We start from the raw sequence: 57,671 nt of genomic DNA, 5'->3' as shown, positions 1-57,671 counted from the left end.
TACCTTTAACTGTACGATGCCAGAAACATTGGTAGAATGACCAGCTAGTAAGCCATCCCCCTGCATAGCACGTAAATCTCCAATATACATACCCGCTCCCGTTACCTTAACAGGGCAAATAAGGACCGCTCCTTCTCTAATTCGATTCATATGTAAATGACCATCTGTTCGGTGATTGTCTAACTCTTCCTTCGTAAATGAGAATTCATGAGAAGCACCAATTAAAGGAATACCTGTATCCCCTGCATTATATGATGCTGGCATTGCCTTCGAGGGCATTGTTCCGATTTCAGCGATAAATGGTCGAATTCTTGTCATTACACCAACTAAATCACTTGGTGCCAAGCTAACGCTATGGTTTTGTACGGATTGCTCTGGTAAACGCATAAAGGCATGAGCTTTTTGCCCAATTTTTCGCGCTGCTTCCCTTCCTATTGTTAAGCCCATTCCTCTTTTATGATTAAGAGCCATTGTATAGCCATTGACCATTTTGAACGGTGCTGTATCCGTATCACACGTAGCACAGCGTATAGCACCTGCGCCGACACTCCTTACCACCGTTTGAGGATGCAGCTTTCCACATCCAGGACATTTTACTTTTAAGAGTGGATCCCCGATAAAACGATCTACAATTTGCTGGTCCACACCAGAGGCAGTTGCACTCGATGTTACTTTTATAGAATCTATTTCTATTACAATGGAATCGCCTACTTCTGCTCCCTCAATCCGTACCGGCTTAGTCACTTCCTGTCCGCCTCTTATCGCTGGCGTCATCATTGGACCCCAACACCCAGGTGCAATATTGGCAATAATTGTGCCCCCATCCTTTAAGGGACCAAGCATATTTTCTGCGGGATCTAATATTCCATCTGTAAACTCATTAACAAACAACATTTCCACCGATTGAACGGCCTTTTCGGTTACATTCTCTTGCACTTGTTCTAATGGAGAAAGTAGTTCGTTCTGCACATTTATCATTCCCTTTCGCATCCTTTTTTTACCTATCTAAAGTATAGAGAATAGCCAAATATTGTACAAGGATTAACATGAAAAAAGGCGCATTTATTCCCTCATTTTTGTTATTTGTACACATTGTCCCCTTAATTCATCTTTTCTGTTACATATGTAAAATAATTGTCATAAAAAATGTATAGGAAATGTGAAAGAAAGTTGCTACGAAAACATTCAAACAGGAAATGGTTGTATTTTTATGCATTACAATCTTATTAAAGCTATGTTAAAATCCACATTTTATTAAATTTTTGATGTATGATGGTTCCAGTTCCAAATTTATTCTGTGACAATTATTCACAGAAGCATTACACTTCGCATGACGTTCACATTCCGCAAAGTAGATTTCGCTACTTTTGAACGTACATCTGAAAATTCCTCACCCGTATTTGGACATTTGAAAACACCTCTAACTAAGAACGATGAAAAAGCACACCTCGTAAAGAAGTGTGCTTTTTTATCCGATAAAAATATAAATAATCCTATCTTCCAAAAATAATTAATTATTCATATAATTAGTGTAGGTACAAATTCACTAACTACTGCTAGTTTGATTGGAGAGATGGAAAATTGTCGAATAATTTATATACTCCCCTTTTTATTCTTACTGATTGTGTAGAAGAGAATCTTGAAACCTCTTATTCATTACACGAGCTATATACTTTTTTACTCCGCGATCCCTATCACGATAACTTACATGTTTTATCAGCGGTTCGTGACCTATGGTGTTATTTTTATTTTGATGAGAAAGAGCTCGTACTACATCCGAAAATAAATCTAATATATAGTTTACGTTCGATGATAGTAAAAATTATAAGCACAAATGAAATAATGCAACGGTTAAAAAAATCAACAGTTGGATTGGCGGCCCAGTCCATGCTAGCTGCTATAAAAAGCATGAATCTCTTTATTGATATTTTAGATATATTCTATGAGAGCCTTGATCAGGAAATGCAGCATACATTAAATTCAATTATATCTTTTGATATTAGTAAATTATTTGATCAGCAATTTAATTTAATCGAGGAGTACCCTTCCAAGTTTGTAGGGTTACAAGCGGCGGCAATTAAGGCCATCAGACTATTCATCGTAAATCACGAGGAGCACTATACAGAATCTTTAATGGACATATCAAAGTCAGTACGAAACTACCATCTACAATATAAACAATTTTTCACCTGCAGCAATTCAACCTTATAGTGATTGGAGGAAGATATTATGGTTGTAAATTTAGTTTCGAATCAGGAAATCATTAAAGGTCTCGCTTATTTAACACATACAGGTCGGTTCCATGAATGTTTACGTCATGGTACCTTCGTATTGTCCCGTATCCAGGAAAGTAATGATGTAGAAGATGAAGTTAAAGTATTAGCAGAGCTAGTAGAGGCATGCTTGCAGCTAAGTGATTCAGTGAAGCTAAAAATTTATTTTTTGCAATATGAGGAGAAGATTAAATTTACAAAGCTTCAACAGTCACAGCTACGCTTTTTAATATTAAAAGGTCATGTACAGCTTGCTATATTAAATGACGAGGAAGCCGCGATGCATTCTTATAAAAAAGCAGCTAGCTTGGCATTTAAAATACAGGATTATGGGCGATTAACTGTTATACTTACTAACATTATTTACTTACATAAAGATACGCTTCCATTAGATCAGCTGTTAAAGCTTGCCCAATTAAACTATCTATTTGCTCACCAAGCAACAGATCGCAAAGCAATCCGAATAATTTCATGTACATTAAAATTATTAGACATTTATGTAAAGTTAATGGATTGCGAAAAGTTTTATCATTTTTATCACCTTGTTAAAAGTATGCCCGAATTACAAAATCAATATCGTGAAAAAATAATGGTCGAAATTGTTTATGCTAATGGATTAATATGTGAGAAAAAATATGAGGAAGCCTTACATGTGCTCCATTCACTAGAGGAAGAATTAATTGATTCAAGCGATTTTCTTTTACTGCTTGATGTTTTAAATAAATTCCAGGATATTTATTCAGTATATCAAACCGAGAAATTGGATGAGGTTAATAAAAAAATAGCCTTCAATAAAGAACTACAAAAAAAACGGGCCGAGGAGTTTGGGCCTATCTTCCAGCAGCGAGAGATTCAACGGTGGAAACTTCAACAACAAACCATTCATGAGTATACAAATGGATTAATCCAAAGCACAGTACCCTTTTGTTATACCTTATTCCATGTAGCTCAATCAGACTACGATCAGCTCGCACAGTTAATTGACGAAAAATGGATGAATATGCACTATAAGTCTATGAAGGTTCATGAGGAAAAGCTGCTTCTCATTACACATCAGAGGGAGGAACCTGTAGCGTTAATTTCAAATTTAAGAGATGAGATCCGCTCTCTTGAGTATGCTACATTACAGTCCACGCAAGCCTCATCCTCAAGAGAATTTTTCGACCTAGCTCATGCAATCTTATATTATAAGCAATTTAAAAGAAATCATTCAGATATGTAACGCCTAGGGAGGGCATCATACAAGGGGACAATACACTGTTAACTGTCCTCCCTCCTTCTAATCTCAGTCTATCTTGGCTAGAAATCATCCAGCTATAATCGGTAGCAGGATTCCTATCGAAACCTATTTACTCGCTACTTATCCATACATATTTCACAAAGCATTTTACTGTTAATTGGAGAATTAGCGTTAAGACAGCTATCCAGAGAATAGCTATATCTCTACCAAACGGGATAAACCACGAACCATCATTTATTAATAAAAGGGATGCTAGCAGGAGCGACAGTAAACATGAAATTACATTCAAGCCTACTATATAGACATTTTTCATTTTGACCGAAAGCACACCAATAAAAATTATATAACCTAGCCATACTGTAAAAAGAAATGATGCTCCCTCTCCTTTTAGATGTTGCCCATATTCATAATAATGAAATAAAAAGGCAACAGGCAAACAAGCAAAAACATACCCAACATATTTCATTCACAATTCACCACTCACAACATTTTAGTGTAATTTTACACTTTCCAGATATGTATATCAAATTGCAGCTTCTAACTATTTCTAAAACTTATAGGTAGATGAATCTTTTTACTTTACTAGTATTATTCGATGTTCTGCTAGGTTTATATGTAGGGAGAGTTTAGAAGTGTCCGTAACAAGCTATTTTTAACGAACAGTACTTTTTGTGTATTCTATATTTATTTATCTATAAACAAATAACCTACATATAGTCTAATAGGTTCATTTTATTCTAGTAACGTTAATCCCTACTTTTGTAATGGTATAATTTATAAAAAAGTGGAAGGACGTGAAATTTATGAAAAAATTATTCTACCTATTTACTATTTGTTTAATAATTGTTTCCTTTACCCCAGAGACTAAAGCGAGTGAACTTATAGATAAAGATACATTTTATAGCAATCAAATTTTTCCGGATGTAAATCGGAACTATGTCTTCTTTAAGCCAATTCAATGGGCATATAATAACGGCATCATTGTCGGCTCAAATGGTAAATTCAATCCGAATGATACCGTTTCCGAGGAACAATTTGCAAAAATGTATACGAATTTTTTCAATTTCCCTAACGTAAAAACTGACCAAAATGGATCGAAGGCTTGGTCAGATGTATACTATGCACGCCTGGGGGCTTACAACGCGCCACTGAACGGATATGGAAGCACCGCTCTACGCCATAAGCCGATTTCACGTGGATTGCTGGCTCAGCTAGTCGCATTTGCTCACGGCAAAGATTACGATTTAGAGAGTGCTGTTACTTATTTAATGGATAGTGGCATTTCTTCCGGACAATATCCACATGAAACTAACCCTATAAAGCGCTTTGGAGCCACTAATACATTATCGCGCGCTCAGGCCGTAACATTTTTATATCGGATGTATCAGCAAGAAAAGCATCAGTTAGAAACCGGCACGAGCTCGGTCTTTAAAGACCTTAGCTTCTCGATGCATAGCATGGATTCATATGGAATTGGCGGGAAAGTCTATGCCGCTGTTATTCAGAAGGCCTATAATGGCTATGAATTAGCCTTTGTTTCTGAAAATCATCTGATCGGTGGGTACCTAACAAAATCGGGAACAACATTTGAAGGCTATACGATTGGAAGTCCATATACAGGCGAAAAAATTGTAACTAAAAATAATAAAAGGCTCACTATTCTTGTCGATGAGCATAATAAAAACAAAATCGATGCCATTTACTGGACATCTACAACTGAATTTGCGAAAAAACAATTTGCCACAATGCATAACGATAATTCCGCGAAAAAAACGGAAAGCCTTGAGTTTTTAATGGCTGAAATTACAAATGCCACACGTGTAAAACATGGACTTGTAGCATTTAAATACGATAAAAAGCTAGCCTCTGTTGCAAAATCGCACAGTGTAGATATGTATAAAAATAATTATTTCGATCATGATTCATTAAAGGGACTATCTCCATTCGACCGTATGAAAGCAGCGGGCTTATCTTATAGAGTAGCCGCAGAAAATCTAGCACGTAGCTATACGACGATTTTCGAGGCACATAATGGCCTTTATAACTCTCCAGGGCACCGAAAAAATATTTTAAATAGCTCTTTAAAAAATATCGGTATTGGCGTTCATCACAATTACTACACTATTAATTTTATTACGTATTTTTAATAAGGGAAAAGCGCTGCCTACAGAATTAGACAGCGCTCTTTTTATTACTCGATACTTTCTGTTGTTAATTGCTCATGGCAAAAGCTCAAAATGATCGCTTCTTCCTCTTCCTCAAGCGCAAAATCTAAATACGTATTTTCTGCCTTCTCGATAATGAAGTAATTTAAAATCCGGATATCCTCTTCATTTTGTGCAACGATTACACGTACTTCGATGCCCGCTTCCGTATACAGCTCGTCCTCTTCATCTATTTCAACATCTAATAAAAACTCAAATCGCTTACCTTCAATAATATTTGTCGGGTCTTTAATTTCTTCCATTGAAAATGCACTAATTTCCATGTTGCTCGCTCCTTTTCGCGAAATCTCTCCCTTTTATGATAACCAATTTTCTCCCTTCGTCAAATGAAGGATTCAAAGTGACAGAGAAGGACTGTTGTGACACAATCATTTTAAAGGAGTTGAAGAGGTTGAAGGATTTACTATACTATCAGGATTCGATGATAAAAGAATTTACGGCAACCGTTATAAAAACTGGTACGGAGAGTGAGCGGCATTTTCTTGTGCTTAGCAATACTGCATTTTATCCAACAGGTGGAGGACAGCCACATGACACAGGCTGGATTAACGATGTTGAAGTAATCGATGTAGAAAAGGTAGACGAGGACATTCGTCATTATATAAACGGTAATAGTAGCCAAATTACAGGTGAGGTACATGGAAGGTTAGACTGGACGCGTCGATTCGACCATATGCAGCAGCATGCCGGTCAGCATATTTTAACAGCGGCATTTGTTGAGCTATTCGGCTATGAAACGGTTAGCTTCCATCTAGGGAGTGGCCTCGTGTCGATTGATTTGAATGTGAGTGACATTTCAGAAGATGAGCTACATATGGCACAGCAGCGTGCGAATGAGATCGTCCTTGAAAACCGTACGATTGAAACAAAGTGGGTGACGAAGGACGAGCTAGCTCAGTATAACTTACGCAAAGATGTTTCAGTGGACGAGGATATTCGTCTTGTTATTATTCCTGAATATGATTATAACGGCTGTGGCGGGACTCACCCTAAGTCAACTGGACAAGTACAAGCGATTAAAATTATGGAAGTCGAAAAAATGAAGCAAAATATCCGTGTTCATTTCGTTTGTGGAGGGCGGGTACTACAGGAGCTTTCGATGCGAAAAAATGTATTAACAGATGTGGCCCGTCAATTAAGTGTGCCCGAGAGTCAAGCAAATGTTGCCCTATCGAAGTTAATGCATGCGACAAAAACAACGGAAAAAGCATTAGGGGAAGCCCGTGATGCACTCCTTGTATACGAAGCAAAGGAATTAGTAGGCAGTGCCGAAGAGATCATCCCCCTATGCTTTGAAAACCGTACGATTCAAGAATTGCAAAAGCTAGGTCGATTTATTACACAGGAAGATCCGGGACGAATTGCTCTACTCGTTGGGGATAATGAAGATAAATTACAATTTATTGCCGCACGTGGCGGGGATGTAGCCACATCGATGAAAGCTATTACAGCAAATGTTCTCCCATTGATTAATGGGAAAGGTGGCGGAAACGATGCACTTGTGCAAGGTGGTGGAGAAAAGATTATCCCTGCCTCCGCGCTACTTGAGGAAATGAAAAAGGCCCTCTTATAGGGGACAGTAAAAATGCGAGAATGCTTCATGCCATTCTTGCATTTTTATTTTGAGTTGGTTGGTTACTAGCCACTTTTTGAAATTTACTAGCCGTTTTTTCGAAAATACTAGCCATTTTTTGAAATTTACTAGCCAATGTTGAAATTCACCAATTATTTAGTAGCCATTAATGAATAATACTCGCCACATCCCTTTCATATTCGCCGAATGTCTAGCCCCCACTCTAGTAAATTAGGAAAACTTTACAACACACTAGAAACCCCTTATAATATACCCACACAGGTATATAACACACCCATATCGGAGGAAGAAAAATGAAAAAACTATTCGTTCCACTTATTACGATTTTAATTCTTACTCTTGCCGCATGTTCCAGTGACAAATCCAGCTATGAAACAATTCCATTAACAGACGTAACTAAAAAAGCTGAGCAAGGCTATATTATACTCGATGTACGTGAGGAAAATGAATTTGCAGAAGGGCATATCCCAAATGCTCAAAATAAGCCACTCTCCCAGTTACAGCAGGATGACTTCGAGCAGCTTTCAAAAGAAGAGAAGTATGTGGTTATTTGTCGAAGCGGTAACCGTTCACAAACGGCAAGCGAGATTTTAGAGGCTGAAGGCTATGAGGTCGTCAATGTGGCAGAAGGCATGAGTACTTGGACAGGCGAAATAGAATAAATATTAAAAGACTTGATTTCGCCAAATCAAGTCTTTTTTTATGCCATAGTCTCTCCTCCTCTTTCAAGCATCCACTTCAACTAATCATCGTATATAAAATGCTAAAAGGAGGATTTACAGTAATAGTCAGCATACTTTCCGCCATTTAGTAAAGAATACGACAGTAAAGGTGGTGTTAATAGGATGGCATTTATACTTCAAGTAGATTTTCCTATGGATGGTCCTTTTGGTGATGATTTGTCACATAGCTTTGCCGAATTAGCCAATAGCATTAACGAGGAGCCAGGAATGGTATGGAAAATATGGACTGAAAACGCGGAAGCAAAGGAAGCTGGTGGCATTTATTTATTTCAAACAAAGGAGGATGCAGTAGCTTATCTTGAAATGCATACGGCTCGTTTAAATAGCTTTGGTACAAAAAATATTCGTGGAAAAATCTTTGCTATTAATGAGGCCCTTACAAAAATTAATAACGGGCCAGTAACCTAGATTGCCCCTTAGTGAACATAGTACCTTGCCGTTAACGAACACAACACGTAAGTACGAAGAGCATATTAAACGAATGCGGGCGCTATTAGACAATTCGCGCCCTCCCCCTCCTATTCACCCTATTCCAATTGAATTACATACTACTTTCCTTTACGCTTTATCCCCTTAGATACCTTTTTCTGCTTTCGTTTTTCCTCTAGCTTTGATTGTGCCTTTAATTTTCTTTCTAAAAAGGCAGCCTCCTTTCCTAATTTAAAATAATTTAGCAGCCGAGCGAGTTCGAGTGTCCCATCTGAAATGGCACGTTGAACAGCACAATGCGGTTCATTTTGATGTGTACAATCTCGGAAGCGACAATGCTCTGCTAGCCTTTCAATATCCCGAAAACTCGCTCCTATGTTCTCTCCCTGATCCCATAGCTGAAGTTCACGCATACCTGGCGTATCAATTAAGCAGCCGCCACTTGGTAGTAGGACGAGCTCACGATGTGTCGTTGTGTGACGTCCTTTAGCATCGTCTTCTCGAATTTCTGATATTTCCATTTTTCTTTCCATTGTTAAAGCATTGGTGATTGACGATTTCCCTACTCCCGAAGAACCGAGCAAAGCCCCAGTCTTCCCTTCCTTCAACATCATTTGAAGCGCCTCGATTCCTTCGCCGGTCACCGTACTTGTGACAAAGTAATCGACCCCTGGGGCATTCCGTTCAATTTCATTTCGATAAAAAGTTCTGTCCTCACATAAATCTGCCTTTGTGAGCACAATGATTGGCTTTGCACCAGAATCCCATGCCGCAGTTAAATAGCGCTCTAAGCGACGAATATTAAAATCCTGATTCATACTCATTACTAAAAATACAATATCCACATTTGCCGCGACAATTTGTTGCTGGATTTCAAGTCCCGCAACCTTTCGAACAAAAGCAGATTTTCTTTTTAACAGCTTATGAATAATTGCCTTTTGTTCACCAGGCATTTTTTCTACTATAACCCAATCGCCAATAGCTGGATAATCAAATCTACCTGTAGCACTATAAGAGAAATTCCCTGACACCGTCGCTAGCCACTCGCCTTGTTCTCCTGCGACACGATACGAATGTTTATGCTCTAAAACAACACGTGCGGCGCTATAGTCCTTTTTCTCATCTACTATCTGTTCTTTAAAAAATTCTGAAAAGCCTAAGTTAATTAAGTTCAATCCTGATTCCTCCTGATTTATTGCATAATAAAAAGCCTTATAAGCTGCAATTGTCGCAGTTACAAGGCTTCATACGCATGTTCAAGAGAATATACCGTCAACCGATACATTTTAGGCGTGTGAAATTGAACTGTTCGAATTGCAGTACGTCTATTACAATCACGTTCATCATTACACATCACCTTCTTTCCATTAATTACATTCACTATATCCTTGCTAACGAGGATATGTCAAATAAATATCCGTGCTACTCTTTCTTTGTTTCGGCAATGCCGCTAGCATCATTGCCGTTTAATTTACGGAATTTCATTACTATAAGTAATAATAGAGGGACAAAAATAGCAAAAACAGTTATATATAGCGGCCAGGTTTCTTTATTATATTGATTTGAGTGTACAATATTTGGATGAATAATTTGAGAGAGGGCGATAGAAATCATCCCGAGTGGTAATATTAGAGGGCGATGATCTTTTATTTTTAGTATCTCCCCTAACCCTTTTACAGATGCATAAAAATACACAAATGCTCTTACAAATATAGTGATTGCCCACATAAATGCCATAATAATTTCAATGCGTTGCAAAAAGTTCCCTACCGAAATTTTTTGTGCTAATGCATAACTAGGGAAAGTCCTGAGCGATGTATTGTTTGGACCTAAAATCAAAATACATAGCGCTATAATTATGGTTAATACCATACCACCCACGATCGTACCGATATAAAATCCTTTTTGAGCAGATTCTTGCACATTGACAGCAGATGGATAAATCATTAATAGCACGACTAATGGGAATGAAAATAACCCCATAAAATAAAAAATATTATATAGAAGTGGCTTAGGTGAAACCTCAAATACTGGTTGAATATTATGAATGTCGATTTGCGGTGAAATAAACAGAACAAAAGTAATAAATATTATAATGAAAAATGGAAATAGTATTTCGAGTGAACGTGCAAACACTTCTATTCCTAAATAAGCAGCGAAAAAAATAATGATGCCAAAAAGAGTAGCAAACGCAGCGCTTGGTGTCTCAATCATAACTTCCGTTTGTAAAAAGTTCCCTATAAAATAAAATAATTCACCAGATGAGAGCAAAGTCAATATAATAAAACCTATCGAAACGAACTTCCCTATAAATTTTCCAAGTATTTTTTCATTCATTTCTACAAAGCTTACGTTAGGCATGTTCTTTCCTAAAAAAATATATAGTTTGACCAATAACAAACTTAACATCGTACCTAGCAGGGCTACTATCCACGCATCTTGTTGTACATCTAGTGCGATGCTTGCAGGGATAATTAATATACTCGTACCAACAGTATAGAAAAGGACCATGATTGTAAATTGACGTGAACTAATCACTTGTTCTTCCATAAATTTACCTCTCTAATTTTTTCATGTAACATCAAAAACGAATGACAACAAACTTGTTTAAAGTCGTGAGTCTAAAGCAGCTATAGTGAAACGCAATTTATTTCTATAACATTCCCTTCAAAAACTCACTAATCGGTTTAAAAAACACTATAATCACATCTAGAGGATTATTAATTTTGACATTTAAACTAAGTGCAATATTTAAAGCAGTCCCCACAATCAGTAATAGAGAAAAAGTCCAGATAGTTTTACGGTCCCCGTCTTTTATTAGCTTAGGCAGAATCGTATATACAATAACCCCTGAAATAATTAAGATTCCTAAAGCAATAAACATTTCATCTTACTCCTTTTGTTCCTCTACGTTTGAGTTTTGTAAAGTAGAAAACCCATGTGTAATTACGTTGACCTCTACATCTACTTGTAACTCTGGAAAAAGCGCTGACCAATCATCCTTAATATGATGCCATTCACGAGCATTTGCACGATGAATAGCCGCACCATACTCTAAAATGTCTACTTCATATTCTTTTTGAAGGGTATGAAGTAAATGTTCTATTCGGGTTTTAATTAAATCGGCTGTTTTTTCATTAATAGTATGGAGGGTTTGTTCGTCATTTAAATGAATATCACAGTGTACTTCAGCCACATTTTGATCAACATCAATTTGAACGCGGATTTTAGGAATCCCATTTTCTATCTTTCCATCCGTTTTCGCTTTAGACGTTATTATTTCAGTAGTTAACTGCCCTTCCCCCGGACAGGATACGATTTCAATCGTGCTTTCAATTTGATCAGTTAGAAAATTATAGCTCCTGCTTTCCTCTTCACTTAAAAAACCGATTAACTTGTCATGTTTAAATAAGGCTAATCCTGTAAATTGTAATATGGCAGGTGTTTCAATTCTGTTAACATTTGTTTGATCAATCCCCAATCGCGGATCCCCATGTATATCAACTTTTGATAAAACATAACTTTTATTATCGCTATTTAACTTATTTATTAATTCATCGACATCTACTTGTCGTGTCGATCCCCATGCATCTTGTGAAATTTGAATGGAATTTAACATTTTATTCGCAGGTATTTTTTCAATGGGCGTCAATACATTTAAGACATCTTTGGCTGTAGTCTGTTGCGCGACAATAATATCAAAGTCATTTCGAATCTCATTGTCTCTCCCTAAAAAATCGATTGTATAACCTAACCCTTCCTTCGCTAAATCCTCCCCAACTACAAGTATTTGAAGATGAGCAAAATAAGGTTTTCGAGGAGAGAGTGTCGTTATTTTTCTAATCGCTTCAAATAAGGTTTTCCCCTTTGAATGGTAAGTTACGACAGGTGTACGTCCGCTAGAAGGATGACTAGCAGAAACCTCGCTAGGGTCGACTACTTGAATCGATATGGCATATTCATCGTCTATTTTGTCCACACCTATTGCAACGACAATGGCAAGCTCATTTAATTCTCGTTTACTCCAGCAACCACTTAACAAAAGAACAACTGTTAGTAGTAACATCAGTGTGATTAATTTTTTCATTCTAGTCCCTCTTTTTACTCAATGTACATTTCTTTTCATCTTGTCTGGATGCTTCCTTCCTCGTACATTATTCCTTTGACTAATTAATCGTGGGCGAGTTAACAAAGCGTTTCGTGGAAACAAAATTAAAGCATCCTTTTGCCCTTTTAAAATTAACGGAGCAAATGGACTCATATAAGGTACACCAAAAGAGCGCAAACTACATAGATGAAGAATGATGATCATAACGCCAGCCATCAGCCCGACTAGCCCAAACATTCCTGATAGTATCATTAATGGAAAACGCAACACACGTACCGCATTAGACAGTCCATAAGCGGGGAAAAGAAAGCTACAAATCGCTGTGAGTGCAACTATAATAACCATTACAGCAGAGATAATACCAGCCTGAACGGCAGCTTGACCAATGACTAACGTACCCACAATGGATATAGCAGGACCGATCATTCTCGGCATGCGGATGCCAGCTTCCCTCAGTATTTCAAAGGCAATTTCCATAATGAGTGCCTCTATAAAAGCCGGAAATGGAACACCCTCTCGTTGCGAATAAATACTAATTAACAATGGTGTTGGCAACATTTCTTGATGAAAAGTAGTAATGGCAATATATAAAGATGGAGCAACTAAGGAAATACTTATTCCGAAAAACCTGACGAGCCGAATAAAGGAACTAACAATCGCATTGTGGTAATAATCCTCTGCTGACTGTAAAAAAGAGACAAATAAAGCAGGGACGATTAGAACAAAGGGAGTACCATCTACTAAAATAGCAATCCTTCCTTCCAACAATTCACCTGCTATAACATCTGGACGCTCCGAATTATAAACTGTCGGAAATATACTGAATTTTGAATCCCGAATCATGTCTTCAATATAGTGGCTTTCCAAAATGCCATCAATCTCAATGCGATCTAAACGATCAAGTACTTCTTGCACGATTTTGTCGTTAGCAATGCCATTTATATACATGACAGCAATATCCGTTTTCGTCTCTTCACCAATCACTCTAGATTCTATCCAAAGATTGGGACTTTTAATTTTACGTCGAATTAAGGCTGTGTTTGTACGAAGTGTTTCAGTGAATGCTTCTCTCGGTCCCCTAATAACGGACTCCGTAACCGGATCCGAAATAGCCCTATCTTTTGCACCTTTAGTACTTGCTGCAATTCCCTCCGTTAGTCCATCAAATAAGATGATGGTATCTCCATTTAATAGTGTGTTATACAATGTTGGAAAATCGATTACATCTTTCACATCACCAACGGATAAAAGATGGTCCTTTAAATATTGAATCGTATCTAAAGATTCTTTATCACTGTTTTTCCTTGGATCAGGGGCAAGCGATTCTAAAATAGTATCAGTGATTATTGTTTCATTTGCTAACCCATCTATATGGATAATGGCAATATATTGTTCACTAAATTTACCAATAGACATTTTGCGAATAATTATGTCGTTACTGTTACCTAGTGTTTTTTTTATTAATTTTAAATTCTCAGCTAGGGATACACATAAAGGAGTTTTAGGAGCTGATTCAGATGTGTTAGCATTCTCTATTTCATCCATTTCATTTCCCCTCCTACTAATAGTGTTTTTAGACTATTGAAAGGATTGACGAATTTATAGCTAAATAAACCAAATTTAAAATTATAATTTTGTATGAAATAAAATTCATAACGAGAAAAACTCGCCTACTAGAGACGAGTCCATCCTTTCAATCAATATGTCTTTTACCTTATCAACTCAAGCTTATCCGTTGTGGTGAACCTATACTGCTTTTTTAGTTCTTCTTTGCTATCTGAATACGTCACAGTTGGAACCTTCCCCTCATAGTGAATGGAGACAAGCGGCGTTACCCAGTCTTGTTTGCTAAAAGCATTTTTTAATAGCGCTGTTTGCATTCTGTCGTCTTCGATTTTTACGAGCGTTCCAAACGGGTCATTGAATAAGATTTCATCGCGTCCGTCGCCATTAACATCCATAATAGGTGTGTTTTCTGCATTGAAAACCTCCATAAACTAATAGCCATTCTCACGCTCACTATAGTATTATAATTTGACTCACCACGAAAATGGTCACGCTTCTCGAAGGCTTTTAAGAGCACATCTTGAACAATATCCTCTGCCATTTGCTTATTTTTCACGTAAATAAATGCTAAACGGAGAAGCTCTTCCGCATAAGTTCGAATCAGTATTTCAAAGCTTTGTTTCTCCTTCATTTCCCCCTCCCCTTCTTGTGAAATTTTCTATTAGACGGAACCCCCTGGAAAATAGTTTCAGTTTTCATCGTAAAAAAACTCGCCTATACAAGACGAGTTCATTCCTTGCTATTTATTTTTCGCTTTCTCTAGCCATTCTTTTCGGAGCATGCCATAAATAACATGATCTACATAATGATCATAGAGCCATTCATTACTTCGAACGATACCCTCCTGTTGAAACCCCAGTCGCTCTGGAATGGCACGGCTTTTCAGATTACCCTCTGCCACATGGATTTCAACCTTATGTAAATCGTATTCCTCGAAAGCAAGTGTAACCATTGCCTTCGTTGCTCGCGTCATAATGCCCTTTCCTTGATAGGCCTCATCGAGCATATAACCAATATAGGTTGTTTTATTAGCATAATTAATAGAATTTAAACCAATCTTACCAACGATTTTTCCCTGATATACAATCGCCGTATCGAGTGCCTCATAATTCGCATATTTTTTTAAATTCATATCGATAAAATTTCTCGTTACGGTGTTGTCTGTTGAAGCATCTACCCAGCCGAGCCACTGCCGAAAATGCTCACGCCCTCTGTCAATCATTTCAAAAATCTCATCCGCATCCTTTCTAGTGACGAGCTTTAAGCTTAACTCTTCATCAATCTTGTAATAAAACATCCGTATGCCCCCTTTAATCGAGTGTTATAAAAAGACACGAGTGTAGTACTCGTGTCGTATGCATCATCCTATTTTCTATAATTTAAACTGACTAACAGCAATTCGTAGCGCTTTAGCCATCTCTGATAATTCTGTTGCCTGATTGCTCATCTCTTCAACTGTATCGTGCTGAGCAGCTGTTGATTTCGTTACCTCGTGAATATATTCGGAAGATGAGGTAGCTGTAGCAGACATTTCCTCCATCGATGCTGTCACCTCTTCCGTATTTGCGCTCATTTGTTGAGCAGAGGCACTTAACTGTTCAATTTGACGTGTAATGTTTTTGACAGATTCCACAATATCCCCGAAGCGTTGTTCTAACGAATCTATTGTCTGAAGCCCCTTCATCACATTTTCTTCACCAGATTCTGCCGCTTTTACAACCTGCCCCGTGTATCCTTGTACATTTTGGATTAATGTATTAATTTTTGAGGCAGATTCTGCCGTTTGCTCTGATAGCTTACGAACCTCGTCCGCCACAACGGCAAAGCCTTTACCTGCTTCGCCGGCACGAGCTGCCTCAATCGATGCATTTAAAGCTAATAGGTTTGTTTGATCCGAAATATCCGTGATCATATTGGAGATTAATCCGATTTCATTAGACTCCGCTTCTAGCTTATGAATGACTTCCAGCTCTGTTTCTGTGCCACTTTGAATCGCCGTCATTTGCCTAATAGAATCCTGTACAGCCTGATGACCGTTATTAATTTGCTCCTCGATCGTTTGTGTATGCTCTGCGACAGTGCTTGCAACTTCTGCTACCTGCTGTATTCCTACAGCCATTTGTTCCATTGCCATCGCACCTTCATCTGCCATTTTTGCTTGAGTTACGGACCCACGCTCCACTTCAGCTATAGCATTTGTAATCGTATCGGTCATGCTCGTTACTTTATTTACATCTTCTATTAATTCACAGGATGCATCATTCACGGCGTCGGAGCTTTTATTTACTTGCTTAATCATGTCCCGCATACTGCCAACTGTTTTCGACAGAGAACGGGCCAGTATACCTAGTTCATCCTGACGTTTACGATATGTTTTTGGTACCTCGTGCGTGAAATCGCCCTTTGCTAAATGTTCACTCATTTGAACGAGTTCCTTGATCGGACGGCTAAGTGAACGCGTGACGAATAAGGCAAAGCCAAGCCCAATAATAAGCATTACAACGGTTGAAATAACGAGGTTACGTTTTAATTCATCTAAGCCTGCTAGCATTTCACTTTTCACTGCCGTTACGGCCATTGACCAGCCGTTATCTAGTGTATGGTAGCCAATATATTGATCGTCTCCATTTGAATGCTTAAATTCATAAAAACCGGCTTCATTTGAAAGGATTTCTTCAATAGCCTTTGCCTCTCCTGTCATCTCACCTGTTTCTTTCGCCTGTGCTAGGAAATTAACTTGATTTTTTACATGCTCTGTTTTTTTATGTCCTTGAATCGTTCCATCTTCATTGACGATTAATGCATAGCCTGTTTCCCCTACTGTAATACTCTCTACAACTTCAGAAAACATATAGCCATCTAATCTTGCAATTAATAATGCATTCTCACCCGTTCTAGTGTTAATCGGGGTAGCAACCATAATAACCGGTTCATTTGTCACACGGCTAATAATAATATCAGACATAGATGTTTCACCATTGAATGCATTTTTAATATAATCACGGTCCGATAAGTCTGCTGTTGTTCCGTCAGAATAATGCGAAGTTCCACTTTCATCGACAATACCGAAAGCTAAATAATCCTCGCTTCCTTCAATACGTTTATTTAAAAATGAGAATTGCTGCTGGGAATCCATACTTTGAACTACACTTTGCTCTGCAATCCCCTCGATTTCAATATATGTACGTTTAAAAAATTCCTCTATGTAATGCGAGACATCCTCAGCCTTCCAAACTAAGTTCGTTTCAACCTGTTCCTTCAATGCTTTTGAGCTGTTAAAATAACTAAATATCCCTAAAGAGATACATGTTATAAAAAGTAATGCAATAATTGATGCAGTTAATTTGACACCTATACTTTTAATTTTCATAACAACCTCCGTCTTTTATTAATTAACTGAATTATCCAAACGACCTATAGGTTCAATCATATAACAAAAGAATCATAATAGTAAACAACATTTACCATAATATCTATGACTTTACTAGCAATTTTTTGTATTTTCGAAACAACAAAGAAGCTGCTCCATTAGAATGAAGCAACTTCATGTACTATTCTTTATTTCGCTACTAGCTCTACGACTACGATTTCCGGTAAATTAAAGAGGCGGAAAGGGAATGTGCTATTTCCTAACCCTCGACTTATAACCAATGTCGTATCCTCAGCTACATGTTTGCCTGCTGTATATTGCGGCAGCAGCCCTTGTCCAGGAGAAAAAAGGCCGCCGATAATTGGAAGACGAATTTGACCTCCATGTGCATGACCTGAAAATACGACGTCGGTAGGATTTTGAGCATATACTGCAAAATCCTCTGGTCGATGGGCGAGTAATAGTGTAAATGTATCTTCTGTCATCGTTTGTGTTGCCTTATCGAGCATTTGCTGCACGTCTAAGCCTGCTAGCGGATCTTCAATACCAACAATCGCTAAACGCTCCCCGTCGCGCTCAATCTCTTGCGATGTATTCGGTAAAATATGTACGCCTAGCTTCTCGAGTGCCTCGTAAATTTCGTCTACCCTATTTATAGCTACTTCGTGATTTCCGAGTACATAATAAACATCCGCTATTTGAACAAGCCCCTCCACTGCATGCAAGCTATTTTGCAAATCATATCGGTTTTTATCGATGAGATCCCCTGTAATAAAAATTACATCGGGATCCGTAGCTCGTACCTTTTCAATAAGCTTCGATTGTTTGTCGCCAAAAGTAGCATCATGCAAATCACTAATTTGTACTATTCGATAGCCATCAAAGGCTTGCGGAATCCGTTCAGACGAAATCGTTTCTTCTGTTACGACAAGCCAGTGATTATTCCAATATAAAAAGGCATAGCCTGCTACAAAGACAAAAAGTACATACACTAATTTTTTCACATCTACCGCTCAATTCTAAATCGATTTTTGTGTTACTCATTACATTAATCAATAATATGCACATCTTTCGGGATATTCAAGTAAAGAACCTGCCTTCCATAATCCCGATCGCGAAGACTCATCATTTCATATCGATAATACTTAAAGTCCATGATTTCCATTTCAGGCATTACCTGATAAAACTGTAATTCAACCCCATCTCCCCTTGTCACTGAAAGAGTATCTTGCTCAAATGATACTATTGGAGTTTTCACATATTTCGTAACGTCCATCCCTCGAATGATGTGCGGTGTTCTATAGTAGGTTACATATATAGCGCGACCTTCTTCTTCACTTCGCTGCACCACAAATTCGGATGAATATTCCGACTTTTCACTTGAATTTTCGATTGTGATTGAATCACCCTGTAATTCGTACTCCCAAGTTTCCACAACATATTTTTCATCAATATCAGTATAGATAAAATCAGCATACGCTTTATTGATTTGTTCCTCTCCCTTACTTATTTTCATTAGTTCTTCATCGGAAAGTATAGGTAAGGCACTTTGTTGCTGACCCATGGCAACCATTGCTAGAAGGCCCACTAGAATGTATACACTTATAATGACTACCGTAATCTTTGACGAGCTACTCTTCCATTTAACAACCTTCGATAATTGACTTAAAATAAAAAAGATAAAACCAACCAATCCAAGAAAGATCAACAACGGTACAATGAAAGTTAGACTCATACTCTCACATCCTTCCTGTTACGAAGCAGTGTACCTAATCCGTATAAGAAGGTCGCCACCACTATAAACACTAAGGCTAAAATGTAATAATTAGGCTGTATCCCTTGCTCTTTATTCCTTAAAGTCACATCAAGAATAGCAAAAGTGCCCATTTGTATCATAACAATCATAAGCATTGCAGCTAATCCGACGATCCATTTTGACAGATTCGTAAAGGAGCCGATAAAGAACCCCCCTGCGGATGCGAGCACTAATATCGCGAAAAATACAAGAACCGTCGAAAATGACAGCATCGTTTCACCGATAAACGAGCTTCCGTCCCGTAATGCTAAAAAGATATACGTGAAAATATAGAAGGAGCTCATTGCCGTTAATGTACCGACAATACATAAAATAATGAGCATAATAATAGTTGAAATCGAGGCGGTAATCCGATTTGTCACCACACTAAAATTTTCCTTCAGCATCCCGTAGTTAGCATGAATCACACTTAATATAAAAATTACAACCATCGAAAACATTAATAAGCCATCTAAGCTATAAAATATAATTTTCATACTTACTGAAGAACCACCACCATACAATGAACTTGTACCATTAACCGCAAAAATTGATATCATAAGCTGTGCAGCCAGTAAAATGATAAAGTTCGTGCTGTATGCCGCGCATTTCCACTTTACCTGCGCCCATATATTAGACCAGGCTGTCGTATGATTGAAAGACATCATCAATTCCCCCTTCACCGTCACTTGTCAGAACACGGCATATTTCACTAGCTGATACGGGCAATACTTGCACCCCTCGGCTTGAGAGTGCGGCTAGATTTACCATACTCGCCTCTACAATCGCTTCATAGAACGGTGCACCATCTCGTTGTGCTAATATCCCTGCCTCTTTCACATGCTCTAGGATGACAGACTTTTCACCACGGATTTTCACGGCCATCGTTTGCACCGCATCGAGCGAATTATACAGTTCTACAACCCCGCGCTTAATCAGTAACACGTCCTCGATTAAATGCTCCATCTCGGCAAGATAATGGCTCGAAATCATAATCAATCTTGGGTGTGCAATATATTCCTTTAAGATCGCGCGGTAAAAATCAGTTCGAATTGCCTCACCCATGCCATTCATCGGCTCATCCAGTAATGTAACAGCACACCGAGTAGAGAGTGCAAACACTAGTAGCAGGGTTGCATACTGTCCTTTCGATAGCTCCTTTGGATGGGACTTTAACGGGATATTGGCATAAGCCAGTAAACGCTCTGCTAGCTCTCCCTGCCAATTCTGATAAAATAGCTTTCCCTGCTGCAAAATTTGCGAGACCGTAAACGAAGACGAGAATGCCATATGCTCCTCGGTATATATCGTATTTGTGGAAACATATAGGCTGTTGAATGGTTTCTCGCCTAGTACTTCAATGGTTCCGCCAGTCGGCTTTTGATGTCCCGCCAAGAGCTTCATCAACGTAGACTTACCCGCACCGTTCCGACCGATCAATGCGATTATTTTGGGCTCCTCGATTTGGAATGAAATATTATGCAGGGCGTACTTTTTGCGGTATTTTTTCACAACTTGCTCACAACAGATCATTCTACTTCCCCCTTTTGCTGTACCTGTTTAATCAGGGCTATTAGCTCCTCATCAGATACGGCTAACCTTCGTGCCTCCTGGACAATTCCCTCTACAAGCTGTGTCAATGTATGTGTGCGTCTAGTCGCTAAAATTTTCTCTTTTGCATTCTCTACTACAAACATACCTAGTCCCCTTTTTTTGTACAGGATGTTTTGCTCCAGTAATATCGTTAATCCCTTCCCAGCTGTTGCTGGATTAATATTGAACATTTCTGCTAGCTGATATTGTGAATACACCTTCCCATCATCGACAAGCCGATGGGCAAGAATTTCATTTTCAAGCCATTCCGCAATTTGAATATAAATCGGTGTTTGGCTATGTGGATTGAGACTCAATTTCCCGCCCCCTTTGTATAGTATATGTCACGACTCTTAGTGCATTACTGTTGTAATGTACTATATAAAATACGGTTGTATTTGTCAAATGTTGGTCGTTTAGTTTTAATTGGGCACTTATAGGTGGGAATTGGGCTGAAACGAGATAGGATTGGGCACTTCTACAATAGAATTGGGCGCTTTCCCCACTGATTTGGGCAGAAAGTCAAAACAACACCAAAAAAAGCCCCACTTTTATTAAAGAGGGGCTGCACCATAATACTATTTCCAATTCCATTTATAAACTGTTCCTTTTGTTGTGCCAATTTCTATCACATCACAGCTTTTTAATAAGCGTTTAGCTAAATAGCGATCATCTATTTGCAAGAATTCTCTACATTCCCGATTGGTCATCGTTTCTTTAAGCAACACAAACCATTCCTGAATCGCTACCTTATGCGCCTCCTTGTCATAATTGTCACAACGATTGCAAATCCAGCCTCTATGGTAACGAGTCATACCGATACGATTACATTGCAAACAGCGAATACCAAATAGTAATTCGGTAGAACGAATATTCCACCTTGGGGCAATCGGAAAAGGAACATACATCGCTCTCTTACTTTCATGCTTAATCATTGCTATTAATGAAGAAAGTTCCGTATCATGTAAAGCGACCCGCTCATACGATTCCCAAACTTTCAGTACAAAAGTTGGGACAGATTTTACAAAGAGTGACTGTGTAGATTTCGGACTTTTTATCATATTTGGTAGCGAGCCCGTTGTCCACACGATGGCTCCAAAAACCGGGATATCATATCCTCTCGCGATTAGCCACTCCTGTAATAGCCACTTATTTCGTGCTACTTGCACTTCAGGACTTTCAAAAACGTCAACCGTCCCGTTCTCCCTCACTCGAATTAACCAATCGGGATTTTCATCAAAGGACAATTGCCCACTAATGTTTTTACTCTCTAATACTAGTAAAAATTTTGGTGACACGAGCAAACAGTCGATTTGAAAATAGGCATGGGACGTTAAGTTCACATTAAATAATACCTTGTATGGAAAAGGCAATGTGTATTTATTAAATATCTCTTCTAATCGTTGTTCACCCGCCGTACCTGCCAACAATGCATGCACTTTCCCTTCAATATTACCCTTTAGCTCCTCGTTCACTACTCTCAGCCCAAGCATCTTTAATCCATCATAATACTGCACACCCCATTTTCCTCCCCCTTCAAATTATTCACAGCTTATCCCCGGGCACCGAGTTCTCCACAGTGTTATCCTCAAAAAGCAATGATGTCCACAGAGGAAAACTCGTTTTTTGCTGAAAAATGAAAAAAGTTATCCCCAAAAGAAAAAAAGTGCCTACTTTTAAAAAAGTAAGCACCTCTATCCATGTGGATAACTAATTGTCGCTACGTTCATTATCCTCGATTCCCAAGCTCTCTTCAATAGTTCGATTTGATTTTTCCGTGTTTTCTTGCTTCCCACTATCGCCAAACAATACTGGTCTTAAAGCATCATCCCCAGAGCCCTCTGCTAATGGAACACCCGCACGGTATGCCGCTCGACAAACGAGGTGACCGGCAACAGGCGCTGTAATAAAGACGAAGATAATGCCTAAAATAAGTCGTATACTTACAAATCCATCATGGCTCCAAAAATACATAAAAGCGCCTAACAAACAAGTGAGCACCGATAATGTGGCACTTTTTGTAGCGGCATGTGAGCGCGTATAAACATCCGGCAGTCGTATCAAGCCAAATGCACTAATTACACTAATGATAGAACCGAACAATATTAGCAATACGGCAATCCACTCAACGACTTGATTTCCGCTCAACAATAACGCCCCTTTCAATATATTTAGAAAAAGCAATCGTTCCGATAAACGCTAGTATTCCTAAAATTAATATCGCCTCTAAAAAAGCCTTTGTTTTTAACACAATGGATACAATCGCTATGGACGAGATTAAATTGACACCAATTGTATCTAGCGCAATCGCCCTATCCGGCATCGATGGCCCCTTTATAACACGATATAATAACAACGCTACTGCAATCATAAATAACATAAGCGAGACTAGTAACACCTTCTCCATCATCCGCGTGTCACCTCCAAAATGGCACGTTCAAATTTGCCAATAGAACGAATTACCTCTTCCTTTGTTTCCTCTAAGTCCATCGCATGAATATAAAACACATCGCCCTCTGGGGATACCTCCATTACTACCGATCCCGGTGTTAACGTTAATAATAATGCCAATGCCGTTACTTCCCAATCACCCTGCAGGCGAGTCTGGTATGTAAAAATACCTGGCTTTATATTTAGTTGTGGCGTAAGCACCTGTTGTAAAACCGACACACTCGACAAGATTAGCTCTTGAATAAATAGAAGGATGAGCTTGAAGATCTTTGCCACTCGCCTTAAATAGAAGCGTGTACCAAAAAAACGATGCATCCCATATAAAATGACGATACCGACTAGAAAGCCTGAGACAAATGTTGAAAAACTTGCATTCGGATCGTCTTTTAATAGAAACCATAGCGCTGCAATAAATAAATTTAAAATAAACTGACCTAACATAGGCTCACCCTCCTTTACTCAGAATCCCCTAAAATAGCATCAATATAAACTGTTGGATTCGCTAATGTGTGTGCCGCATCTTCAACATATGGTGCGATTCCTTCTGCACCAATACCAACACTGATTATAAGAATAGCTAAAAGTCCCATCGAAGCTAGCGCAAGTTTGGGCAGCGGCTTTTGATTATTTTCACTAATAGTCGTTTCACCAAAAAATGACGCTAGTAAAATACGAAGTAACGAATACAGCACAATAATACTTGATGCGAAGCCTAGTGCAAGTAATACGTAGCTTTCCGCTTCAATGGCACCTTGTCCAATTAGTACTTTTCCAATAAAGCCGCTCAGTGGTGGAATACCGGCTAACGCACACATGCAAAGAAAATAAATCCAGCCAAACAACGGATAATTACGTATTAATCCACTCATATTTTTTACAAGGATTTCATCTGTTAGGAACACCATCATCCCGATAACTAAAAACAGCAGTGCCTTCGCCAACATATCATGAATTAAATAATACACCGCACCTGCAAATGCCGTTTCAGTGCCTGCCGCCAGTCCGATTAAAATAAAACCGACCCCAATAATGACATTGTAGGCGGCAATTGTACGGACATCGCGCCCTGATAGCGCCCCCATACAGCCTGCAATAATCGTTGCCCCTGCCATCACACCGATTAACGTATGTGTAACCTCTTGATTCAATGGGAACATGAGTGTAAAGGTACGGAACAATGCATAAATACCGACCTTTGTTAATAAGGCTGCGAATAAGGCTTGAACTACGGTTGGCGGCACACTATAGGAGCCCGGTAGCCAGAAGAATAGGAGTAACCCTGCCTTTAGTGCAAACACAAGTAAAAATAAAATAGATACTGTTGTTAGCACTGGATCTTGTCCAGCTTCTGCCACTCGCTGCGCAATATGTGCCATATTCAATGTTTTTAAAGTGCCATATAGATATGCCAATGCTAAGAGGAACATCCATGAAGCAACAACATTAATAAGTACATATTTTAAAGACTCACGAAGCTGAAATTTTTCCCCACCAAGTGCTACAAGTACATAAGAGGCTAGAAGCATAACCTCGAAGCATACAAACAAATTAAAAATATCCCCTGTCAAAAACGAACCATTTACACCGGCAATTAAAAATAGCACAAATGGATAAAAGAACATCTTTTCATGTTGCTCGCCAATCGTTGCAAATGCATAAAGCAAACAAACTGTCGTCACTACACTTGCTGCTAATACAAGTAATACAGCAAAGGAATCCGCTACAAATAAAATCCCGAAAGGTGGCAGCCATCCACTAAAATCAATTTTTAAAATGCCGTCTATTTGTACATGGCGCAAAAGCACAGCAGAGACCCCAATAATAAATAGCATCGTTAATAAACTAATTACTCGCTGTAGCTTTATATAATCTCGTAAAAATACGAGTAGAATAGCAGTAATAATCGGGATGATTAACGGTAAAACAATCATATTATTCATCGGATGACCCCCTTAACTCGTGGAAATCATCCGTTTCATTTGTTTTATACATACGATAAGCAAGCACGAGTACAAACGCTGTTACAGCGAAGCTAATTACGATAGCCGTTAGAATTAATGCTTGTGGCAGCGCATCTGTATAAGGTCCGTCCGATTGACTAAGCAGCGGAACATCCCCCTTTTTTAATCCCCCCATCGTTAAAATAAGTAAGTGAACGGCATGAGACAATACAGCCGTTCCTAAAATAACGCGAATTACTGTGCGAGAGAGGATTAAATAGGTGGCTACAGAAACGAGAACACCAACTACAATGATCATTAAAGATTCCATGCTATTCATCCTCACTTATACTTAAAATAATTGTGACAAGCGTGCCGATGACAGTTAACGCGACACCAGCCTCAAAAATCATCACTGTTGATAAATGTGTTTCTCCGAGCAGCGGTATATCGAAGTAGCTGTCCGTCTGAGTTAAAAAGGGTACATTAAAGAAAATCGAGCCAATTGCCGTACCTGTTGCTAACAGCACACCAAAGGCCGCAACCTTTTTAAAATCAAACGGCATCCCTTTATGGACCGTCTCGATATCGTACGTCAAATATAATAAAACAATAGCGGAGCCAAGGACGAGCCCCCCAATAAAGCCCCCACCTGGTGCGTTATGCCCTGCAAAGAATAAGTACACGCCAAGCGTTAAGACGATAAAAACAACGCCTTTTACAACTGTTCGAAGGATGACATCATTTATTTTCAACGTCTACATCCCCCTTCTTAGCCTTCAGCTTAATAAGAGTATATACGCCAAGGCCTGCGATAAATAAAACGACAACTTCTAGCATCGTATCGAATGCTCGGAAATCACCTAGTATCGTATTTACAATATTTTTTCCACCGGCTAAATTGTAGGAATCCTCAAAGTAGCTTGAAACTGCCGTAAACTTCTCATAATTCAACACAGCGAGTCCGACCAACGTAACGGTAGCCCCTACAGCTACAGCTACGATCCCCTTCGACAGCTTCACGGACGGTGGTGCCTTCTCAGATTGAAGAGCTGGTAAAAACTTAAAGGAAATTAAAAATAAGGCTGTCGTTACTGTCTCTACAACAAGCTGCGTTAAAGCAAGATCTGGTGCTCGGAAAATAACAAAGAAAAATGCTACCGAGTAGCCAAGTACCCCATTTAACAATACAGTCGATATTCGTGTTTTGGCGAACAGCATCGCTACCGACGCAAAAATCATAATGAATACGAGTACAAGCTCATAATACTGAATTGAAGAATCCTTTGAAGGATCCCAGCTAAACGAGTCTGACACTAGAAAATACCCCGCTACAACGGCAACAAAAAAAACATAAATATAGATAAAATAATAGGTTAAATTGCCATTCATATAGCGCTTTGTCAGTTGCCCAGAAGAAGTCTCACTAAAGTTAATAACCCGCTCATAAAGTACATTTAATGTCAGCCCTTCTGGTATTACTCGGTACATAGGGCGCCATTTCTTCAGCGTACGATAAAGAACAAGCCCTACAACAACGACACCCGCTGTCATTAGTAGTTCCGTGTTAACACCATGCCAAAAAGAAATATGAGGTGTCAGCTCATCGGCTGAAGGGAAGCTAGGATAAACGCTCGCCATCGCAGGCCGCAAAATATAATGCCCTAAGCTATTAGGAAATATAAAAATACCAATAACAAGACCGACTAAAATAAACGGAGAAATTAACATGCCAAATGGCGCTTCATGTGGTGGCTTTTCTAACCGTTCCCACTGAATTTTGCCGAAGAATGTCCGTAACACGATAACGGTGCAATAAACAAATGTAAATACACTTGCAATCCATGCAACAACAGGGAACACTAGCCCTATGCTTTCTAAAGAAAATATATTTAATTTCGTTATTTCTAGTGTGGCAGTGAAAAACATTTCCTTACTTAAAAATCCATTAAATGGTGGTAATCCCGCCATAGAGAAACTTCCGATCACCGCAATAGTAAATGTAAATGGCATAAGCGACATTAACCCGCCTAAACGACGAATATCTCGTGTGCCTACTTCATGGTCAATAATGCCGACCATCATAAATAACGCACCTTTAAACGTTGAATGGTTTACTAGGTGAAAGAGGGCCGCAAAAGTAGCTTGTGTGTACAGGACGGATTCCTTTGAATAGCCCATATGAAGCGAAGCCGAGCCGAGCCCAAATAAGCACATGATTAATCCTAATTGACTCACCGTGGAGTAGGCCAATAATGCCTTTAAATCAAACTGCTTCACAGCATTTAATGAACCCCAGAATAACGTCACAAGCCCTATACCACTAACTAACCAGAACCAGACCTCATGGCCACCAAAAATCGGTGTTGTTCGAGCTACTAAATAGATTCCTGCCTTCACCATAGTCGCCGAGTGTAAATAGGCACTTACAGGGGTAGGCGCCTCCATCGCATCCGGCAGCCAAATATGAAACGGAAATTGTGCTGATTTCGTAAATGCACCAAGTAATACAAGAAGCATGGTAGGGATAAATAGCGGATGCTGCTGCAGCACATCAACATTAGCAATGATTTCACGTATACTAAATGTGCCTGACATCGCATAAAGCATTAAAAAGCCTATTAGCATCCCTACGCCACCTGTAACAGTGATAAACATCGCTTTTCGTGCACCTGCACGAGATGCTTTACGGTGATGCCAAAATGCGATTAAGAGAAACGACGAAACACTTGTAAGCTCCCAAAATGCATAAAGCACCATTAAGTTATCGGAGAAAACAACACCAAGCATGGCTCCCATGAATAACAATAGGTAGCAATAGAAATGATGAAGGGATTCATTTTTGGATAAATAGAATATTGAATATAACATGACTAAACTGCCGACACCGGTAATTAACAAGCCAAAGATTATACTTAAGCCGTCCAAGTAAGTCGTAAAGTTTATTTGAAATGAGGGGATCCACTCAAATGTATTCGAAATCGTTTCACCATTCGATATACGAGGGATATATGTAGCTAAAAGCACAAATAACAATAAGGGTATCGTAAGCACGAGCCAACCAATATGAATATTTGAGAGTCGCCTATAAATGAACGGAATAAGTGCCGCCATTATAAACGGGAGCACGATTGCAAATTCAACTGTCACAAGCTAAAACCTCCTAAGTAAATATAAACATTTCAAAGAAAAAGTGAATTATCTAATCGGACTTGACTAAAAAATTAACTCACTTCATAATAGTGTGTCATATAGAGAAGATAAATAAGAACGGAGAGGCTCTACTATTCTTATTCAGATAAGTAGGTTGTCGACAATCTTCAACAAAGAGATAGAATCTTATCTATGGGTAAATGAATATTTATAAATAGCTTTCAAAAAGAAAAAACACTGTATAAAGTAAAGTATACAATATAAATGTGCTCGTTGCACTGCGATTGCTCTACTTTAAACGCAAAATTACTATTTTTATCAAATTATTGTTCATATTTTTTGATGTATGAATCTATAAAAAAGAGGTGCAAACTACAAAATGAAGCATTTGAAAAGTCGATTGGATGAAAGTATTTTAGTATGTGTGTACTACGGATTAAACGGAGAACGCCTTATTCGTAGAGGGCATAAGCTTGCTACACTACTCGATTGTCCATTATACATTTTAACTGTGGATTCGCAGCCCCTTGATGCTTTTGATGCTGAAAAATCGGGGTATATCGAGCAATGGCAGCAGCTAGCTGAAGAGCTCCAGGTAGAAGAATTTATTATAAAAGATAACGAAAAACGCCCAATTCAAAAGGTCATTAATGAGATTGCAAGAAACTATGAAGTGACTCAAATAATTGTAGGTCAAAGTGCTCAGAGCCGTTGGGAGGAAATAACGAGGGGTTCCTTCCTAAATGTACTACTAAAAGAAGTACCTTTCGTAGATTTTCATATCGTATCGATAAAGCGACCAACCGAGGATGATTCTTATGAAATCTATGAGAAAGGCGTACGTGCTTACTTAATTACTGGAGATGCACAGCATAAAGTAGCCTTTACTTGTCCAAAATCCCCTTCCTTAGAGGGTATTTTCTTCAAGGAGATTGGGACTGACTTTGATAACGGTATTTTTAAATTTACGTATAATAATAAAATGCACGAATTAACAATTACAGAAGGACTTGTTGTCGACCCAGGGAAAATTCCTACGGGTGCAATTCCAAAGGTAAATGCATAAAAGAGCTTTCAAGTGTGATATGAAATCACGCTCGTAGGCTCTTTTTCTGCTCATTTTTAGTTATGCTGCCCGCTCTGCCCTATCCTTAGGTAACAAGAGTGCTACTAGCATCAGTATCGGTAGTACCGAAATAACAATCATAGTCAAGCGTATACCGTACGAATCCATAAGCATGCCGATAACAATAGAACCAATAGCACCCATTCCGAATGCAAATCCTACCGTCAGTCCAGCCATTGTCCCAATTTTTGTCGGTACTAGCTCTTGAGCATAGACAACCGTAACCGAAAAGCTAATCATAATAAGCGCGCCGATAATAATGAGTTCGATTACCACTAACCAGAGCGGCACATAAGGCAGGACTAGGCATAACGGAATTGGCACAACGACTGATAATAAAATGACATTTTTCCGTCCAATTTTGTCGGATAACGGACCGCCAAAAAATGTTCCGACGACACCAAACGCCATAAATATAAAAATGAGGAGCTGACCCATTTCAATATTTAAGCTGTACTGTTCAATTAAATAAAACACATAAAAGTTCGTAATATTCGTCGTATAAAATGAGCGAGCAAAAATAATAATTAATAGTAGGGATAACGCGATGCCCACTTGTCTTTTCGTTAACGGCGGTAGCGATGAGAGTAGCACCTTTTTCGTCTTCGCTAACTTTTCTTCCTCTAGCTGCTTTTTATACCAAAACGCAATTTTAGTTAGTAAAAAAATACCGATAGCCGTTAAGATCAATATAACCGACGCACCATACATACCAAAAGGTAAAATTAAAAAAGCGCTAATTAATGGGGCTAGAGCTTGTCCGGAATTTCCACCCACTTGGTAAATAGATTGGGCCAGTCCTCGCTTATTTCCAGCAGCCATATACGATACGCGTGAGCCCTCTGGATGAAAAATAGCCGATCCAAATCCTAAGAATAATACCGACACTAGAATCATCCAATAGTTTGGTGCTAACACTAGCATCGTCAAGCCAATGAACGAGCTGACCATACCTAATGGTAACGCGAACGGTAATGCTTTTTTATCTGTCACAAAACCGACGACTGGCTGTAGTATAGAGGCAAACATATTGAGCACAAAAGAGATGAGCCCAAGCTGTGTAAATGTTAAACCTAGGTCACGTTCAAGTAACGGAAACATCGCCGGAATGACAGCCTGCATCGTATCGTTTATTAAATGGCATATGCCAATAGCAACCATCATGGCATAGACAGGATTATTGGGGTTAGACAAGGTTGAAGTCCTGCTCAAATTATTCACTCTTTCTATATAAAGAATATTTGTATAGTTTAGCCTATTCCCGTTCAAGATACTCTTGAGGAGTGAAGCTATGGAAATTAACTTTTTAGAAATGATTCTGAGAACAACAGGCTCTTTTTTTACTATATTAATTTTGGCGCGCCTTATTGGAAAAAAGCAGCTGAGTCAACTCACCTTCTTCCACTATGTAACAGGTATCACATTCGGTTCCATCGCATCAGAAATTGCCGCTCAAGCAGAAACACCTTTTTTCGACGGACTTATTTCACTAATTTGGTGGACTATACTAACAATATTTATAAGTTTTTTATCCTTAAAGTCAAAAAAAATGCGGGTATTATTTGATGACAAGCCGATGATTCTTATTTATGATGGTGTCATTAATCCCAAAAATTTAAAAAAGTCTAGGCTGCATACCGATGAATTGACGATGCTACTTCGCGAGCAAAGTATTTTTTCATTAGACGAAGTACAGTTTGCTATCTTTGAAACGAACGGCGAACTTAGTGTAATGAAAAAAAGCGCTATGTCTGAAGCTACTAAGCAGGATGTTAAAGCGGGGACTACCCCCTATCAATATATGCCAACAGAGCTTATTAGTGATGGTAAAATTATTTCAGAAAACTTACTTGAATTAAACTTAACAGAAGATTGGCTCCTAAAAAAATTACGAAGAAAAAATATTGATGATATAACCGACGTTTATTTTGCACAAATTTTAGAGAATGGTTCTCTTTATATTAGCTTAAAATCTCAAACGCCGATTAATCCACCTTCATAATATCGATTGGTGTAATAATTCCAATCAGTTTTTGATGTGGTTTACCATGTTCTGTTATTAAGAGCGCTTCAAATCGGCGGCCGCGCTCAACTCCCTGCTTAAAAATTTCCTCTGCCTCGTAAATCGTTATGTATCTGCTTATAAATTTATAATTTACTTCATTTTTTTCGTGCTGAAGGATGTCCTGTAATGTCGGAATGTGCTTTGGCAGTTGGGGGCCCGTAATCGATGTAGCCAGCCAATTTGTTATTCCGACAGTTGTAATGAGTCCTTGGAATGCACTCCCCTCATATACGGGAAATTGTGTAAATTTACGTTTACGAATGACCTTAAGTGTATGCTGCAACGAATCTGTCAGCTGAAAGGATAGCACTCTCTTTCTAAACAGTTGACCTACTAATTTGGGTTTTGCTAGCGCTTCATCAATATGCTCAATTTTTTCCACAACGTGAAGATGGGGCTCCGCTATAACAAATTCAATCGATGTACGATGATGCACAATTGCATTACGTAAATCGGCATATGAGCGTAAATCATCTTCATATTTTCGGACAAGCGGGCTTCTCTTTTTTGCCTGATCTACTAAACGATAGAACGGCATAAAATCCTTTGCCCCTACAATATCTCTCATCGTATGGTCGATTCGATTAAAGGCAGTTAAAAAGCGATCAGAATTTTTCAGCATCATAAACTATCACCTTTTCTATAAAAATAAGCTAGCATCAATATAAATTCATTATATTCTTATTTTTCCCATATTTAAATAGAAAAGGAGACCTTTGCCCTGAGAATATGATGCGAACATCTGAAAGATTGAAGGGATGTTCAGAAAGTTATTACTTTCTGGACACCCCCTCAATGGTTTACTGCTATATTTTTGTCAGAGACGCATTCTTCTTACTACATAACATCCCTAATCCGATTAATACGATTGTTAAGCCGATTGTTAAGCAAAGCGTGAAAAGGTAATCCTTTGCATCCTGTCCTCCGCTAATAAACTGTACACCATAGGTCGCAAGCTTCCATGGTGATATGGTCCAAAAACTACCGATAAGTGAATCAATAATTAGCCCAATCGAAATAATAATAATTGATAAAGCCGTTGCAATCGCTGTATTAAAGATAGCACTCATTGCAAGTGTTACAGCCATTACAAATAATATCCATATAATATACGTACCTAACATTTTCATAAAACTAGCGGGATCCACTGTACCATACAATATCGCTGTATAATACATACTAGCCCCATAGCCAGCGACTGCGCTAAAAATACTAACAATACTTGCAACAGCCCATTTACTTAAAAAGAACGTACGATAGGAAATCGGGCGTACATAAAGTAGCGTTGCTGTGCCGTTTTGGCGTTCTCGACTAATAGAACCGGCAAAAGCTGCAACTAATACAATTAAGCCAATTGATTGAAATTGTCCTGTTGTTGCATAGATTAAATCGATTGGAGCATAATCCGGCATCATCATCTCAAAGCCCTCAGGAACATTACCTACTGCATTCAAAATGTCTTCCAAAAAGTAATTCATTACCGGATCACTAGCTCCCAGTAGTATAAAAACAAGTGGTATCCATATAAACTTAAAGCTACGCCAGTTTTCACGTAGCTCTTTGACGAAAAATACGTTAAACTGACTCATTGCCCTACCACCTTCATAAAGATTTCCTCTAAGCTCGCCGTCACACGCTCTACCTTTGTTACAGTAAAGGGCGAAGCTGCAAGCCTTTCTAGGATTTCCGACATCGTTGGTCGCTCGTCTTGCATTTCAATATAGACAGCTGCGCCCTGAACTGTTGCAAGTAGCTCGGATTGAGAAGCAAATTGTAACGCCTCTGCTTCAGAAGTAAATTCAACCCTATACCGAGGAGCTTCAAATTTTGCTTTGACATCCACCAGTGAGCCTTGTTCTACAAGCACACCGTTACGAAGGAATAGCAGCTGGTCCGTCATTTCCTCTGCATCATTTAAAATATGCGTGGAATACAGAATCGTCGTTTGCTGCTGCAAATCCTTTAATAAATTCATAATTTCTCGACGGCCCACCGGATCGAGTGCGGATACTGGCTCATCTAATAACAGTAGCTGCGGCTTATGCACAATCGCCTGCGCAATGCCAAGTCGCTGCCTCATACCACCAGAAAACGTTACTGTTTTTTTATTTAGTGCCTCTCCAAGCCCAACAAACTCGAGCATTTTTTGTGACTCTCGTTTCGCGTCCCTTGCTGGAACACCACTTAACTTGGCTACCATCTCTGTAAACTCTAAAGCTGTTAGCCATGAAAAATATTGTGGATATTGAGGCAGGAAACCGATCGTAGAACGAATATCCTTTATCCCATCTAGTGTAATTGTGCCACTTGTTGGTTTGAGTAAGCCTGTAAGCATCGATAAGGTTGTTGTTTTTCCTGCTCCATTCGGTCCAATTAGTGCTGTAGCTGTATTGGGCTGTAATGTGAACGATACGTCCGAAACAACCTTATGTGCTCCAAAGCTCTTCGTTAAATTGTTCACTGTAATGGTCATTGATTTTTTCTCCCTACGATAAAGTAAAGAATCGGTCCAATTAAGTTAACAAAGATTATAACAAATACCCATAAAATTTTCGGACCATTCGTTTTGTGTATACGAGCTAAATCAACAAGTGCCACAACTAATAAAATCAATTGTAAAATAAGTAACGGCGCAATTAATGCCCATGGAATTTCTTCAAATGTCATATACAATCACCCCTTTCCTATTATTTTATCTTATTATTACTCTTTTGAAGATAGAGCAATTCGATACTTTTCGTCCAAAAGTTGAACGCTAGTTGACTTCCTACACTGTTGGTTTATTTTTCGCACTTTGCCGCATCTTAATTGACCTCCATTACATTCCTCTATAAAATAAGTCTATACTAAATCCAGAGTAAACTATCTTAATATATGTCAAAACAGGAGATTATGAATGGATATTTTAATAAGACAAGAACGTATAGAAGAATATACTGCGACTGAAGAAGTTGTGAAAAGAGCGTTTTTAAATGAAGAATATAGCAATAATAAAGAACATTTTCTCGTTAGTAAAATAAGAAAGTCGGATGCATTTATCCCTGAGCTTTCATTAGTTGCCATACACCAAGAGTTAGGCATTATAGGTCATATTCTTTTATCAAAAATTAACATTGTCGATGGGGAAAAATCCGTTACGTCTTTAGCACTTGCTCCAGTTGCTGTTGTACCGGAGCATCAGAAGAAGGGAATTGGAAGTGAATTAATTCGGGCCGCGCTACGAAAAGCTAAAGAAATTGGCTTTGGATCTGTCATTGTTTTAGGACATCAGGATTATTATCCAAAGTTTGGGTTTAAAGGGGCTCATTTGTGGAATATTCGTGCCCCATTTGAAGTACCAAATGAAATATTTATGGCCCTTGAATTAAATGAGAAGGCTTTAGAAAACGTGCAGGGTGTTGTTCAGTATTCAAAGCCTTTTTCAGAATAATCATAGATAAATAGAGGATATCCCGAAAATGGATTATTGCCATTTTCTACGGATATCCTCTTTATATTTGGAAGGGGCTGTCCAGAAAGTAAAAACTTTCTGAACACCCCCTTCAATTCTTAATAATGATTCATTAAGAAGTATTGCTCCTACGGTGGTCGCATCAACATGCCACCAGCCTCGTCGCAAAAGGCCCGTCTCAAAATATCTTTTGGGACGGGCCTTTTCCTCATGTTATTTATATAATTTCTCTAGGGCTTCGCGCATAGTAGGACGAATAGTGATCGCCGGCCGAGCTTCCTTTGCTTTTGCCTCGGCATCCTCTAAATCATGGGCCAACCCTAGCTCTAACAATGTCGCGACTGCCATGACACCAGCTCGTCCACCACCACTTCCACAGTGAAAGTATACTTTTTCCCCTGCTTTGTATGCCTCTACAACAAGCTGAACTCCTGCCTTGATGGAGGAGGCTACTTCTTCGCTCTCCTCTGCAATCGGAGCATGAATATAGTTATAACCGACGGACTCTGAACGACCATTCACACGTACATCGATTACTTTTTGAATAGCTTCTTCATTCACTACCTCTTGTGCATCCGCAGCACCACCAAAATAAATACGGTCCTTTACGAGTTCATCGTACATCTTTATCCCACCTTATAATAAACTTTTAATCTCATCATAACGTGGAAGTGCCGTTAATGCACCCGCTTTTGTTGCGGCCATAGCGCCAAGCTTATTACCAAATGCGACACAAGCGACTAATTCCTCTGTTGTGGTTGGTAAGCTATTATAGTGTACATATCGTAATACACCCGCCATAAATGCATCTCCAGCACCAGTCGTATCAACGGGTACAATCTTTTCTACAGGTACATGAGTGACTTCACCATTTAATACGGCATAAGTACCGTCTGCCCCTACTGTAATAAGGATAATTGGCACTAGTAAATGATCGAGTGCCGCTATCCCCTCTTCGATTGTATCCTTCTCTGTTAAGAACAACAGCTCTTCATCTGTAAGCTTTAATATATCAGCATCAGGTAAGAAGGAGGCGACAGTTTTTCGGCACACGTCCTCACTACTCCAGCGAAGTGGGCGAATATTTGCATCAATCGAAATAATAGCCCCTTTTTCCTTTGCCATGTCAACAGCCGCTCTTGTTGTTTCAAGTGCAGTAGGATGGAACATTGTGCCTGAGCAAACTTGGAAGACGGACGCCCGTTTAAAGGCTTCCTCCTGTAATTGCCCCGCCGTTACTTGTAGATCAGGTGCTTCATCAACATAATTTTTGAAAATACGTTCCCCATCCTCTGTTAAATGGACATATACACCACTTACACGCTTTACAGGAGCGAAAACGGCATAATCCATATTCACGCCTTCCTCTTGAATTTCTTGGCGGACAAATTCAGATGTTTCGTCCTCTCCTGTAATGGTAATTAATGCAGAAGGTGCACCAATTCGACTGATTCCTGCTGCTACATTAATCGTTGCACCACCTAAGTACGTTGTGAAGGATGTATTGCTACTATCCTTCGCTATATAATCAACAAAAGCATCTCCGTAAACTAAAATAAAGTCTTTTTCCGACTGAGTCATTGGTTGTCTAACCTCCGAAAATAAGTTCAGTCTAGATTACCATAAAAGCAATTAAACATTAAAGTTTTATACTATTCTAACATATAAGATAAATTTTTTTCTTTCAAAGTTCTGTTATACTGGAGAGATTGACAATGAATTTATTCATTCCAATTGTACATGTGCTAGTCATTGGAACTACGCTAATAGCATTTGCGGAGAAGCAAACACGAGCGTAAGGCTTTACTAAGCTTTCATTACATGTAGAAGTTGCGAAAGACAAGACTCGACAGTTATACAAGCGTTCGAGCTTAAGAAGAATACAGTCATGAACAATTATCGAAAAAATTTTCATCATCTGGTGAAGGATTATAAGGAAGTGTCATCTTGAAATACAACATTATGTATCCACTTATGATTATCATTGCATCCAGTAGCTACGGGATCCTATCGACCATAGTGAAAGTAGCCATGGGAAATGGCTTCACATCACCGGAGGCCATCACAAGTCAATATATTTTCGGGTTTCTATTAGCCCTGTTATTAGTTATCATCACACAACGGTCGTTACCAAGCTTAAATCGCTCTGGCTATATCACACTACTATTGGCAGGGCTCTTTACATCGACGACAGGGATTATGTACGGCTATGCCCTAAACTATTTACCCGCCTCACTAGCAGTTGTTATGCTATTCCAATTTACGTGGATCGGCATGTTTATAGATTGTGCGATTAAGAAGCGTTTACCAAGTAAACCGGAAAGTATTTCACTGATCTTTTTGTTTGCAGGAACGATTTTAGCAGCAGGCATTTTAGATGTAGATTTAAGCGCGATTGCTTGGCAAGGGTGGGCACTTGGACTAGCCTCAGCTCTGAGCTTTGCCATTTTTATTCAAATTAACTCACGCCCGGTGCAAGGCATTACAACCATCTGGCGCACATTCTTTGTTTCCTTAGTAGCACTCGCTATCATTTGCCTATTCCTAACGCCTGAAATACTTTGGAACGGTCAAATAACAGCTGGACTTTGGAAATACGGGCTAGCACTCGGATTGTTCGGTATCATCCTACCGATTTTACTATTCTCGATTGCTGTACCGAAAGTGGGAGGCGGACTCGCTTCAATACTAAGTGCGATGGAGCTTCCAGTCGCCATCCTTGCTTCCGTCCTTGTATTACACGAAGTCATCACTCCTGTACAAATTACGGGTATTGTACTCGTGCTGATTGGTATGGTATTACCTTCTTTGTTAACAATGCGTAAGAGGGCTTAATAGAACGTCTCTAATCCTTGTGTAGCAAGGGTTTGAGACGTTTTTTATTATTCAACATAAGCGCCTACTATCAGTATCAAAAAATCATACCTATCCCTCTAACCCCTTACATATTATAGGGAATAGATCTAATCAAATAATAACCTTTAATCAAAGGCATTCATGCCAATTCCGTTCACGGTAATTACAAACCTCCTAATACCCTTTTTATTTACATTCCATTGACTTTATTCTCCAAATAACGATACACTTTACTTGGATATTAAATATTCACACAAATGCGAATTTTGGCATTTGTCGATGCAAGCCATTACAAAACAAAGAAATAGGGAGGTATTTTTGTATGAAAAGATGGGGTTTACTTTCTTTATTACTTGTATTATTCCTAGTAGTTTTAACAGCGTGCAGCGACGACTCAGGTGATTCCTCCAAGGATGGCGAATCAAAGGGCAATGGTGATGATAAGCCATCTGGTAATCTAGTCATTTATACAGGTCGTGATGAAGGATTAGTGCAGGACGTGATCGATAAATTTAATGAGCGTTACCCTGATATTGACGTGCAGTTTATGACAATGGGTGCTCAGCAAATTTTAGAGCGTGCTCGTGGGGAAAAAGCGAATCCTCAAGGTGATTTCTGGTGGGGTGGTACGCAATCGGCTATGATGGTTGCAGCAAATGAAGATTTACTGCTTTCTTGGGAGCCTTCCTTTAAAGATGCCATTGATCCACAGCACCGTGATAGTGAAAATCGTTGGATTGGTGAAATGCTATTACCTGAAGTCATTATGATTAATAGTGATGTTCTAAAGCCTGAGGATGGTCCACAAGATTGGGATGATTTACTCGATCCTAAATGGAAAGATGAAATTTTAATTCGTGGCGTACTCGCTTCTGGTACAATGCGTACCATTTATTCCTCGATGATTTATCGTCAAGGACCAGATACACCTGAAAAGGGCTATGAATGGTTAGCAAAATTAGATGCGAATACAAAAGAATATACACAAGATCCAAATGCGCTTTACTTAAAGCTAACGCGTCAGGAAGGCTCGCTTTCCCTTTGGAACTTGCAAGATATTTTACTTAAAAAACATACAACAGATTATCCGTTTGATTATATTTATCCAGAAAGTGGCGCGCCAATTTTAGTTGATGGCGTTGGTATTATTAAAAATGCGAAAAATGAAGAAAATGCGAAGCTATTCGTGGAGTTCTTATTTGAGCAGGAAATGATGACAGAGCTTTCTCACGATTACTTCCAAATTCCAACACGAACAGATATCGACCTGGCAAAAATGCCTGAATGGTATCAAGATTTAGAGCTAGAAACATTCGATATTGATTGGAACATCATGTCTGAGCGTGAAGCAGAATGGATGGAATATTGGGACACGAACATTAAAGGTAATAGTAAATAATCCACACGTTTAATGGTGTTTGATGGGGTTGCTTCGAACGAAAGATTCGAATCACCCCCTTTCTTCTATAAACATCAGGATGGAAGGAGTGCTCGTAATGAAAGGTGTTCGTATCGAAGAAGTTACGAAAAAGTTCGGTCATGTACTCGGCGTCAGTGAAATGGACTTAGATATTCAGCCGGGCGAATTTTTTACGTTTTTAGGTCCGAGCGGCTGCGGAAAAACGACAACACTACGTATGATTGCCGGCTTCTACTACCCTACTACAGGGAAAATATATTTTGATAATCAGGATGTTACAACACTTCAGCCCAATAAACGAAATATTGGCATGGTATTTCAAAATTATGCCCTCTTTCCACATATGACGGTCGATGAAAATATTGCGTTTGGCTTAGAGGTTCGTAAAATGTCAAAAGCACAAATTCGAGAAAAAGTAGACCGTATCCGTGGACTCGTTCATTTAGCTCAGTATGGTAGCCGTAAAATAAATGAGCTTTCAGGCGGTCAACAGCAGCGTGTTGCTCTTGCTCGTGCACTCGTAATAGAGCCAGATATTCTTCTATTGGATGAGCCATTATCTAACCTAGATGCAAAGCTGCGTGAGGAAACACGAGTAGAAATAAAACGAATTCAATCTGAGCTTGGCGTTACAACAATCTACGTTACCCACGATCAAACGGAAGCCATGTCGATGTCCGACCGAATTATGGTGATGGAGCAAGGCGTTGTGAAGCAAATCGGCACACCGCAGGAAATTTATCATCGGCCGAACAATCGCTTTGTCGCGACCTTTATCGGGGAAACAAATTTACTAGAAATGCAGGTAACGGCTATTGAAGGAGACAGCATTACTGTTCAAGATACGAATGGCATCGTGCTACAAGGACTTACAACAAGCTTTGCACAGGGAGTAACCGCCCGTGTCGGGGATTCGATTTACGCTTCCGTCCGTCCAGAAGCATTTGAGGTCGGTCACGGAGAGAATGCCATTACGGGGCGTATTGAATTTGTTGAATTTACCGGTCTGAGTGTAAATTATATCGTCAATGTTGACGGAACTCTTTTAAAAGCAATGATTATTACTGGAAGCAGTGCTATTAAGCAGATTGGCGACGAAATTGAGCTACATATTCCACCGAGACATCTATATTTCCTCGGAGAATAGGAGGCAACGATGAAACAGCAAACAGAACCTTATAAAAATAACTGGTGGTCACGCCTGACTCAGTCACCTTATTTTGTCTATCTATTAATCTCTCCCTTATTTTTAATTTTGTTCGCTTATGTTGTCTATCCATTTTATTCGACTTTTTTACAAAGCTTTGCTGGTGACGATCAATTTGCTAACTATGCAAAGTTTTTTAGTCTCGAAAGCACTGCAAACCTAGAGGCACTTTGGAACAGTGTATATATCTCTGTAATAAGTGTGATTACCTGTGCAGTTGTTGGGGTAACAATGGCATTTCTACTTGAACGCTATGAGTTTCCAGGGCGTCGGTTATTGGCCGTATTAGTACTTGTCCCGATGGCGCTTCCACCACTTGTTGGGGTGCTCTCCTTTACGTTCTTATACGGGGAAAGTGGTATTTTCCCACGTTTCTTTCAGCAATTATTTTCATTAGAGGAGGTACCGTTCTCACTTGAAGGGATTTTAGGGGTTGTTGTCGTTCATACATTTACAATGTACACCTATTTCTATTTAACTGCTTCAGCTGCTATTAAGGGGCTCGACCCATCGCTTGAGGAAGCAGCAACAAGCTTAGGCGCGAGTCGGATTCGGGTTTGGCTTAAGGTGATCCTGCCAATGCTAACCCCCTCTCTTATTGCATCTTCCCTACTTGTGTTTATGGTTTCGATGGCTTCCTACACTGCCCCGCTAATGTTTGGTGTAGAGCGCACGATGACGATGCAAATTTATTTAGCACGTACAAACGGAAACTTAGATATGGCAGCAACTCAGTCAACTATACTTTCTTTCGTTTCGATTTTATTTTTACTCATTATGCGCTGGTACCAAAATCGGCGTAACTATCAAAACTTAAGTAAGGGCATTAGTGTCCATCGATCTGAGGTGACATCAAAGCCACTAAAATATATTTCAATTTTCCTGTCATTTTTAGGCACACTTATTTTAATTTTACCGATACTAGTATTAGTACTCATTTCGTTCTCAAAGGACGGCGCATGGACGATTCAAATCCTACCAACAGAATATACGCTCGACCATTACAAGGCATTATTCACCGATGAACGCACGTGGCGACCGATTTGGAACTCCATTCAAATGGGGGCTGTTGCGACAATTGGTAATATTCTTTTCGGTGTTGCAGCTGCCTATGCAATGGTGCGACTAAGCTTTAAGGGGAAGGCACTACTCGATATTTTAATCATGATTCCTTGGGCACTTCCTGGAACAGTAGTAGCAGTTAACTTAATTGCTGCATTTAGTACAGAAAGCGCATTTACGTTCAACCAAGTGTTAATCGGTACATTTTGGATTTTACCGTTAGCCTATTTTGTACGGCATCTGCCACTTGTGTTTCGTTCAACGTCTGCTTCTTTAATGCAGCTTGATCAATCGGTTGAAGAGGCGGCCAGAAGCCTGGGGGCAACGTGGTGGCATACGTTTAAGAAAATTGTTTTACCATTAACACTTTCAGGTATCCTTGCTGGTACTTTGCTTGCGCTAGTACAAAGTATCGGTGAATTCGTTGCATCTATATTGCTATATAGTACGTCAACGATTCCATTATCTGTAGCAATCTTCCAAAAGCTATACGCATTCAAATTTGGTACGGCCTGCGCGTACGGAGTTTTACAAATACTTTTAATATTAACTGTACTTCTAATTTCAGAAAAACTTTCAAAAGGCTCGGCTGGTTCAGCAATTTAACTAATTTCTTAGTATCTAATGGAGGCAGATGGTGTTATGTTTCAAGATTATAGAGATCAGATCAATGAAGTAGAAGGTATTAAGTTTCCGTCAAATAGCTATCGTCAAATGGTTTTACAGCCTGCATACGATGAGGCAAAGCGTCACTTTTTAACGTCAATGGTACAGATTCATATTGCCCATTTAAAAATGCTCGAGGAACAACAGCTTGTTTCCAAAGAGGATGCAAAAAAGATTGGGCAGGCAATCAAAAAATTAGATTTAGAATATTACAAAACACGAGATTATAGTCCGCAATTTGAGGATTTATTTTTCCGTATTGAAAATAAATTAATTGAGCTCGGTGGCGATATCGCGGGCAATCTACACATCGCGCGTAGCCGTAACGATATGGGCATTGCCATTTATCGGATGACGCTTCGTAAAAAAATGCTGTCTGTCATGCAGGAGCTCCTGAGTTTACGCTCTTCCTTAATCGCCTTTGCTAAGGAAAATGTCGATACGATTATGATTGGCTATACACATACACAGCAGGCGCAGCCAACTACATTCGCACATTATTTAAAGGCCGTTATTAATCAGCTCACGCGTGATTTTACAAGGATGCAAGCTGCGTACGGCACGATTAACAAAAGCAGCATGGGCGCAGCCGCGCTTACAACAACTGGCTTTAATATTAGCCGCGAGCGTATGCAGGAATTACTTGCATTTGACGGTATTATTGAAAACGCTTGGGATGCCGTGGCTGGCGCTGATTATATCGCTGAGGCTGCTACCGTTGTGCAGCTAGCCGCGCTTAATCTCGGGCGTACGTCACAAGACTTTTTACTGTGGGCAACGCAGGAGTTTAACGCCTTCCGTTTAGCGAGCCCATACGTTCAAATAAGCTCGATTATGCCACAAAAGCGGAACCCGGTATCGATTGAACATACACGTTCATTATTATCCTCTGTTGTTGGGGATACAGATACGGTATTAAAAATGATTCATAACACTCCTTTTGGTGATATTGTCGATACAGAGGATGATATGCAGCCATATTTATGGCGCGCTATGGATCGCCTAATCGGTATTTATAAGCTTTTTGGCAGCCTTGTCATTACGATGAATGTGAATAAGGAAAATTTATTAAAGCGGGCACAAAATAGCTTTGCGAACGTAACAGAGCTTGCTGATACGTTCGTTCGCTCAGAAAAAATTTCATTCCGCCAGGCACATAGCATCGTTAGTCTATGTGTGCGCACATTAATCGAGCGTAGCGAGGAATCGCTAAAAAATTTAACATGGGAAATGGCGAATGAAAAATCGCTTGAAGTAACAGGCAAAGAGCTACAAATCGCCCGTCCTGATTTTTATAATGCTTTAAAGCCGGAGTATTTTGTTCATGTCCGTACAATACTCGGTGGTCCAGCACCTGAAACGATGCGTCGCTCTCTTGAAATTGCCGAGACGGATGCAGGCGTTATGCAGGAGTGGGTAACGGATAAGGCAGATTGCATTAAAAAGGCAGAGCAGCAGCTAGAGCAACTACTACAAGGCTGGGATGAAACATGAATCGGATCATTTTAGCTGTTGATGGCGGCGCAACGAAAACGACCATGACAATTCGCAGTACGGACGGTGAGGTACTCTTCACAGAAACAACGACAGGCTCTAACTATCAGGCTATTGGTCGAGAACGTGTACAGCAAGTGTTCGCTAGCTTATTAGAGCAAGCTGCTACGACTGTATCCTGCCGGGGCATTCATGCAGCAGCATTTGCAATCGCTGGCATTGATACGAAAGAGGATACAGCAATCGTTACGGAAATTGTACGCGCAAGCTTAGCCTCCTCCCCGTTTACTGTGGAAAAAATGACGATTGAAAACGATGTAGAAGCAACCTTACTTGGGGCAGCAGGTCACTCACCTGCTTCCCTCTTAATATCAGGTACCGGTGCCATCTGCTTTAGCTACAACAGGGAATCGATTTTCCGTACAGGCGGCTGGGGACACCGTGCGGGAGATGAAGGAAGTGGCTACTGGCTTGGTCAACAAATCGTACAAGCTATTTTCCGTGCTGAGGACGGTCGTGGAGAGAGAACCTCTTTAACAGAGCTCGTGCTTTCACAATTACAGCTGGGGCACGTGGAGGAACTGTTGAACTGGCTCTATCATGCGGACTATACAAACGCTAAGCTTGCTAGTGTTGGCTCACTGCTACAAAAGGCGGTCGAGCAAGGGGATGCTGTAGCTCTGTCGATTGCTAGGAGAGCTGGCGAAGAACTTGCCCTGTTAGCAGGAGTCACGTTACGAAAAGCTAGCTATACGAATGGGGCTCATACCTTTTACTTAAACGGTGGGGTGCTAAAAAATAACCCAGCGATTTATGAAACACTTGTCCAGGATGTTCACAAGGAATATCCCCATGTACACTTTAGCCTTTGTGATGACAAGCCGATTGAATATATTGTTAAACGAGCGCTAGTTAGCTTACAGTAGATGCATTATCCTAATGGAATAAGTAAGAAAAGCAGCTCGGATTGTAACATACAACCGAGCTGCTTTTTCGTTATAGCTCTACTTTTTTCATCCCATCCTGTGCGGTAAAGTAAAGCATATTATTTTCAATAAATAAGTTTTTAACTTCCTCTCGGTAAAGGGTCGATTGCTCTGAGCCATCGAGACGGATTTTCGATAAATAGCCGCCATTAGAGTAGTTGCTAAAGTATAACCAGTCGCCATGACCGACTATAAAGAGTGCCCGCGTATCTGTAAGGAGAGAAGCTTCACCCGTTTTCTTATTCAACCGGTACAGCTTGTTATTTTGATCAGAATGACTAAAATACACATAATCGCCCTTCTCATAGCTATCCTGAACAACATGCATATAGCGATACTTGTCACTTGTTGCTTGTGGATAGTCCTCTGCAATCCACGTATGGTCCTTACGTAAATCCGTATCATTAATTAAGAAGTAATCATAACGAACACCTTTCCCACGATCCGGCACCGGGTCATTCCATGTTGTATCGAGATGGTACCATTCCCCGTCCACCTGTACTAAATTCCATGCATGGCCTCCTGTATATACTTCTCCGACAACATACATCGCTTCTACATCTAGCGCACGAAGTAGCTTCAAGGCAAAGAGTGCGTAGCCCTGACAAACTGCTTTTCCTTCCTGTGCAACTGCACAAGCACTATGCGCACTTACTACAGTATCCTCACTATAGGCGGTATTTTGAACAATATAGTCATTTGTGAATTTTACTTTTTCAAAATCCGTCATAGAGCTTGGATCTACTGTCGCAACGATTGCCGCCACTTTCGCATCAACTACTCGCTCCTGCTCTACGTTCGTCAAATACTCCTGAGATACGTTAATCGTGGCATGCATTTTCCCATACTCATACTCAATTTGCCGGGCACCTAAATGTCCCTCGATATATGTGTCCCGACTTGCCCCATCCTCAGTAGCTTGTTTCAGCATATTTTCAATATCAGCCGTACTTCCCTTATAGTCAATCGTAAAGCTTTCCTCAAAACGACTGAAATAATAATAAAAGGCGTCTGCTAGCTGCTCAGGTGACCCAATTTTTTTCGGGAGCTCAGCACTTGCTCCTTGTTGAGCAACTGTTGCTATCAATCCTGAGGTCGGTTGTTCCTGTTCTGGCTGCCCTACCGACTCCACTTCTATATTCGGCAGTACGCCTAAATCATCAAAATACTTTGTCGCTACATCGTATGCAGGCTTCGCAAATACAAGCAAAATAACAATGAATGTTAAGCGTTTTAACATTGCTTCCCTTTTCGCACCCCCTTATTTATGGATTATTACCGACTTTTAACAACTAAATTCATTGCTTCTTTAATAATTTCATCCATTTTCTCGTTGTCACCGTCAGCCTTTTGTACACATTCTAATAAATTCGTGCTCACGATCACACCGATTGTTCGATCAACTGCCGAGCGAACAGCTGATAACTGTGTAATAACCTCTTTGCAGTCTTTATCCTCTTCCATCATTTTCAATATACCGCGCAGCTGTCCTTCCATACGCTTCACACGATTTTTCATAGGGTCTGTATATTGCATTAGATTCCGAACCTCCTCAAACCTTCTTTCCTATACGATACACTATTTCGAATGAAACGTAAAAAAAGATCCCGCTTAGTAGTAGGCGAAATCCTTGCTGCAGGAGACGACCATAACCGAACAACTGTACATGAACGATCTTCTACCAGGCACAGGCTAATTAAATACTCCAATCTGCCCTTACATATTTCTTACATCCTGCTTTGCGGAAGTAGTGTGCGCTTTTATTGGTGGAGCTTTATTTATTATTCTCTGCCCATAAGCCTCACATTTTCAAGCCTTCTTTCCCCCTTAATAATCGCTGCAGCAACCCCTTCAGCAACCGCTTCAAATCTCGAATCAAACAGCATATTATCTTTGCTATTATCAATAAACCCAATCTCAAGCAGCAAGGCCGGGGCTCGCGTATGCTTCAGCACATAAAAATCAGCTTGCTTCACTCCCCTGCTCGAATGCCAATGTAGTATTAGCAGTGCGTGCTTCATCCACTCCACTACGACCCTAGCAGCTCGTAAATGCGTCGCGACAGCTTGACCGGATATCAAGACATCTTCTGCCTCTTTACGACCTTTATACATCGCGACAGGATCCTTTCCATCGTGTCTGTAGCCAAATTGGATTTGTATTATCTTCTTCGATTCATAGTTCGTCTTTACAATGCAGCCGGAGCTAGATCAATTATATTCAAGAAAGCGGACTGCCTGTAATGTCTCGTGATGTTAACGGACCTGTGCCCGACCAAATATTGAATTTTTTTCAATCGGCACCCCTTCTCGATTAAGTTTGATGGTTTTACATCAAAAAACATCATGTTTTAATCGTCAATCTATACTAATAACTTGAGTAAATGATACTTATACAAACGATGCTTTTAGAAACATAACATCGGAATATTGTACGCTTGTGAATTGTTAGAAAAGGTTGCGGAACCAATTGAAAACGAACCGATACGCTGGGTAAATTTCTCTGAATTAGAAGAGCGTCTTTTACACGAACATCATTTATATATAATGAAACAGTACTTGAATATTTTATAATCAATTCATATAAGAGACCCGTCAGATTTATACGGATTTACAACGGGAAGCAAAGAAATATCTCCGAACGAGGTGCATCTAGTATAGGGTTTGGGAAGGTTAAAGGGTTATATTTAATCGAAGATGAATTAAATCAATAGAAACTTATAATTTTTCATAGAGGAGAGTTTTACGTTTGATTTATTTACATTTTATCACTTTTCACCTTTACTACTTTCATTTTTATGGTTTAGAAATTTAGTATGTCTACTAGAAAATTTAAAACACAATAAAAATACAAAGTTGCCGACAATATTTGGCTCAATTTTGAATAGTGCATTAGTTGGTGCAATTCCCCTGTCGTTTTATCTACTACAATTTGGATGATAGTTAGTCTACATTCTTTTCAAATAATGTGCCCAAACGACGCTTTGGGAACTAATATTATACTTATAAACAGGGAAAATTTTGTTAAAGAGATTTTCATATCCGTATAAAAGCAATAATAAAAAGGGAGAATTAATATGCTTAAAATGTTTTTAGCATCTTCGTTTAAAGATGTAGTTCAGTTATTTGAAAAATTTGCTGATGAAGACTTAAAAGGGAAAACTGTAACGTTTATTCCTACTGCGAGTATTCCAGAAGAGGTAGTTCACTACGTTAATGCAGCAAGAGAAGAATTCAAAAAGTTGGGCGTGGTTCTTGAAAACCTCGATGTTGCTGTAGCATCGCCTGAAGAGATTAAAGAAAAATTGGAGCGAAACGATTTTATCTATGTTTCAGGAGGAAATACTTTTTTCTTGCTGCAAGAGTTGAGAAAATCAGGAGCAGATAAGATAATAAAAGAACAAGTTGATTCAGGAAAATTGTATATTGGAGAATCTGCAGGAGCTATAATAACCTCTCCTAATATAGAGTATATAAGATTTATGGACGATAAAGAAAAAGCTACTCAATTGAAAACGTTTGAAGGTTTAAACTTAATGAAATTTTACCCAGTTCCTCACTATAATAACGAGCCCTTTAAGGACTCTGCATCGGCTATAATTGCTCATTATGGTTCCACGTTAAACCTTTTGCCCATCTCAAATACACAAGTAATTAATGTTAAAGAAAACGATGTAATTGTTTGTTAATAGACTTAACTAAAGGGTAGCCTTGCATAATCCTGAATATTAAAATGAAATAACGTTCCCAAATGAAAGCTTGGTAACATTTCAAACAGCGACAAGTACTGTTAAATCAGTGTTTGTCGCTGTTTTTATTAGAAAATAATGCTTTGAGACGCTGTGAGAATTTTTTTAAAAGAGGACTGTTCGATTCACTTATTCTAAGATTCATCGCCTATTAATTTTAAAAATCTATGATTCCATATATTTTCATAAAAATCAATTGTCTCTTTTGCAGACATATATGAATTATTTAAAGTAGAGGTTGCTTTATGTACCATGAAGTTTTCGTACCCCAATCCATGGGCAAATTTAATCGTAGCATCCATACAGTATTCTGTTTGAGCACCACAAAATTCAATTTTTTGTACAGATAATTGGTCTAAAAGATTTTTTAAGTTTGTTTTGTAAAAAGAATTTGCATGTATTTTCCTTACAAAATAATCTTGTTCTTTAACATCTAAATTATCAATAATAGCCCATGATTTTTCCTCAGGTACTAATTCTTCATCACAGTGTTGAACAAAAATGATTGGTTTTTGTAATCCCCTATATAAGGAAATCCTATTGTTTACTTTAGTTATTAAATTTTGTAAATCAAATAAATGCGTTTTACTGTAACATACACCATTTTGCAAATCTATAATGATTAAAACATCTGCACAAGTTCCCATTATTTCTACCTCTTTTTCTTTGAAATATATTAATGATTCTATCATCTTTTTAAATATTTGTTTTAATTTTAAAAATTTAACTTAACCATTTGTATAAACTATACGTTTTCTAAAAAAATAACGTTCCCAAAAGTTTGGAAACACATCAAAAGCTATGAATGTTGTTAAATCAACCTTTCGTAGCTTTCTTTATGAACATTATTTATACGTCTTTTTATACAGGTGGCGTAAACGGTTGATATAACAGTATTTTTACTTGTTTGATTTGTTCTTCACTTTGCATAAAATCATGTATATTTCTTAACTTTGTAAATCTATTGATCTGATGGGAACCTTATTAGGATGAGGAATTTTATGCGCATGATGTGAAAACAATTCGATGGAACGGTTGTTTCTAGCGAGTTGAGGTGCTGATTATTCATCACGTGCGTTTGGTGGCAATCTGCTGTCCATCTATTATTATTGAGGGCTTTTTTCTAGTAAATCAAAATAAAAATCGGGTAGGTCAGTGCTTTATAATTTAAACCATTCAATTTCATTCGTATAAATATCGACAAGAACAGCTACATAGTAATTATCATTTTTTTTGTACAAAGTGAAACTTAAGTGTGAACCGTATGAATCTCGAAACTTTTGTTCAACAATAGGTGTTGTAGAGGAAGGTTTTCTAACGGTATTCCCACTTACTTCTGTTGTGAGCATTAGGTCAGTAAGTATTTCCTTATCATCGTGACTTATTTTGACTGGGATCATGGCTTTGTCTTCTTCGGAATAAATATTTAATTCATCTATTGTTAAATAAGTGTAATCTGGATGAATAAGATTAGCCTTGGCAAAGGTTTGGGATTCTAAGCCCCTTAAAAAGTATATTAAGACGAGAATAAATAATATTGCAATTGTACTTAATAAAATTAATTTTCTTTTATTCATTTTGTTGTTCCCTTCTTTCTGATGAAAAATAAACTATAAAATTATGATACTATAATCGTTAGAAAAATTTAAAAATAGTAGGGGCATAACTTCAACCTAATAAGGATCTCGTTATAAAAATTATATTTTCTTCCTCGGTCCTATTTGCGAGCTATGACAGCATAGCAATTAGTCGAGATGCTGTTCCACGACAAGTTGCGGTTTTTTCTTGGCGCCAGGTGTTCTTCCTGGCGTGAAGAAAAAATGTTGTGTTAGCTCGCTTTGTTTTAAACTTTTAGGTTGGTCGTACTATAAAGAGCAGTAGACATTGAGGCATAACGAAATAGCAATTCGACGGAACGGTTGTCTCTGGCGATTTGCGGTGCTGGCTGTTCGGCGCGTGGGTTTGGTGCCGATCTGCTGGCAATCACGTGATGCCGTGCTGTTGGGAATGGGGAAATTTTATACGATAGGATCTGCAAGGCCTAGTGACTAGGGTTTGTTACTGTTTTTAATGCAGGTACTTTAAGACGAAAGCAGCACTTGCCCTTTTCAAACAAAAATAGCAAAGGGCGTGTTTATGCGCCGTTTGCTATTACCTTCTTCACTATCCTTCTCTTGTTCCCTAGCCTTTTCAACTTCTAGCTTTAATGCATTAATCTGTTCTTCATAGGATGCTCTTAGTGAAGCAGTTTGTAGACTTCTGTTAAAAACTAGATTTGAATAAAATCTATGCGAATATATTGTGAATCTCTAAATCCCTTGGAGCAAGTAAAATTAACGGCTATTTAAAAACCGAACTTACAACAATTCAGATAAAAAACACCTAACTATTTATCATCAACCTCGGCAGTGTCATAACGGTCGCCAAACTTATTCTTTAATAATTGATGTGCATCCTGCTTCATATCGTCTGTGATAGATAAATACACCTTCGAGAGTGCTGTTGTAATGACGAATAAATCATCTGTTAAGCCGACCATTGGCAAGAAATCTGCTACAACATCTATCGGTAAAATAAAATAACCAAGTGCCCCAAGCATAATGAGCTTGTTGTGCTTTGGCATATCAGGGCTTTTCACGGCACAATAAAGTGTTGCAGCCGTATGCATCCCTTTAAAGCCTAGCTTCTTACCAAATTTCTTCAGGGTGCTATTGAATCCTTTATCAGAATAATGCTTTTCTTTTCCTTGTATCATTTCTTCAAGCTGAAGGTTGTTTTTCATTCACAGCGCCTCCTTAACAATTAGTACTCTGGAATCTCTTCATCCCTTGCAAAAATAGTATACCTATACTATTTAGTTATATGTACGTTGTAAAATGAAAAACGTTTCATTTTACTGAGTTCGCTTCTCTTTAAATGAGTTCCATATTTGTTGCAGTACGGTTGCGGGATTAACGATTTCATCATAGCTAATAATTGAGTTTTTCTTCAGCTTCGCATAGCCAATGGGCACCTCGTAGATTGTAACATCACGGCGCAATGCCTCTACTAGCATGTTCGTATCATAATTAAACTGTTCTCCTGGAACTTTCCTTAGCCACACAAGCTCCTGCCTTGGAATATAGCGTAAGCCCGTTTGAATATCGAGCAAGCGCCGATGAAACAGCAGCTCAAATAGCATCGATGCAGCACGATTCCCGATAAAGCTAAGCTTCGGCATATTTCTTGAACGAAATTCGCGAATACCTAAAATAATGCCATCAGAAAATATTTTGACCGCCTCTAGTATTAACCTAATATCAGCTAAACTATGCTGACCATGTGCACCTACTGTTACTATACCCTGCACATGACTTTCATATTTTAAAATATATTCAAACCCGGTTTTTAATGCTCTGCCCTTCCCTTTATTCTTCGGATGCTCTAGCACGATACATCGCTCTACTTCACGAAGCTTTTGGAAAACCGATTGATATTTTTCCGCACTCCCATCATTCACAATAATGATTTTTGTAACCTCTACCCTTTTCAATTGCTCAACAAATGGAATGAGCGATTGTAAAGGATTAAAGGCAGGTATCACAACGATCGTCTCCTTCAATGTGCATCCCCCTTTAAAAACTACATTTACTTAAAATTGTAAATGGCTTTTGAAGGGAATACAATGGGCATTCGTTCTTAGATGGGGCTGTATACCTAGACGCTCATGAGATTATGCTTCATTGTTAAATTAGCCCCTGCCTAAAAAAAAAGATGGAAAATCCCACAATGAGCAAGGGATTCTCCATTTTTCGTTAGAATTTAATATTTCTTTTTTCTGTGCTCGCTGTATGGCCAATTATTTTTTATCAAAATCAAGAACTGCCTGCAATAAACATTGTTGTCGCATCCCATTAATTTTTCCGGGAGCAATTTTAAGTACATTATTCCTCTTACCCATTTGAATAGTTCTCATAGATAAATTACGAAAACCAAAGCTGTTTCTTTGTGGAATAGTTGTATTGTACTTTGCCAAATTATTCGAAATATGCTCCATTAATTTAGAGTATATTTCGTTATTTTTTACTGATAAAAATAAAAAAGGAGCATCACATGATTCACCAAAATGAATCGATGGATGGATTACTTCTATATTTTGAAGGTCTTTTAATACCGATGAAAATTCTTTGTTATTATCCATAATATTTCTTACATACTGCTTATCTTTATTAAATGTTGGATAGTCTAATTGACAAACTTCCGAGTATGAAAGAGAACCTCTCAATGTATATCTTTGCTCTTCTAATAAAACCCTCAATTTTTTTATATGTTCTGTTAAAAACGGATTCTCTTTTGTATACAGTAAAAGTTGTGCACTGTTGGAGAATTCTAACCCTGCCTGATCTAATTCTAGGGTAGATTTAACAAAGAAAATGAACACGTGTGATTGAATTTTTTTTAAAAATGCACTGATAGAAAAAGTGTTGGATAGCAGCGTATAGTCAATGATTACCGCTTTTAATTGTCCATTATTATTAATATTGTTTATAATTTCTTCTTCATCCACCGAAGTAAGAGGTAAGCTATATCGGAGAGGCTCTATAATTAAAATATCTGTATTCTCTTCTAGTGTTGAGGAGAAATTATATTTAATGTGAAAGTCCTCAATATTTAAATTTTTGAGCATAAGTATGGTTTCAAAATAATCACCAAAAAGTTGTGTATTTAAACTACCTTTAAACATGCTTCTTATTATATACAGTACATTTAGAATTGCATTCGCTCTACTTGAAAAGAACATAGAAAATCCATCAAAACCAACGATAGCACTATAATGATTGTCTTCCCAATCTCGGTAATTAATAACTCGCCCATTGTTAAAATCTACTTTACTATTATTTAATGTGTAAAAATCATGTGAGTACGTAGGGGATTTATAAATAGGCTCTGAATGCAAGAGGCATTTCTTCTTCCATTCACATCGCAAGTCATTATACATCTGCTCTAGTAGTTTCTCGAATTTTAATATATTGTTCCCCTTTAAATAGGGAATGTTAAAGTCATCTAACTGTAAATTAATTTTAAGCTTTAATAGGTCGTATAGTTCCTTCTCTAACTCTACTTGTAAACTATTGTATGTTGTCGAAACCATCATTCTCAACTCTTTTCATAAGTTTACTTCTACAAAACATTGCTCTTCATTGACTATTAACCTTTGCGTATGCACCATAGTTTTAACACTCATTTCAAAGTATCGTAGAGAATTATTTAATTTTATTATAGAAGAGTAAAATAATAATTTTTATAATTGTTAACTATTATTAACCCCTTATTAAATATAAAATTATTAAAATTTCCTATCATGCGCTCATTTTTTGAATTAAGAAACTGTCTCTAAAGCTAAAAGACTGCAGACAAACTCGAAAATTGAGTTTTATCTGCAGCCTAGAAACTGTTTTATTTTGATGAAGTTAAAGAGTACAATCACTTAAATATTATATATTTCTTTCACTTTTTTATAGAAGGATTCACATTGGATAGCTTTTTGGCTTAAGCCTAAAACATTAAAGATATTGATGATTTCCTTAATCTTACTATTATATTCTTCAAAGTCTCCTTTATATTTTCCATCAATAATTTTACAAATCAAAGTAAAGTATAGGATCATCGTTTGTATATACATATTATCTATTACATTATTTTTAAGGCCTTTTAACTCTGTTAAGTAAAAACTCGCCTGCCCAATATTTTTAGAAAGAATATTTTTTTCTAAAATATTTAACAGCATTAATGCTACTTCATTTCTATATCTAAGCATATTCTTCAGCTTTAATAATGTACTTTTTGCACGAGAGTATACAATATCGATAAATTCACATGAATAAAAACTCAATGAATTAGTGAATAAAATGATTTCATAATACCCCCAAACATCGCATTGCACTAGATATTGCTTGAGAATATCTATTTCACTTTTATGTACATCCGTCTCGTTAATATCATCCATTAACAGACGAACAAGGGCTTGATAATGCCTATACTTTTCGTTCTTTGTCTCAAGATAATCTTTAGAAGCACTATTAACAATAGCGTTTAGTGTATCAAGATCCTTACTATAATAGGCATTTATATAGCTTCTAGTATACTTCAAATCTTGATTTTCAGTTTCTTTATATATAACCCCGAATTCTTCTAAACTTATGTTAAGCGCGTCTAATATATCTAAAAATTTTTTTACTGAAGTATCGCTTAATCCCTTTTCAAATTTAGCTACAGCAGGACGACTCAATACATTCTTATAAACTTTATTAGAAGGTATATTTTTATTTTTTCTGATCTTCCTAATAACCTCTCCAACTTCCATAAAAATACCTCCTAAAAAAGTTAATTATAGTTAACGTATAATAAAAATTATAGCATCTTATGAAAAAATATATATAATTAATCAATCGGAGGTGAAATAAATGTTCAAAAATTCATCTTTCAAACGTAATCTAGTAAAAGTATCGATTCTAGCTGCTACTATTGTAACTATCCAGCCGTTAATTTGGGATCTAATTGGTGCTTAAATTTAACAAATCCCATTAGCAATGAACTAGGGTCAAAAGATAGAAATTTAAAGAGTAGCAGAGGCTACTCTTTTTTAATTCATATTAACTTTTTGGTATTCTTGGACATATTATCAAATCAGAGAGGTTCCTAACTTGCTTATGGTTAACCTCCACAAGCAACCTATAACTATCCCCCCACCACTCATTCAATTCCCTCTAAAAAACCCGATAATAAGAATAATTATTGAACTGTAAAAAATTGTTTCTATTAGGGAGAGGTGACTTCTATGATACTTAACCGCGATGTCCTATGCGAATTGTGCAATAAAATACCTGAAACACATCGTCCACTGGCTGATGCAATTCAGGGGGCTGCACGATACACTATTTCAAATCCAAGCCTATCCTTACAAAAGTCAAAAATTGCACTTGGCATCATTATACGAGACGTTTATGAAAAGGAAATGCAAAAGAAAGTAGCCCAAGTCTCCATTCATACTCTGTTAAATAACAAGCATTTTATTGCGAAGCTTCACCCGCGCCGAATCTATTTGCTAATGAACTTAGTACGCAAAATGACATCTCACTCTAGCAATGATGTAACAACTTCTAAAGCGGCAAAGATAGTTATTGATTATTTAACTGATATTTGTGATTGGTACTTGCAGCGACTGCAAAAGGGAGAAAGGCTTGCCCCTTCTGCCTTTCCGACAAATGAGATTGTGGAAGTTCTCGAAAGTAATTTGATGACCGATTCTGCTTTTGCTTCTGATGATTTTGAAGAGGCGGCAAAATGGTTTTTAATTACGGCAAATGAAGGGAATGCGAGTGCGCAATATAATGTTGGTGTGCTATACAATCATGGTCGCGGTGTTCCGCAAAACTATGAGGAGGCGGCTAAATGGTACCAACTCGCAGCTGATCAAGGTGATGCGAATGCTCAATATGCACTCGGTGTACTTTACCAGCTAGGTCATGGCGTAGCGCAGGATTTTGTGCAGGCTGCAAAGCTATATAAGCTTGGCGCTGATGCTGGAAATGCTGATGCACAATATAATTTGGGTTCACTTTACAACCTCGGCAACGGGGTCGTTCAGGATTATGTGGAGGCGGCAAAATGGTATGAGCTCGCAGCCGCTCAAGGAAATACAAGTGCTCAAAATAATTTAGGCTTCCTCTACCATAACGGAACAGGTGTCGCACAAAGCTTTGACAAGGCAAAGGAGCTTTTCCTACAGGCGGCTGAAGCAGGAGATGCGAGTGCTGCCTATAACCTTGGCTATTTATATAGTAAGGGCCGAGGTGTAGACCAGGATGACAAGCAAGCGTTCAAGTGGTTTTTGCATGGGGCACTTCAAGGACATACGAATGCTCAATTTCAGCTCGCTCTTTGCTATAAAGCCGGACTGGGCACCAGTACAAATGTAGAGGAAGCCAAAAAATGGCTACAGGTTGCAGCGAATGAAGGACATACAAATGCACAATATTCACTCGGCTTACTCTATGGACTGAAGCACACAAAAAAATCATTAGAAGCGGCAATAGAGTGGTTTACAAAGGCTGCTAGTAATGAGCATGTGAGTGCAGCCTATGATTTAGGTCTGATTTATAAAACGTTAGAGAGCTTCGAGCTTTCCCTCAAATGGTTAAAGCGTGCAGCCATTAAAGGACATAAAGATGCACAATTTGAAATAGCACTCTTTTATTTACAGGGCCTACATGTCCCTCAAAGCTACCTGGAGGCTTATAAATGGCTACGTACTGCTGCTAATCAAAAACATCCAGAAGCAGAGTATGAGCTAGGTTATCTGTATGAAAATGGACTCGGTACAGAGAAGAACTACGATGAAGCACGCCAATGCTACCGACTTGCTGCGGAGCAAGGACATACTAAAGCACAATATAAATTAGGAAATATTTTTGACAAGGGACTAGGCGTCGCCATCGACTATGTTGAAGCTTCCAAGTGGATTCGACAGGCAGCAAGTGCTGGATATCCAAAGGCACAATTCCAGCTTGCACAAATGCATGCCAATGGTGAAGGAGTGGCAAAGGATTATCCGGAAGCGGCGAAATGGTACAAGCGTGCCGCCGAGCAAGGACACGGAAAAGCACAATTCCAGCTTGGTATGCTGTATAAAAAAGGCTTAGGTGTAGCACAGGATTACACAGAAGCTACCCGCTGGCTAAAGCAATCCATTACGAACGAATAAAAAGAAAAGCGCTATCGCCCCGTTTAGCCCCGACAAGCGCTGGAGAAAGGATCCTAGCGTGCTTGCCACGCGTAGAGACTTTCGAAGCGACCTCGAGGGGCTGGGCGATGGAGCTAGACATAAAAGAAAAGCGCTATCGCCCCGTTTAGCCCCGACAAGCGCTGGAGAAAGGATCGTGGCGTGCTTGCCACGAGTAGAGACTTTCGAAGCGACCTTGAGGGGATGAAGCAACCGTAAGGGCCTGGGAGCTAGACATGGCGCGCACTATAAAACTTATACTTTATCCTAAAATAAAAAGAAAGAGCGACGAAGTAAAATGGTACCTGTGGATAGGACACTTGAAAAAGAGTGTGCTATTCACAGGTAT

Annotated in this window: 58 protein-coding genes (1 of these 58 running past the window's edge); 17 read left to right on the top strand and 41 right to left on the bottom strand. The window is 38.7% G+C overall.

The window, feature by feature from the left end:
• A protein-coding gene (locus V4T18_RS05830; RefSeq protein WP_442916908.1) for an acetamidase/formamidase family protein crosses the window boundary here: on the bottom strand, positions 1-969 show its 5' portion. 390 nt of this gene lie to the left of the window's left edge; 969 of the gene's 1,359 nt are visible here — the first part of the coding sequence; its start codon is at positions 967-969; its stop codon lies off the left edge, out of view.
• A gap of 840 nt (positions 970-1,809) precedes the next feature.
• Between V4T18_RS05830 and V4T18_RS05825 the strand changes: the two genes are divergently transcribed.
• Together V4T18_RS05825 and V4T18_RS05820 are read left to right on the top strand one after the other, a co-directional pair.
• Positions 1,810-2,211 carry a hypothetical protein gene (locus tag V4T18_RS05825; RefSeq protein WP_332647534.1) on the top strand — a complete coding sequence of 134 codons (402 nt, stop codon included), beginning with the start codon at positions 1,810-1,812 and terminating at the stop codon, positions 2,209-2,211.
• Positions 2,212-2,229: 18 nt separating this feature from the next.
• On the top strand, positions 2,230-3,495 hold the full coding sequence (locus V4T18_RS05820) for a hypothetical protein (RefSeq protein ID WP_332647532.1): 1,266 nt from the start codon (positions 2,230-2,232) through the stop codon (positions 3,493-3,495).
• 127 nt (positions 3,496-3,622) lie between these two features.
• Here the strand turns inward: V4T18_RS05820 and V4T18_RS05815 are convergent, their stop codons facing one another.
• Positions 3,623-3,979, bottom strand: coding sequence for a hypothetical protein (locus V4T18_RS05815; protein ID WP_332647529.1), 357 nt, complete (start codon positions 3,977-3,979; stop codon positions 3,623-3,625).
• 337 nt (positions 3,980-4,316) lie between these two features.
• Between V4T18_RS05815 and V4T18_RS05810 the strand changes: the two genes are divergently transcribed.
• Positions 4,317-5,660 carry a CAP domain-containing protein gene (locus V4T18_RS05810; protein WP_332647527.1) on the top strand — a complete coding sequence of 448 codons (1,344 nt, stop codon included), beginning with the start codon at positions 4,317-4,319 and terminating at the stop codon, positions 5,658-5,660.
• A gap of 44 nt (positions 5,661-5,704) precedes the next feature.
• Here the strand turns inward: V4T18_RS05810 and V4T18_RS05805 are convergent, their stop codons facing one another.
• Positions 5,705-6,001 carry a DUF6509 family protein gene (locus V4T18_RS05805; RefSeq protein ID WP_332647525.1) on the bottom strand — a complete coding sequence of 99 codons (297 nt, stop codon included), beginning with the start codon at positions 5,999-6,001 and terminating at the stop codon, positions 5,705-5,707.
• A gap of 35 nt (positions 6,002-6,036) precedes the next feature.
• Between V4T18_RS05805 and V4T18_RS05800 the strand changes: the two genes are divergently transcribed.
• The 3 genes from V4T18_RS05800 to V4T18_RS05790 all read left to right on the top strand — a co-directional run bounded on the left by V4T18_RS05800 (position 6,037) and on the right by V4T18_RS05790 (position 8,483).
• Positions 6,037-7,311 (top strand): alanyl-tRNA editing protein, encoded by a 1,275-nt coding sequence (locus tag V4T18_RS05800; protein WP_332647523.1) that lies wholly within the window; start codon positions 6,037-6,039, stop codon positions 7,309-7,311.
• A gap of 314 nt (positions 7,312-7,625) precedes the next feature.
• Positions 7,626-7,994 (top strand): rhodanese-like domain-containing protein, encoded by a 369-nt coding sequence (locus V4T18_RS05795; protein ID WP_332647521.1) that lies wholly within the window; start codon positions 7,626-7,628, stop codon positions 7,992-7,994.
• A 183-nt stretch (positions 7,995-8,177) separates the two neighbouring features.
• Positions 8,178-8,483 carry a monooxygenase gene (locus V4T18_RS05790; RefSeq protein ID WP_332647518.1) on the top strand — a complete coding sequence of 102 codons (306 nt, stop codon included), beginning with the start codon at positions 8,178-8,180 and terminating at the stop codon, positions 8,481-8,483.
• A gap of 140 nt (positions 8,484-8,623) precedes the next feature.
• Here the strand turns inward: V4T18_RS05790 and rsgA are convergent, their stop codons facing one another.
• The 22 genes from rsgA to V4T18_RS05680 all read right to left on the bottom strand — a co-directional run bounded on the left by rsgA (position 8,624) and on the right by V4T18_RS05680 (position 28,477).
• Positions 8,624-9,679: a ribosome small subunit-dependent GTPase A gene (gene rsgA, locus V4T18_RS05785; RefSeq protein ID WP_332647515.1), complete on the bottom strand. Its 1,056-nt coding sequence runs from the start codon at positions 9,677-9,679 to the stop codon at positions 8,624-8,626.
• 247 nt (positions 9,680-9,926) lie between these two features.
• Complete coding sequence (locus V4T18_RS05780) at positions 9,927-11,054, bottom strand: GerAB/ArcD/ProY family transporter (RefSeq protein ID WP_332647513.1); 1,128 nt, start codon at positions 11,052-11,054, stop codon at positions 9,927-9,929.
• Positions 11,055-11,157: 103 nt separating this feature from the next.
• Positions 11,158-11,388: a hypothetical protein gene (locus V4T18_RS05775; RefSeq protein WP_332647512.1), complete on the bottom strand. Its 231-nt coding sequence runs from the start codon at positions 11,386-11,388 to the stop codon at positions 11,158-11,160.
• 6 nt (positions 11,389-11,394) lie between these two features.
• The gene (locus tag V4T18_RS05770) at positions 11,395-12,591 is read right to left on the bottom strand and encodes a Ger(x)C family spore germination protein (protein ID WP_332647510.1); all 1,197 of its coding nucleotides are present in this window, start codon (positions 12,589-12,591) and stop codon (positions 11,395-11,397) included.
• Between the two features lie 18 nt (positions 12,592-12,609).
• Entirely contained in the window at positions 12,610-14,157 is a 1,548-nt protein-coding gene (locus V4T18_RS05765) for a spore germination protein (protein WP_332647509.1), read from the bottom strand.
• 164 nt (positions 14,158-14,321) lie between these two features.
• Positions 14,322-14,606: a hypothetical protein gene (locus V4T18_RS05760; RefSeq protein ID WP_332647787.1), complete on the bottom strand. Its 285-nt coding sequence runs from the start codon at positions 14,604-14,606 to the stop codon at positions 14,322-14,324.
• Positions 14,510-14,809, bottom strand: coding sequence for an RNA polymerase sigma factor (locus tag V4T18_RS05755; protein ID WP_332647506.1), 300 nt, complete (start codon positions 14,807-14,809; stop codon positions 14,510-14,512). The genes V4T18_RS05760 and V4T18_RS05755 overlap by 97 nt, the downstream gene beginning before the upstream one ends.
• Positions 14,810-14,917: 108 nt before the next feature.
• Entirely contained in the window at positions 14,918-15,475 is a 558-nt protein-coding gene (locus V4T18_RS05750; protein ID WP_332647504.1) for a GNAT family N-acetyltransferase, read from the bottom strand.
• 75 nt (positions 15,476-15,550) lie between these two features.
• Positions 15,551-17,548: a methyl-accepting chemotaxis protein gene (locus V4T18_RS05745; protein WP_332647502.1), complete on the bottom strand. Its 1,998-nt coding sequence runs from the start codon at positions 17,546-17,548 to the stop codon at positions 15,551-15,553.
• Positions 17,549-17,736: 188 nt separating this feature from the next.
• Positions 17,737-18,552, bottom strand: coding sequence for a metallophosphoesterase (locus tag V4T18_RS05740; protein ID WP_332647499.1), 816 nt, complete (start codon positions 18,550-18,552; stop codon positions 17,737-17,739).
• A 44-nt stretch (positions 18,553-18,596) separates the two neighbouring features.
• On the bottom strand, positions 18,597-19,283 hold the full coding sequence (locus V4T18_RS05735; RefSeq protein WP_332647497.1) for a hypothetical protein: 687 nt from the start codon (positions 19,281-19,283) through the stop codon (positions 18,597-18,599).
• The gene (locus V4T18_RS05730; RefSeq protein WP_332647496.1) at positions 19,280-20,008 is read right to left on the bottom strand and encodes a hypothetical protein; all 729 of its coding nucleotides are present in this window, start codon (positions 20,006-20,008) and stop codon (positions 19,280-19,282) included. Before V4T18_RS05730 ends, V4T18_RS05735 begins: the two co-directional genes overlap by 4 nt.
• Positions 19,977-20,876 carry an ABC transporter ATP-binding protein gene (locus tag V4T18_RS05725; protein WP_332647493.1) on the bottom strand — a complete coding sequence of 300 codons (900 nt, stop codon included), beginning with the start codon at positions 20,874-20,876 and terminating at the stop codon, positions 19,977-19,979. The genes V4T18_RS05730 and V4T18_RS05725 overlap by 32 nt, the downstream gene beginning before the upstream one ends.
• Positions 20,873-21,253: a GntR family transcriptional regulator gene (locus V4T18_RS05720; protein WP_332647490.1), complete on the bottom strand. Its 381-nt coding sequence runs from the start codon at positions 21,251-21,253 to the stop codon at positions 20,873-20,875. Before V4T18_RS05720 ends, V4T18_RS05725 begins: the two co-directional genes overlap by 4 nt.
• Positions 21,254-21,514: 261 nt before the next feature.
• The gene (locus V4T18_RS05715; protein ID WP_332647488.1) at positions 21,515-22,453 is read right to left on the bottom strand and encodes a nuclease-related domain-containing protein; all 939 of its coding nucleotides are present in this window, start codon (positions 22,451-22,453) and stop codon (positions 21,515-21,517) included.
• Between the two features lie 193 nt (positions 22,454-22,646).
• Positions 22,647-23,084 (bottom strand): Na+/H+ antiporter subunit G, encoded by a 438-nt coding sequence (locus tag V4T18_RS05710; protein WP_332647486.1) that lies wholly within the window; start codon positions 23,082-23,084, stop codon positions 22,647-22,649.
• Positions 23,062-23,346 carry a Na(+)/H(+) antiporter subunit F1 gene (locus V4T18_RS05705; protein WP_332647483.1) on the bottom strand — a complete coding sequence of 95 codons (285 nt, stop codon included), beginning with the start codon at positions 23,344-23,346 and terminating at the stop codon, positions 23,062-23,064. The genes V4T18_RS05710 and V4T18_RS05705 overlap by 23 nt, the downstream gene beginning before the upstream one ends.
• Entirely contained in the window at positions 23,343-23,828 is a 486-nt protein-coding gene (locus V4T18_RS05700; protein ID WP_332647481.1) for a Na+/H+ antiporter subunit E, read from the bottom strand. The genes V4T18_RS05705 and V4T18_RS05700 overlap by 4 nt, the downstream gene beginning before the upstream one ends.
• A gap of 14 nt (positions 23,829-23,842) precedes the next feature.
• Positions 23,843-25,327 carry a Na+/H+ antiporter subunit D gene (locus tag V4T18_RS05695; protein ID WP_332647479.1) on the bottom strand — a complete coding sequence of 495 codons (1,485 nt, stop codon included), beginning with the start codon at positions 25,325-25,327 and terminating at the stop codon, positions 23,843-23,845.
• Entirely contained in the window at positions 25,320-25,658 is a 339-nt protein-coding gene (locus V4T18_RS05690) for a Na(+)/H(+) antiporter subunit C (RefSeq protein ID WP_332647476.1), read from the bottom strand. The genes V4T18_RS05695 and V4T18_RS05690 overlap by 8 nt, the downstream gene beginning before the upstream one ends.
• A gap of 1 nt (position 25,659) precedes the next feature.
• Positions 25,660-26,082, bottom strand: a complete 423-nt coding sequence (locus tag V4T18_RS05685; protein WP_332647474.1) for a Na(+)/H(+) antiporter subunit B — start codon at positions 26,080-26,082, stop codon at positions 25,660-25,662.
• Positions 26,069-28,477 carry a Na+/H+ antiporter subunit A gene (locus V4T18_RS05680; protein ID WP_332647472.1) on the bottom strand — a complete coding sequence of 803 codons (2,409 nt, stop codon included), beginning with the start codon at positions 28,475-28,477 and terminating at the stop codon, positions 26,069-26,071. Before V4T18_RS05680 ends, V4T18_RS05685 begins: the two co-directional genes overlap by 14 nt.
• 382 nt (positions 28,478-28,859) lie before the next feature.
• Here V4T18_RS05680 and V4T18_RS05675 point away from each other — a divergent pair, with 382 nt between their 5' ends.
• Positions 28,860-29,546 carry a universal stress protein gene (locus V4T18_RS05675; RefSeq protein WP_332647470.1) on the top strand — a complete coding sequence of 229 codons (687 nt, stop codon included), beginning with the start codon at positions 28,860-28,862 and terminating at the stop codon, positions 29,544-29,546.
• 60 nt (positions 29,547-29,606) lie between these two features.
• Here the strand turns inward: V4T18_RS05675 and V4T18_RS05670 are convergent, their stop codons facing one another.
• Positions 29,607-30,770: an MFS transporter gene (locus V4T18_RS05670; RefSeq protein ID WP_332647778.1), complete on the bottom strand. Its 1,164-nt coding sequence runs from the start codon at positions 30,768-30,770 to the stop codon at positions 29,607-29,609.
• 127 nt (positions 30,771-30,897) lie between these two features.
• On the opposite strand from V4T18_RS05670, the gene V4T18_RS05665 reads away from it, so the two are divergent.
• The gene (locus V4T18_RS05665; RefSeq protein ID WP_332647467.1) at positions 30,898-31,608 is read left to right on the top strand and encodes a DUF421 domain-containing protein; all 711 of its coding nucleotides are present in this window, start codon (positions 30,898-30,900) and stop codon (positions 31,606-31,608) included.
• Here the strand turns inward: V4T18_RS05665 and V4T18_RS05660 are convergent.
• The 4 genes from V4T18_RS05660 to V4T18_RS05645 all read right to left on the bottom strand — a co-directional run bounded on the left by V4T18_RS05660 (position 31,592) and on the right by V4T18_RS05645 (position 34,338).
• Positions 31,592-32,296, bottom strand: a complete 705-nt coding sequence (locus V4T18_RS05660) for a CBS domain-containing protein (protein ID WP_332647465.1) — start codon at positions 32,294-32,296, stop codon at positions 31,592-31,594. The genes V4T18_RS05665 and V4T18_RS05660 overlap by 17 nt on opposite strands.
• Positions 32,297-32,477: 181 nt before the next feature.
• Positions 32,478-33,260 (bottom strand): ABC transporter permease, encoded by a 783-nt coding sequence (locus tag V4T18_RS05655; RefSeq protein ID WP_332647463.1) that lies wholly within the window; start codon positions 33,258-33,260, stop codon positions 32,478-32,480.
• Positions 33,257-34,144: an ABC transporter ATP-binding protein gene (locus tag V4T18_RS05650; RefSeq protein WP_332647461.1), complete on the bottom strand. Its 888-nt coding sequence runs from the start codon at positions 34,142-34,144 to the stop codon at positions 33,257-33,259. The genes V4T18_RS05655 and V4T18_RS05650 overlap by 4 nt, the downstream gene beginning before the upstream one ends.
• Positions 34,141-34,338, bottom strand: a complete 198-nt coding sequence (locus V4T18_RS05645; protein ID WP_332647459.1) for a PLD nuclease N-terminal domain-containing protein — start codon at positions 34,336-34,338, stop codon at positions 34,141-34,143. Before V4T18_RS05645 ends, V4T18_RS05650 begins: the two co-directional genes overlap by 4 nt.
• A gap of 229 nt (positions 34,339-34,567) precedes the next feature.
• Between V4T18_RS05645 and V4T18_RS05640 the strand changes: the two genes are divergently transcribed.
• Positions 34,568-35,101, top strand: coding sequence for a GNAT family N-acetyltransferase (locus V4T18_RS05640; RefSeq protein WP_332647455.1), 534 nt, complete (start codon positions 34,568-34,570; stop codon positions 35,099-35,101).
• Positions 35,102-35,335: 234 nt separating this feature from the next.
• Here V4T18_RS05640 and V4T18_RS05635 read toward each other — a convergent pair whose 3' ends face one another.
• The gene (locus tag V4T18_RS05635; RefSeq protein WP_332647453.1) at positions 35,336-35,746 is read right to left on the bottom strand and encodes a protein-tyrosine phosphatase family protein; all 411 of its coding nucleotides are present in this window, start codon (positions 35,744-35,746) and stop codon (positions 35,336-35,338) included.
• Between the two features lie 12 nt (positions 35,747-35,758).
• Positions 35,759-36,703, bottom strand: a complete 945-nt coding sequence (locus tag V4T18_RS05630) for a carbohydrate kinase family protein (RefSeq protein WP_332647451.1) — start codon at positions 36,701-36,703, stop codon at positions 35,759-35,761.
• 366 nt (positions 36,704-37,069) lie between these two features.
• Between V4T18_RS05630 and V4T18_RS05625 the strand changes: the two genes are divergently transcribed.
• The 6 genes from V4T18_RS05625 (at position 37,070) to V4T18_RS05600 (ending at position 44,753) form a co-directional block, all read left to right on the top strand.
• Positions 37,070-37,957, top strand: coding sequence for an EamA family transporter (locus V4T18_RS05625; RefSeq protein ID WP_332647449.1), 888 nt, complete (start codon positions 37,070-37,072; stop codon positions 37,955-37,957).
• 343 nt (positions 37,958-38,300) lie between these two features.
• Positions 38,301-39,377: an extracellular solute-binding protein gene (locus tag V4T18_RS05620; RefSeq protein ID WP_332647447.1), complete on the top strand. Its 1,077-nt coding sequence runs from the start codon at positions 38,301-38,303 to the stop codon at positions 39,375-39,377.
• Positions 39,378-39,474: 97 nt separating this feature from the next.
• Positions 39,475-40,545 (top strand): ABC transporter ATP-binding protein, encoded by a 1,071-nt coding sequence (locus tag V4T18_RS05615; RefSeq protein WP_332647445.1) that lies wholly within the window; start codon positions 39,475-39,477, stop codon positions 40,543-40,545.
• A gap of 9 nt (positions 40,546-40,554) precedes the next feature.
• Entirely contained in the window at positions 40,555-42,273 is a 1,719-nt protein-coding gene (locus V4T18_RS05610) for an ABC transporter permease (RefSeq protein ID WP_332647442.1), read from the top strand.
• Between the two features lie 36 nt (positions 42,274-42,309).
• Positions 42,310-43,827 (top strand): argininosuccinate lyase, encoded by a 1,518-nt coding sequence (gene argH, locus V4T18_RS05605; RefSeq protein ID WP_332647440.1) that lies wholly within the window; start codon positions 42,310-42,312, stop codon positions 43,825-43,827.
• The gene (locus V4T18_RS05600; RefSeq protein ID WP_332647437.1) at positions 43,824-44,753 is read left to right on the top strand and encodes an N-acetylglucosamine kinase; all 930 of its coding nucleotides are present in this window, start codon (positions 43,824-43,826) and stop codon (positions 44,751-44,753) included. The genes argH and V4T18_RS05600 overlap by 4 nt, the downstream gene beginning before the upstream one ends.
• A 70-nt stretch (positions 44,754-44,823) precedes the next feature.
• Here the strand turns inward: V4T18_RS05600 and V4T18_RS05595 are convergent, their stop codons facing one another.
• The 3 genes from V4T18_RS05595 to V4T18_RS05585 all read right to left on the bottom strand — a co-directional run bounded on the left by V4T18_RS05595 (position 44,824) and on the right by V4T18_RS05585 (position 46,894).
• The gene (locus tag V4T18_RS05595; protein ID WP_332647434.1) at positions 44,824-46,053 is read right to left on the bottom strand and encodes a DUF5050 domain-containing protein; all 1,230 of its coding nucleotides are present in this window, start codon (positions 46,051-46,053) and stop codon (positions 44,824-44,826) included.
• A 35-nt stretch (positions 46,054-46,088) separates the two neighbouring features.
• Entirely contained in the window at positions 46,089-46,349 is a 261-nt protein-coding gene (locus tag V4T18_RS05590; RefSeq protein ID WP_332647431.1) for a metal-sensitive transcriptional regulator, read from the bottom strand.
• 245 nt (positions 46,350-46,594) lie between these two features.
• Positions 46,595-46,894 carry an N-acetylmuramoyl-L-alanine amidase gene (locus V4T18_RS05585; protein ID WP_332647429.1) on the bottom strand — a complete coding sequence of 100 codons (300 nt, stop codon included), beginning with the start codon at positions 46,892-46,894 and terminating at the stop codon, positions 46,595-46,597.
• Between the two features lie 995 nt (positions 46,895-47,889).
• On the opposite strand from V4T18_RS05585, the gene V4T18_RS05580 reads away from it, so the two are divergent.
• Complete coding sequence (locus tag V4T18_RS05580) at positions 47,890-48,501, top strand: Type 1 glutamine amidotransferase-like domain-containing protein (RefSeq protein ID WP_332647427.1); 612 nt, start codon at positions 47,890-47,892, stop codon at positions 48,499-48,501.
• A 194-nt stretch (positions 48,502-48,695) separates the two neighbouring features.
• Here the strand turns inward: V4T18_RS05580 and V4T18_RS05575 are convergent, their stop codons facing one another.
• The 6 genes from V4T18_RS05575 to V4T18_RS05550 form a co-directional block, all read right to left on the bottom strand.
• Entirely contained in the window at positions 48,696-49,208 is a 513-nt protein-coding gene (locus tag V4T18_RS05575; protein WP_332647425.1) for a cysteine hydrolase family protein, read from the bottom strand.
• 513 nt (positions 49,209-49,721) lie between these two features.
• A complete protein-coding gene (locus V4T18_RS05570) occupies positions 49,722-50,138 on the bottom strand; it encodes a hypothetical protein (protein WP_332647423.1) in 417 nt (138 codons plus the stop codon).
• Positions 50,139-50,947: 809 nt separating this feature from the next.
• The gene (locus V4T18_RS05565) at positions 50,948-51,343 is read right to left on the bottom strand and encodes a YkvA family protein (RefSeq protein WP_332647421.1); all 396 of its coding nucleotides are present in this window, start codon (positions 51,341-51,343) and stop codon (positions 50,948-50,950) included.
• A gap of 111 nt (positions 51,344-51,454) precedes the next feature.
• Positions 51,455-52,162 (bottom strand): glycosyltransferase family 2 protein, encoded by a 708-nt coding sequence (locus tag V4T18_RS05560; protein ID WP_332647418.1) that lies wholly within the window; start codon positions 52,160-52,162, stop codon positions 51,455-51,457.
• 237 nt (positions 52,163-52,399) lie between these two features.
• Positions 52,400-53,692 (bottom strand): hypothetical protein, encoded by a 1,293-nt coding sequence (locus V4T18_RS05555; protein ID WP_332647416.1) that lies wholly within the window; start codon positions 53,690-53,692, stop codon positions 52,400-52,402.
• 336 nt (positions 53,693-54,028) lie between these two features.
• The gene (locus V4T18_RS05550) at positions 54,029-54,904 is read right to left on the bottom strand and encodes a helix-turn-helix domain-containing protein (protein ID WP_332647414.1); all 876 of its coding nucleotides are present in this window, start codon (positions 54,902-54,904) and stop codon (positions 54,029-54,031) included.
• 474 nt (positions 54,905-55,378) lie between these two features.
• On the opposite strand from V4T18_RS05550, the gene V4T18_RS05545 reads away from it, so the two are divergent.
• Positions 55,379-57,304, top strand: a complete 1,926-nt coding sequence (locus V4T18_RS05545) for an SEL1-like repeat protein (protein ID WP_332647412.1) — start codon at positions 55,379-55,381, stop codon at positions 57,302-57,304.
• Positions 57,305-57,671 lie beyond the last annotated feature (367 nt).

Origin of the sequence: Lysinibacillus sp. 54212 (assembly GCF_036662795.1) — a bacterium.
Lineage (GTDB): Bacteria > Bacillota > Bacilli > Bacillales_A > Planococcaceae > Lysinibacillus_B.
Note: the sequence above shows the minus strand (reverse complement) of the source record. Positions and strands in the feature narration are given on the sequence as shown.

Bases quoted from the DNA above. Each gene is read 5' to 3' on its own strand.
- V4T18_RS05825 (WP_332647534.1), top strand. From the start codon at position 1,810: ATGATAGTAAAAATTATAAGCACAAATGAAATAATGCAACGGTTAAAA.
- V4T18_RS05820 (WP_332647532.1), top strand. From the start codon at position 2,230: ATGGTTGTAAATTTAGTTTCGAATCAGGAAATCATTAAAGGTCTCGCT.
- V4T18_RS05815 (WP_332647529.1), bottom strand. From the start codon at position 3,979: ATGAAATATGTTGGGTATGTTTTTGCTTGTTTGCCTGTTGCCTTTTTA.
- V4T18_RS05810 (WP_332647527.1), top strand. From the start codon at position 4,317: ATGAAAAAATTATTCTACCTATTTACTATTTGTTTAATAATTGTTTCC.
- V4T18_RS05805 (WP_332647525.1), bottom strand. From the start codon at position 6,001: ATGGAAATTAGTGCATTTTCAATGGAAGAAATTAAAGACCCGACAAAT.
- V4T18_RS05800 (WP_332647523.1), top strand. From the start codon at position 6,037: ATGATAACCAATTTTCTCCCTTCGTCAAATGAAGGATTCAAAGTGACA.
- V4T18_RS05795 (WP_332647521.1), top strand. From the start codon at position 7,626: ATGAAAAAACTATTCGTTCCACTTATTACGATTTTAATTCTTACTCTT.
- V4T18_RS05790 (WP_332647518.1), top strand. From the start codon at position 8,178: ATGGCATTTATACTTCAAGTAGATTTTCCTATGGATGGTCCTTTTGGT.
- V4T18_RS05780 (WP_332647513.1), bottom strand. From the start codon at position 11,054: ATGGAAGAACAAGTGATTAGTTCACGTCAATTTACAATCATGGTCCTT.
- V4T18_RS05775 (WP_332647512.1), bottom strand. From the start codon at position 11,388: ATGTTTATTGCTTTAGGAATCTTAATTATTTCAGGGGTTATTGTATAT.
- V4T18_RS05770 (WP_332647510.1), bottom strand. From the start codon at position 12,591: ATGAAAAAATTAATCACACTGATGTTACTACTAACAGTTGTTCTTTTG.
- V4T18_RS05765 (WP_332647509.1), bottom strand. From the start codon at position 14,157: ATGGATGAAATAGAGAATGCTAACACATCTGAATCAGCTCCTAAAACT.
- V4T18_RS05760 (WP_332647787.1), bottom strand. From the start codon at position 14,606: ATGGAGGTTTTCAATGCAGAAAACACACCTATTATGGATGTTAATGGC.
- V4T18_RS05755 (WP_332647506.1), bottom strand. From the start codon at position 14,809: ATGAAGGAGAAACAAAGCTTTGAAATACTGATTCGAACTTATGCGGAA.
- V4T18_RS05750 (WP_332647504.1), bottom strand. From the start codon at position 15,475: ATGTTTTATTACAAGATTGATGAAGAGTTAAGCTTAAAGCTCGTCACT.
- V4T18_RS05745 (WP_332647502.1), bottom strand. From the start codon at position 17,548: ATGAAAATTAAAAGTATAGGTGTCAAATTAACTGCATCAATTATTGCA.
- V4T18_RS05735 (WP_332647497.1), bottom strand. From the start codon at position 19,283: ATGAGTCTAACTTTCATTGTACCGTTGTTGATCTTTCTTGGATTGGTT.
- V4T18_RS05730 (WP_332647496.1), bottom strand. From the start codon at position 20,008: ATGTCTTTCAATCATACGACAGCCTGGTCTAATATATGGGCGCAGGTA.
- V4T18_RS05725 (WP_332647493.1), bottom strand. From the start codon at position 20,876: ATGATCTGTTGTGAGCAAGTTGTGAAAAAATACCGCAAAAAGTACGCC.
- V4T18_RS05705 (WP_332647483.1), bottom strand. From the start codon at position 23,346: ATGATGGAGAAGGTGTTACTAGTCTCGCTTATGTTATTTATGATTGCA.
- V4T18_RS05700 (WP_332647481.1), bottom strand. From the start codon at position 23,828: ATGTTAGGTCAGTTTATTTTAAATTTATTTATTGCAGCGCTATGGTTT.
- V4T18_RS05695 (WP_332647479.1), bottom strand. From the start codon at position 25,327: ATGAATAATATGATTGTTTTACCGTTAATCATCCCGATTATTACTGCT.
- V4T18_RS05690 (WP_332647476.1), bottom strand. From the start codon at position 25,658: ATGGAATCTTTAATGATCATTGTAGTTGGTGTTCTCGTTTCTGTAGCC.
- V4T18_RS05675 (WP_332647470.1), top strand. From the start codon at position 28,860: ATGAAGCATTTGAAAAGTCGATTGGATGAAAGTATTTTAGTATGTGTG.
- V4T18_RS05670 (WP_332647778.1), bottom strand. From the start codon at position 30,770: ATGATGGTTGCTATTGGCATATGCCATTTAATAAACGATACGATGCAG.
- V4T18_RS05665 (WP_332647467.1), top strand. From the start codon at position 30,898: ATGGAAATTAACTTTTTAGAAATGATTCTGAGAACAACAGGCTCTTTT.
- V4T18_RS05660 (WP_332647465.1), bottom strand. From the start codon at position 32,296: ATGATGCTGAAAAATTCTGATCGCTTTTTAACTGCCTTTAATCGAATC.
- V4T18_RS05655 (WP_332647463.1), bottom strand. From the start codon at position 33,260: ATGAGTCAGTTTAACGTATTTTTCGTCAAAGAGCTACGTGAAAACTGG.
- V4T18_RS05650 (WP_332647461.1), bottom strand. From the start codon at position 34,144: ATGACCATTACAGTGAACAATTTAACGAAGAGCTTTGGAGCACATAAG.
- V4T18_RS05645 (WP_332647459.1), bottom strand. From the start codon at position 34,338: ATGACATTTGAAGAAATTCCATGGGCATTAATTGCGCCGTTACTTATT.
- V4T18_RS05640 (WP_332647455.1), top strand. From the start codon at position 34,568: ATGGATATTTTAATAAGACAAGAACGTATAGAAGAATATACTGCGACT.
- V4T18_RS05635 (WP_332647453.1), bottom strand. From the start codon at position 35,746: ATGTACGATGAACTCGTAAAGGACCGTATTTATTTTGGTGGTGCTGCG.
- V4T18_RS05630 (WP_332647451.1), bottom strand. From the start codon at position 36,703: ATGACTCAGTCGGAAAAAGACTTTATTTTAGTTTACGGAGATGCTTTT.
- V4T18_RS05620 (WP_332647447.1), top strand. From the start codon at position 38,301: ATGAAAAGATGGGGTTTACTTTCTTTATTACTTGTATTATTCCTAGTA.
- V4T18_RS05615 (WP_332647445.1), top strand. From the start codon at position 39,475: ATGAAAGGTGTTCGTATCGAAGAAGTTACGAAAAAGTTCGGTCATGTA.
- V4T18_RS05610 (WP_332647442.1), top strand. From the start codon at position 40,555: ATGAAACAGCAAACAGAACCTTATAAAAATAACTGGTGGTCACGCCTG.
- argH (WP_332647440.1), top strand. From the start codon at position 42,310: ATGTTTCAAGATTATAGAGATCAGATCAATGAAGTAGAAGGTATTAAG.
- V4T18_RS05600 (WP_332647437.1), top strand. From the start codon at position 43,824: ATGAATCGGATCATTTTAGCTGTTGATGGCGGCGCAACGAAAACGACC.
- V4T18_RS05595 (WP_332647434.1), bottom strand. From the start codon at position 46,053: ATGTTAAAACGCTTAACATTCATTGTTATTTTGCTTGTATTTGCGAAG.
- V4T18_RS05590 (WP_332647431.1), bottom strand. From the start codon at position 46,349: ATGCAATATACAGACCCTATGAAAAATCGTGTGAAGCGTATGGAAGGA.
- V4T18_RS05580 (WP_332647427.1), top strand. From the start codon at position 47,890: ATGCTTAAAATGTTTTTAGCATCTTCGTTTAAAGATGTAGTTCAGTTA.
- V4T18_RS05575 (WP_332647425.1), bottom strand. From the start codon at position 49,208: ATGGGAACTTGTGCAGATGTTTTAATCATTATAGATTTGCAAAATGGT.
- V4T18_RS05570 (WP_332647423.1), bottom strand. From the start codon at position 50,138: ATGAATAAAAGAAAATTAATTTTATTAAGTACAATTGCAATATTATTT.
- V4T18_RS05565 (WP_332647421.1), bottom strand. From the start codon at position 51,343: ATGAAAAACAACCTTCAGCTTGAAGAAATGATACAAGGAAAAGAAAAG.
- V4T18_RS05555 (WP_332647416.1), bottom strand. From the start codon at position 53,692: ATGGTTTCGACAACATACAATAGTTTACAAGTAGAGTTAGAGAAGGAA.
- V4T18_RS05550 (WP_332647414.1), bottom strand. From the start codon at position 54,904: ATGGAAGTTGGAGAGGTTATTAGGAAGATCAGAAAAAATAAAAATATA.
- V4T18_RS05545 (WP_332647412.1), top strand. From the start codon at position 55,379: ATGATACTTAACCGCGATGTCCTATGCGAATTGTGCAATAAAATACCT.